Source organism: Pseudoalteromonas sp. TP27, assembly GCF_056470645.1.
Genome location: NZ_JARDAK010000004.1, coordinates 57,672 through 115,342, shown reverse-complemented (window position 1 = coordinate 115,342; position 57,671 = coordinate 57,672). Strand labels below are relative to the sequence as shown.

Sequence of the window (57,671 nt, the reverse complement as noted above, 5' to 3'; positions counted from 1 at the left end):
TGCCTGCTAGTAATCGGGGCGATTTAAAACCTATATACAGTTTTAATGGCCAAGGTTTGTGGTTAGCCAAATCAAAAGGGTTAGGTAACAAAGTAAAAAATAGCCGTGGTGTGTCGGCCTGGAACACGATGCTAGAAAGAATTGAACAAGGTGAGCTTGCGCCTGCCAAAAGTAATAAAGGAACACCGAGTTATGTCTCGAATTTTTAAAAATGGATTAAGTTTAAAAACCCAAGTGTATGGCCTTATTATTTTAATATCAGTTATTTCGCTTTTTGTTCGCGTGGTCTCCGATGTTGATACCACTCGCCAATATTTGCAAACCCAGATGGGTAGCCATGCGCAAGATACTGCAACAAGTTTAGGGCTTTCTATTTCGCCTTACCTAGACGAAGACAGCCTAATGATTGCTCAAACTATGGCAACCGCAATTTTTGACTCGGGTTATTACAATCAAATTAAATTTACCGATGTACATAATAATATGGTGTTTGAGTTAAAAAACCCGAAAAGTGTGGAGTCGGTCCCTAATTGGTTTATTAATTTATGTGAGCTAACCGCTCCGACTATGCACTCAGAAATAAACAATGGTTGGATGATGGCGGGAACACTTGAAGTTACTAGCCATACTGGGCAGTCCTACCTTACTTTGTGGCAACATACTCAACGTAGTTTATATAGCTCATTTTTATTGTTAGCAGCTTCACTGGCAATTGCGTTTTTAATTTTACGTGCTGTATTTAGGCCTTTAAAAGCAGTAGAAAACCAAGCTACTTTAGTCACCCGTAAACGCTTTACATTAAATAAAGAAATACCAGTAGCTCGTGAACTACGCACCGTAACCCAAGCCATAAATAATATGGTTATCAATTTGCAAAGTACATTTGATTCTTTAACAAAACAAACCCAAGCGCTTACCGAAGAGGTCTATATAGACTCACTAACTGGCTTTGGCAATCGAAAATCTTTTGAGAATCACTTTAATTCTGTTGTTGGAACTATTAGCGAAGACACACCAATTACGGCGATAATGCTTACACTGCCCTCGTTGGCTAATATAAACCAAGCCGTAAGCTACCAAGATGGTGACGAACACGTACTTGATGCGGCCGCGATACTTAAAACTCTCGTTACTGACTTATCAAACACAAAAGTTTTTAGGTTAAACGGAAGTACTTTTATTGTACTCGCTCCTTTTGACACATTATTTGTAAATAAAGCCTGTATAAAGTTAACCGATGCGTTTGCCCAAAAAGAAAATAACTTACACATTAATGGATTTGCTAATTTAGCACTTTTTCAAGTTGATAATGGCTCTTCTATGGGGGGCGTTTTATCTTCACTAGATACTGGATGCACGATTGGTGAAGGCACTAACGTTAATAAAATCGATAAAGATACTTTATTAAGCGTAAACCAATGGCGTGCACTTATTAAATCCATTATTAATTCTGGCGAAGTTAGTTTTTCAGTTCAACCTGTTAAGCAAGCAAACTCTAATGACAAACAGTGTTACTTTGAGGTGTTTGCTCACTTTACGCATGAAGGTGAGAAAGTAAATAATGGTCATTTATTCGCCATGGCTGAAAAGTTGAATCTAACCGAAGAACTTGATAAAAAAATCATACGCAGTTTTGTTGATATTAAAGAGCAATACCCTGACGATATATTTGCGCTAAACATAAGTAAGGCTTCGTTGTATTCAAGTGGTTTTATTCAATGGCTAACTATTTATGCACACTCAAAACCAGTTATTAAAACAAATCTGATTTTTGAATTACATGAGATTAGCTTACTTTATAATGTGCATGTCGCTTCATTACATATAGATGCAATAAAAGATATTGGTATTAATGTATGTATTGAACACTTTGGCACTAGTTTAACTTCGTTTAGGTATTTACAGGGCCTTGATGTTGAATATGTGAAAATTGACGGCAGTTATATACAAGATTTAATTACAAATACTCAGAGCCAGTTTTTTATTCAAACCGTTAATAATATTTGTCATGGTTTTGGGATTAAGGTTTTAACATGTTTAATTGAAAAACCTGAGACTTTAAAAGTACTTGAAAGCTTGGGGTGTGATGGTGTACAAGGTAATTTAATTATGCCACCTTCAAAAATCATTAAATCTAATGATAATGGCGTAAATAAAGAGTTTACTTTTTGCACCGATGCGCTAAAATTTTGTAATTAGTACTCAATCAAGGGATGAGAAATGAAAAAATTAATTTTAGCTGCTTTAGTTGCCAGTGCATATGCACTTACTGCTTTACCAGCCTATGCACAAACAGATAATGATACAGTCGTTCAAGAAACCAGCATAAATAGTATACTTGCTATATTAAACAATGTGACGGTTGATACAACACCTGAGCAACTGCGAGAAGAATTAGTCGAAGCTATTAAACGTATTTGTAAAAATAAAGAAAAAGTAGAGCTTGACGAAAAACTACTTAATGGTGCTTGTGGTGCTTCCGATATTGACGCGATGATTAATGCTGTTGTTGCTAGTTTTGGTGCAGACAGCCCGTTAATTTCAGATTTTTTAGCTGCTCTTTCCACCGCTGGATTTGATTCGGATACAATAACGCTTGCTGCAATTACTGCTGGTATTGATGCCACTATTGCTTCTGAAGCTACTGCGGCGGGCCCTGCCCCAGGTCAGGTAGCTCCTCCTGTTGTAAGCTTACCAACTCTTCCAACGCCCCCAGGTGCTGGCGGTACCGGTGGTGATACTGGGATTTCTGAAGTCGGTAACTAACCGTTACTTAAGTAATAATATAAACGCAGCTTTGGGCTGCGTTTTTGCTTTTGAGTTTATTTTGAATCGTTTCATATTCTTTTGTATCTGCGCCATACTGTTTTTATTGCCCCTTCCTTTAGGTAGTTATAGGCCTTGGGCTATTTTAGCTATGGGTATTTTAATTGCTGCTACGTTTTTCACTCACTTAATTAATAGTGTTATAAACGATAAGCAAGCGCTTTATCCTCCATTATATTCTTGGCCTTTATTTAGTGCACTTGGCGTCGTTGTATTGGTGTGTGGCATACAGTTATTAGGCACCAGTGTAGATGCTTTTCAAACAAAGCAGATGCTTCTTAAAACTGGCTTTATGATACTACTTTGCTGGTTAATATTTATTTACTGCAGTAATACTCTTCTGATCAAAAAACTAATTTATGCCATTATTTTTGCGGGTGTATTCCAAGCCTTATATGCCGGTTACTTAAACTTGTCACCCGATATTGTTAGCCCTTTTTTTAGCTACATACATACTGATCGTGCAATTGGAACATTTACATATTCCAACTTTTTAGCAAACTTTTTAGCTTTATGCTTATGTTTAGGTATTGGTGTTTTGATCAGCGAGTTAAAAAGAAATAATAGTGATTATAAACAGACCTTTGAGCAAACCATGCGAGCCTGGGCAGAAATACTTTTAAGCTCAAAAATAGTATTACGTATTTCGTTAATTATTATCATTGTTGCCCTTATTTTAACTCGAAGCCGCATGGGTAACTCCGCTTTTTTTATTGCACTTATGGTTGTTAGCTTACTCGCGTTTTTTATTTACAAACAAAAGCCTAAGTCTTTTAAATTACTTATAGTTAGTTTTTTTATTATTGATTTAATTATTATTGGCGCTATATTTGATGTAGAAAAAGTTAAACAGCGTATCAGCGAAACTAGCTTATATTCAGAAACCCGTGACGAAGTTGTACGTGACTCAATACCCCTTATTTTAGATAAGCCATTATTGGGCTCAGGTGGTGGTACATTTTACACTGCGTTTCCGGCGTATCAGTCTGAGCCTTATTCGGGTTACTACGATAATGCCCATAACGATTACGTGCAGTTTGCGGTAGAGCTGGGTATACCTGCTACAGCCGCACTGGGCTCACTTATACTCTATTGTTTGTGGTTATGTATTACGACTATGCGAAAGCGTAAGACAGCGCTTTTTCAGGGCGTTGCTTTTGGTTGTGCTATTGCAATTATAGATATGTTGCTGCATTCGACAGTCGATTACTCTTTACAAGCCGGCGCAAACTCAATGTTGTTTATGACTATTTTATGCTTAGCCATACTAACAAATAAGTTACCAGCGCCTAAACGCCCTAGAAAAGAGCATGGTTAAGTACAAAGCCAAGTAATTATCTAATATAGAGAGATTAGAAGCTGCGCTTCTCACGTGAGCAAGCTCTACGTCTACAAGTAAAAACCACACTCAAGCATAACCTGTAGACGCGCTGCTTGCTGGCGTTTAAAAGCAACGCTTTTATATTTAATCGAACTCGCTGGTATATCAATAATAAATTAACTCGATGCGACAACTAACTTGAAAAACTCCGGTGTAGCATAAGACGCCTCTGTATTCTCGGTGTTGAGACCAATTTTTTAAGTAATGAGAAGCTTCGCTTCTAACGTGAGCAAGCTCTACGTCTACAAGTGAGTTTAACACTGTGGTTAAACTCACTTGTAGACGCGCTGCTTGCTTGCGTTTAAAAGCAACGCTTTTATATTTAATCGAACTCGCTGGTATATCAATAATAAATTAACTCGATGCGACAACTAACTTGAAAAACTCCGGTGTAGCATAAGGCGCCTCTGTACTCTCGGTGTTGAGACCAATTTTTTAAGTAATGAGAAGCTTCGCTTCTCACGTGAGCAAGCTCTACGTCTACCGGTAAAATTTAACACTGCGGTTAAACTCACTTGTAGACGCGCTGCTTGCTGGCGTTTAAAAGCAACGCTTTTATATTTAATCGAATTCGCTGGTATATCAATAATAAATTAACTCAATGCGACAACTAACTTGAAAAACTCCGGTGTAGCATAAGGCGCCTTTGTACTCTCGGTGTTGAGACCAATTTTTTAAGTAATGAGAAGCTTCGCTTCTCACGCGAGCAAGCTCAGCGTCTACAAGTAAAAACCACACTCAAGCATAACCTGTAGACGCGCTGCTTGCTGGCGTTTAAAAGCAACGCTTTTATGTTTAACCGAACTCGCTGGTATATCAATAATAAATTAACTCGATGCGACAACTAACTTGAAAAACTCCGGTGTAGCATAAGGCGCCTTTGTACTCTCGGTGTTGAGACCAATTTTTTAAGTAATGAGAAGCTTCGCTTCTAACGTGAGCAAGCTCTACGTCTACCGGTAAAGTTTAACACTGCGGTTAAACTCACTTGATGCGGCAACTAACTTGAAAAACTCCGGTGTAGCATAAGGCGCCTTTGTACTCTCGGTGTTGAGACCCATTTTTTAAGTAATGAGAAGCTTCGCTTCTCACGTGAGCAAGCTCTACGTCTACCGGTAAAATTTAACACTGTGGTTAAACTCACTTGTAGACGCGCTGCTTGCTGGCGTTTAAAAGCAACGCTTTTACATTTATGAGTAACTTATTATTTATCTTCTAAATCAAACTCAGTTAAATGCCCTTCACCATGTATAAGTTGGTAGCGGGCTAAGTTTCCTTGCTCTAGTGTTATTAAACTAATAGCTGAGTCGCTTACTAAGTATTTTTGCCCTTCGCCTATGGTTTGGTGTTTATCTACTTCCATGTGCCAGCGTTTGGTAAAAAAGTTTAAGGGGCTTTTGGGGCCATATAAAATTGAATCGAGTTTATCGAGTATGTTTATTAATTTACGCGGAAATTCGTTTTTAATACCACTGGCGGTTAGTTGCCAAATTCGATTGGGATGATCGCCAAAACGCTTTTGCACCGAAAAGCAAAATGAGTAATGTACATCACCAGATAAAATAAGGGTTTCGTTTGGGGTGTCAGTTCGTCTAAAGGTATCGAGTAGCTTTTTGGCCGAGCCTTCGTGCGCCATCCAGTTTTCTACATCAACCATGAGCGGTTGACCACATATATTAAAAGCAGCCTGAATCGCTTCTATTGATTTAACACCAAATACAGGCGCTGGCGATACAATAATAACTTGGTCGTGGCTTAATAGGCTTTCTTCAAGCTCTGTTAGACGTTCCCAATCAAGTAAACCTGAGGGCTCGTTAAAGTTTTGCTCATTTCGCCAGCGGTGCGTACGTGTATCTAGCACCACTACTTTGGGTATTGTATTAAGTTCGTAATGCCAAAAACTAAAATCGTTTAGTGGTTTATCAAATGCTTTAAACTGCCAAATATTGTTGTTGTTTTTACTTTGCTTAAAGGGAGTTAAGAGCTCACCCGTTTTATTTAGTGCATCGTTCCCCATACCTTGGAACAACCAATAGCTAATTAGCCCGTTATTAATGATTCGTTTACTACTTGGGTTTTCATTTATAGCTTGCTCCCACCCAGCGGTGAGGTTCCAATCGTCAGTTACATCGTGATCGTCAAACATCATTAGCGTAGATACATTGGCAAACAACCGCTCTACTTCAGTTAAGCCTTTTGCATAGTCAATCAACGCTGATTTTTCGGCGTTAAAAATAGTTTTATATTTTTGATTTTTTCCAGCGTATGCCGTGTTTTGTATATCGACGCACTGCCATGCAGCACCGCTAAAGTTTAATAAATAAAGTGCTATATATTCTTCAAAATGGATAAGGTGGTTATATGCTTTTACACTTGAAAAATGCGGCTCGTCTTTTTTTAGCCAATAACCCACACCTAACTTTGAGCGTTTTTGCCAAGGCGTTTTTGGTAAATATAAGTGACGATTATAAAGTTGCTCATTTATATCGACCGGTAGCTCAATTGCCAGTGGTTGCTCTTTATAGATACCTAAGGCTTTAATTAACTGATGAATAATTAACAACATGGGCCCTGCTACGTCATCGGCATAAACCTGATCGCCGCTCAGTAATAACAATTGTGCACCTTGGTTATTATTACCGCGCTGAGTATTTTGCCAGTGACTTGCAGACACTAAGCTGTCTTTTGCTGGGTGGTGTGCATTACGGCACGAGCCATGCAAAATATCACTGAGTTTATTGGGGATTACAAATGCAGGCGTAGTTTGATTGCTATAACACCAAGGCGATAAATCAATTATTGCATCGTCAATGATGAGCTCATAACTTAATAATTTATCTACAGGAAACAAATTTTCTACTGGTTTTATAACAATAAAATGCAGGTATAAGTGCTGGCCTAAAGCGATAATTTGTTGTTCGCTATAACACTCTACATTTAATAAGTTTACTTGGCAGCTAGCCGATTTGGAGGTAGCAAACTGAATGCAGACTCCAATTTGCTCTGCACGGCGCACCATTGGCCCCATTAGTAAAATAGGAAGGTTTGCCGTGTGATTAATCATGTATTTAGCCTTTAGCTGCTAATTTAAATAAAGAATAAAAATTTTCTGTAGTCGCTTTAGCAAGCTCGTTAAAGCTAATGCCTTTAAGCTCACTAATATAATAAGCAACATCTTCTACGTACGCTGGCTGATTTGTTTGCCCACGATACGGTACCGGTGCTAAATAAGGCGAGTCGGTTTCTATTAGTAATCTATCTAGCGGTATTTGCTTTACTACTTCTTTTAGTTCAATAGCATTTTTGAAGGTAACAATGCCCGAAATAGAAATATAAAAGCCCATGTCTATGGCTTTTTTAGCCATATCCCAGTCTTCGGTAAAACAATGCAGTACGCCACCGCAGTTTTCGGCTTTGTGCTCACGCATTAAATTAATAGTGTCGGCGCGGGCATCACGAGTATGGATAATTAACGGTTTTTGTAATTCGTTAGCCACTTCAATATGCCCAACAAAGCTGGCTTGCTGCACTGCATGAGTATCTTTTGAATAGTAGTAATCAAGACCCGTTTCGCCAATAGCAACGACTTTTTCATGTGAAGCTAAGTCGATTAGTTGTTGTTTATTAAGGGCGTCTTTTTGATCAAGTGGATGTACACCGCATGAGGCTGATACATCGTCGTAATGCTTAATTTTATCAAGCATGCTTGGAAACTGATCAAGGGTTACGCTTACACATAAAAAGTGCTCTATTTGCTTTGCACGCGCTTTATCGAGAACTTGGTCAAGGTTTAAGTCTAGTTTATCAAAATCAAGACGGTCTAAATGGCAATGAGAATCTACAATCACTATAAGGCCTGTATTATGTTCAGGGTTTAAATTTGTTCTTTTAATTTATTATGTTAGCAATTAAAAGAACCCAATATAGGGTAGCGTTAATCTCAATGAAAAACCGACCCTATAACTACATGGTATATGTTTGATCGCCTGAGTTTAACATAGTCCCAAGTAGCTTTTCGATTTTAGCGTTTAGGTTTGTTTTATCATCTAAAAAGCTAATACCAATACCCGGAGGGTTAGAGCTTTGTGCGCCTTGTGGTGTGATCCACGACACTTTACCTGTTACTACGTCATCTTCTAGTGCATCGGGCAAGGTAACTCTAAGTGCTAGCGAATGCCCTGCTTCGTAACGCATATTAGTACGTACAAATAAGCCGCCTTTTTTTAAGTAAGGCATATAACAACGGTATAACTCGTCTAAATCGTCTATGTCTACTAGTAGTTCTTGCATGATTAATCCTTTTAAGAATTTCGCAATGTGTATGCTAATCGTGATACAGCAAGCGGTAAATTAAGGCCAAGTACTTGTGTGTTATTTTGTAAGAACTCGCCTAATGCATTTTGCGCACTTTGATAAGCGTCAAAACTCATACCTTGCAGTAATTGCTGCTTTAGTTGCACGCTTAAAAACAAAGTAAATATACGAACAAGCTCAGGCTGTTTATTTATTATATCGACTAACGCTTTGAAATTATGGCTTTGTTTAAACTCAGTTGCAAACTTATACAGTGTATCAATATTTTTTAGCTGGTCTTGCTGTTGCCAATGCTTTACTTGCAGCGGTTGGTTATAAAAAAGTGCTAACCAACTATAGTTAGGTATATCTAAAGTCTCTAGCCATTGCTGAGCAAGTGCCGTATTTGTTATTTTTACGTCACTTTTAGCACAACGACTTAAAATAGTTGCAGGAAGCTGTGCTGGTTGGCTTGTGGTTAATATTAAAAAGCGGCTATTAGTTGGCTCTTCAAGTGTTTTTAACAATGCGTTAGCGGCTGCAGTGGTCATTTTTTCGCAATTTTCGATTATCGCTACTTTATTGCCATTTTGCGCAGCTGAGTGGTTCATAAAATCACTAATGCCACGTATATCATCTACGCCTATGCTTTGCCCATCAACTTGCGTTAAGCGCTTGTCGGGATGAGTGCCAGCAAGAGTAAGTAAGCAGCTTTTACACTGCCCGCAAGGTTTTAGCATACTGTTTTGCGCAGCTACCTGCTTAGCTATATTTTGGCATAACAAAGCATTACCAAGCTCATCACTTAATTCAAATTTACCTACGCCAACAGGCCCACAAAATAATTGCGCATGATGAAAACGCTCTGCGCGATAACTTTGTGCTAAACGTGCTTGAGTATCATGTAGCCAAGGCAATGGCATATTATTTTAGGCCTTCAAAAAATGAATGCAGTACATTGGTTATATCACGATGTACTTTATCAATACTTTGGTTTGCATCGACCGTTTTAATTGTGTTGTCGTCATTAGCAAGCTCAACATAACGCATACGTGTACGCTGAAAAAACTCAATAGCTTCTTGTTCAATACGATCAAGCTCACCACGCCCTTTTGCACGTTCAAGGCCTATCACTGGGTCAATATCGAGGTAAATAGTTAAATCGGGCTTTAAGCCCTTTAACACCATTGAAGAAAGTGAAGCTAATGTATTTGAGCTAATACCACGCCCACCGCCCTGATAAGCCTGAGATGATAAATCATGACGATCGGCAAGTACCCATTGGCCTTTATCAAGCGCTGGGGTAATAACATTGTGCATTAACTGCGAACGAGCTGCGTACATAATAAGCAGCTCGGTTTCAAAGGCGATTTCTTCTTCATGTTCTGCTTTTACAAGCGTACGAAGCGATTCAGCCAATGGTGTGCCGCCAGGTTCGCGGACATTAATGAAGTCTATTTTTTGTTTGTTTAAAAAGTCTTGGCATAACGAAATAGCGGTTGATTTACCCGCGCCTTCTAGCCCTTCTATTACTATAAATTTTGATTTCATAAAACTTAATTCTTTTTATTTAATATATACGTTTTAACTGCCGCATTATGCTGCTTTAACGTGGTTGAAAATTGGTGGCTGCCGGTACCATCGCCTTTTGCTACAAAGTAAACGTATTCACTTTGAGGCGGATTAACCGCTGCTAAAATAGCGGCTTTTGAAGGCATTGCAATTGGTGTTGGCGGCAAGCCATTAATGCGATATGTATTGTAAGGCGTATAATCGCGCAAATCTTTGTATTTAATATCGCCATCAAAATCGGCGCCTAGTCCGTATATTACGGTTGGGTCTGTCTGTAAGCGCATATTAGTATTTAATCTATTAACAAACGCTGATGCAATTAGCGGACGCTCGCTAGCAAGGCCTGTTTCTTTTTCAATAATTGAGGCCATTATAAGTGCTTTGTATGCTGTTTTGTAAGGGAGATCAGCTGCGCGCTGCTGCCAAGCATCGTCTAACGTTTGCTGCATTTTTTGTGCGGCACGTTTTAATACACTGCTTGCAGTATCGTTATTATGATAATGGTAAGTGTCGGGAAATAACCACCCTTCTAGATGCGTATTATTACCCAGTATTTGAGTACTTAGTTCGTCAGTTTTTAAATCGTTTTGTAAATTATCGGCCTTTTTAATAGCACTTAGTACTTCACGTAAGTTTTGCCCTTCAATTATGGTAAAACTAAAATTGATTTGCTGGCCTTGATTAATTTTTTTTACGTTGTTGATAACGCTATCGGCTGTTAGCTCGTAAAGCCCCGCTTTTAAGTCGGTAAGTGTTGGGTCTAATTTGGCAATTACCTGATAACGCCAGCAACTCTCCACCCAGTTATTAGTTTGCCATTGCTGACATAATTTATTAAAACCAGTGCCATGCTTAACTTCAAATTGTGTGCTTTTAGCTACCTTTAGTGGGCTATTTATTGTTGCTTGTAATTGCTGATAACCAATAGTAGTGGTTATAACAGCTAAAAAAAGTACCGATAAAATAACTTTTAACACTCAGCCTCCTTGGCTAATAATTTAGTTAATAATGCATGGCTATCATCTGTATTAAACACCTGTTGCTCAATACGTTTAACAGGTACTGCTCCCATTAAGCTATTACACACAAATACGGCGTCTGCTTGGGTTAAGTCTTCTACTTTTACGCGTTTAAATTCAACAGGCAATTTATCACATAACGATTGTAGATAAACGCCCTTTATTCCGCACTCATCAAGCAATGGCGTAAACACACACTTATTTTTAATCGCAAAAATATTAGCTGCTGAAGCTTCAATTACATTGTTATTGTAATCAAGCACGAGTACATCGTCGCAGTCTTGTGTTTGCATTTCTTTTTTAATTAGTACTTGCTCAAGCCGGTTTAATGTTTTAAGGCCTGCTAAATAAGGCTGTGCCGCTAATTTAATCGGGCTTATTTCGAGATTTACACCCTTTTTAGCAATCGCACTGTAATTACTCGGGTAATCTAATACACTCAATAATATAGTGACATTACACTCACTTGGCAGCCCATAACCACGTCCGCCTTCGCCTCGCGTTACCAATATTTTAAGCACATTTAGCTTTGCGTTTTTTATATAGTGAGTAATTTGGTTTTCAAGGCTAATAAAGTCTAACTCAGGAAAACTCAAGCGCTCTGCGCATTCAATCAAACGCGCTTTATGATGAGCCCAATACTGTACTTGCCCTTCAATAACCTTAGCCGTTGTAAAAAAGCCATCACCGTAATTTAAGCCCCTGTCACGCGTGCTTAAAGTGCTGTTTTGATCTGCTGCTATTATTGTTTGCATTTTGTTTGGCATATAAAAAAAGCCCAGTTAAACAACTGAGCTCTTATAATTTGATTCGTTGTTAAAAAAGATTATACCTTTTTAAATAGCAACGAGCCATTAGTACCACCAAAACCGAACGAGTTACATAATGCAAAGTCTAACTTTGCATCACGTGCAGTGTGAGCAATGTAATCTAAGTCACACCCTTCGTCTGGGTTATCAAGGTTGATAGTTGGCGACACTTTTTGAACTGTCAGCGATAAAATCGAAATAATCGATTCAACCGAACCTGCAGCACCTAACAAGTGACCCATCATCGATTTAGACGAGCCTACCATTACATCTTTAGCTGCATTACCAAAAATAGACTTAACAGCGGCAGTTTCTGCTTTATCGCCTGCGTTTGTAGATGTGCCGTGTGCGTTAATGTAACCAATTTGCTCTGCATTTACTTGCGCATCATTTAGTGCGTTTTGCATTGCAAGTGCCGCGCCCGCACCATCTTCTGGTGGTGACGTCATGTGGTACGCGTCGCCACTCATACCAAAGCCTACAAGCTCAGCATAAATTTTAGCGCCACGTGCTTTAGCATGTTCGTACTCTTCAACTACAACAACACCAGCACCGTCAGAAAGCACAAAGCCATCGCGGTCTTTATCCCAAGGGCGAGAAGCCGCTTGTGGCGAGTCGTTACGTGTTGAAAGTGCACGCGCAGCATTAAAGCCACCCATACCAATTGGGGTACACGCTTTTTCTGCACCGCCAGCAACCATTGCATCTGCATCACCGTAGGCAATCATGCGAGCTGCATGGCCAATATTATGCAAACCAGTAGTACAGGCAGTTACAATTGAAATATTTGGACCACGAAGTCCATGCATCATTGATAAATGACCTGAGATCATATTAATAATGGTAGACGGCACATAAAATGGCGATAACTTGCGCGGACCACTGTTTAATAGTTTAATGTGGTTTTCTTCGATAAGTGTTAAGCCACCAATACCTGAACCTACAGCTACACCTATACGTGTTGCGTTTTGCTCAGTAATTTCAAGGCCTGAATCTTTAAAGGCTTGAACACCCGCTGCAATGCCGTACTGAATAAACAAGTCCATTTTTTTAGTATCTTTCGCTGACATGTATGCAGTTGCATCAAAGTCATTTATTAAACCAGCGAATTTAGTACCAAATTTTGATGTATCAAAGTGCGTTATTGTTTGAATGCCACTTTTACCATCTAATAAGCCTTGCCAGGTTGATTGAACATCATTACCTAGCGGCGTCAACATTCCTAAGCCAGTTACGACGACTCGACGTTTAGCCACGGTTTGCCTCCAATAAGGGATATTTTACAAGGGGATGATCATACCCAAGCTACCTCAAAGTGCTAGTCCCAAAATAGATTAAAAACGCATAACACAATCAAAATTAATTTTTAGCTAAAATTGAGCATGGAGATTTAAGTTTTGGATCACGAACTTTGAGGTGGTTTGGATATAAAAAATTAAAGGCAGCGGATGCTGCCTTTAACGTGCGATTAATTACTCAGCGTGTGCTGTTACGTAATCGATAGCAGTTTGTACTGTAGTGATCTTCTCAGCTTCTTCATCTGGGATCTCAGTATCAAACTCTTCTTCAAGAGCCATTACTAGTTCAACAGTATCAAGAGAATCTGCACCTAGGTCATCTACGAAAGAAGATTCATTTTTAACTTCTTCTTCTTTAACACCTAGTTGTTCAATGATAATTTTCTTTACGCGTTCTTGGATATCGCTCATTCTTCTTTCCTTTATTAAAAACGCCAATGCGTTATTTTCAGATTGCGGCGTAGTTTACGCCGCATAATTCTCTGATTCAATGATTTGACCATAAATAATTGTCTGGTCAAACCTCTGAGTGTGTGTTTTGTCATTTATCGCTTATTTTCACAGCGATTTCAAGTATGTTTAAAGCAAGTTCACAAATAATTCAATGTTTTTGAGGTAACTTACTTAACTTTATCAAGTAGCAATCTAGGTACAATGGCGATTAAACCATGTACATCGCGCCATTTACATGCAAAGTTTCGCCTGATACATACGCAGCCGCGTCAGATGCTAAATAACATACTGCAGCCGCAATTTCGTCAGGTTGGCCTAAACGCCCTGCTGGAACATTTGCAAGTGTTGCTGCTTTTTGCTCATCAGTTAAATCATCAGTCATGTCTGTTTGAATAAAACCAGGTGCGATTACGTTAACTGTAATACCGCGTGATGCAACTTCGCGCGCAAGTGACTTAGAAAAACCAATTACACCCGCTTTAGCTGCTGCATAATTAGCTTGACCTGCATTACCCATAGTACCCACTACTGAGCCAATGTTAATAATACGGCCTTTCTTTTTCTTCATCATTGGACGAAGTACCGCTTTAGATAAACGGAAAACTGAGCTTAAGTTGGTGTCGATAATATCTTCCCACTCAGTCTCTTTCATACGCATTAATAAGTTATCGCGTGTGATACCTGCATTATTTACAAGTACGTCAATATCGCCTAAATCTGCTTTTATTGCAGCAAGTGTTGCTTCTATTGATGCAGGATCGGTCACGTTTAATGCATAACCTTTACCATTTTCACCTAGGTACTCACTAATTTTAGCAGCGCCTGACTCACTTGTTGCAGTACCTGCAACTTTAGCGCCTTGTGCAACTAATGTGTTTGCAATTGCTTTACCAATACCACGGCTGGCGCCAGTAATTAGGACAACTTTGCCCTCTAAAGAAAATAAATTAGACATTTTATATACTCTTATTTAGCTGCAGCGATTGAAGCGGCGTCGTTTACCGAACCACAAACCATTGCTTTATCAATTCGTTTAGCAAGTCCTGTTAATACTTTACCAGGACCAAATTCGTAGCTTTGTGTTACGTCTTGTGCAACCAAGGCTTGTACTGTTTCTGTCCAGCGGACTGGGCTGTAAAGCTGGCGTACTAGTGCATCTTTAATTGCATCAGCTGACGCTTGTGCTTTTACATCAACATTATTAATTACATCACACTTAGGTGTATTAAATGTTAAAGCGGCTAAATCAGCTGCTAGCTTATCAGCTGCTGGCTTCATTAGTTCACAATGTGAAGGTACGCTAACAGAAAGTGGTAATGCGCGTTTAGCACCTGCGTCTTTACATGCTTGCGATGCTCTATCTACTGCCGCTTTGTGCCCTGCAATAACAACTTGACCCGGAGAATTGTAGTTAACTGGAGATACAACCTCACCTTGCGCTGAGGCAGCACACGCCGCTTTAATTTCTTCATCGCCTAAGCCAATAATAGCAGCCATTGAGCCTACGCCTGCTGGCACAGCTTCTTGCATGTATAAACCACGGTTTTCAACAAGCTTTACGGCTTCGCTCAAGCTTAGTACGTCGCTACATACTAACGCTGAGTATTCACCTAAGCTGTGACCGGCCATAACAACGTCTGTATCAGGGTTAGCCGCTAACCAATCACGGTAAATAGCAACACTTGCAGTTAGTAATGCAGGTTGTGTGCGGTGAGTTTGATTTAATTTTTCTTCAGGACCATTAAGAACTAGCTCTGCTAAGTCGTAACCCAGTGCGTCTGATGCTTCTGCAAATGTTGCTTTAACAATGTCAGAGCTCTCTAGTAGCTCTTGTAACATACCCACGCTTTGTGAGCCTTGACCTGGGAATAGAAGTGCAATTTTTTGTGCCATACTTTGCTCTTTTTAATTAAACAAATAAATAATGAAATACACGGCACATCAATTATTGATTAACCGCCGTGTCTTTAGAATGTGTTTTTTCGAAAATAGCGGCTATTTTATCAGGAAGTTGACGTTCAACCTCTTTTACCGCTTCATCAATTGCTGCTTGAAATGCTTTAGCTGACGCATTTCCATGACTTTTAACGACAATACCGCGCAATCCTACCAGAGAAGCACCGTTATACTGGTCGGGGTTCACCCTTTTATAGAGTTTTTTTATTATTGGACGCAATATAAACGCCATACATTTATATAAAAGGTGCTTTTCGAGTGCGGCTGTAAACTTATTCATAATAAGCTTGGCAATGCCTTCGCATGTTTTAAGTGCCACGTTACCCACAAATCCTTCGCATACAATAACATCAGCCTTACCCGAAAAAATATCACTTCCTTCGCTGTAACCAATATAATTAATATGTGGGCTTTGCTGCATTAACTGTGCAGCTTGTTTAATGTCGTCGTGGCCTTTAATGTCCTCAGCGCCAATATTTAATAAACTAACGCGAGGATTATCCAAACCAAGTGCTTGTCCTGCAACAATAGAGCCCATAATGCCAAACTGATAGAGCATTTGCGCATCACAATGCACATTAGCACCTAAGTCGAGTAAATATACTGGGTTTTTAAGCTCTGTAGGAACAGACGAAATGAGTGCGGCACGTTTAACACCTGGCAGCATTTTTAATACATAGTGAGCCATAAAAAATAGTGCGCCGGTATTACCGGAGCTGACACATGCTTGAGCCTCGCCCGATTTAACTAAATCAAGGGCAACACGCATAGATGAATCTTTTTTTGAACGCACAGCAATTGCAGGTTCACATGCATTAGTGACTATTTCACTACAGTGACGAATTATGAGTCTAGGATGAGGTAGAGAATCGAGGGATTCGAGTTCTTTAGATATAACGTGTTCATTGCCACATAAAATGAGAGTTAAATTGGCATGAGCATTTACCGCACAAACGGCAGCAGGAATAGATGAACGGGGGCCGTAATCGCCCCCCATCATATCTAACGCTATGGTTAGATCTTTCAGCATATAAGTAATCTCTTATTTAGAAATTACTTGAACGCCTTTGTAGTAACCATCTGCAGTCACATGGTGACGACGATGAGTCTCACCAGATGTTTGATCTACAGTTAAAGTTGGACCACTGATCGCATCGTGTGAACGGCGCATGCCGCGTCTTGCACGAGACTTTTTGCTTTTTTGTACAGCCATAGTCTTCTCCTAAGAATCTTTCTTAAGTTGTTTCAAAATATCAAATGGATTAGGTTTATCATCTTCCGCCTTTAATACACCAAAGCTGGCAGGCTTTGCTGAATAACTGCATGAAGCTTCGTTGTGGGTAGCCACTAATGGAACTGCTAAAATTAGCTCGTCTTCAATTAAATCAAAAACGTTAATTTCACCATTTTCATCAAGCGCTACTTCATCGTAGTCTTCTGGAAAAATATCCAACTCTGTATCTTCACCTACTGGTGAATATGCAAAGTCTTGAACCAAATCCAACCCTAAATCACCATTACAACGTTGACAAATGACAGTAACGTGTGTGGACAAATTGCCTCTAATCACAGCGAAACCTTGATCATCGTTTTTGCAATGTATTTTTACCGCTATTTCACCTACTTCTTCCTGCACAACTTTCTCTAAACGAGTAAGTTTTTCAAGCGGTACAATTCCGTCATACTTTAAACGGTGCTGCGCTGCTTTGCCTGGATGAAGAGTGATGGGAATTTTCACCTTTTGCATAGGGGCTGCATCATATAGATAGTTAGTTTGTTAGTCAAAGTAAAAAACCATTTTTACTTGGTTTTTAACGTGTTTTACTCACGGATCTGATTTATCCTAACTCAATCTGAATTATTGAAGGAAAACAGTCCGTGAAGCACTCACTTATCTTAGCGTCAAGCTCGCCTTTTAGGCAGTCTTTATTACAAAAATTTAATTTACCATTTGATACGTTTTCACCGGATGTTGACGAATCAGCACTTGAAGCCGAAACACCTACTGAACTGGTTAAGCGTTTAAGTGAATTAAAAGCCTCAGCAGCTAATAAACACTTTAACAAAGGGTTAGCTATTGGATCAGACCAAGTTGCTGTGTTTAACAATCAAATTTTAGGTAAACCACATAATAAACAAAATGCCGTAAAACAACTAAATTTATTTAGCGGTAATACTGTAACATTTTTAACAGGGCTTTGTGTTTACGATATTGTAACTGGCGCTAAAAAAACGTGTGTTGAACCCTTTGATGTTACTTTTAAAATACTTAGTGACGCACAAATTAGTGCTTATTGCGACGCAGAGCAGCCTTATAACTGTGCTGGTAGTTTTAAGAGTGAAGGGTTGGGTATTTGTTTATTTGAAAAGTTAAGCGGAGACGATCCTAATAGTTTAATTGGATTGCCGTTAATTAAACTCAGCCAATTACTGGCTGAGTTTGGTATTGATGTGCTTACTGCTCAAAACAAGTTCTAGTTAAATAAATTAGCCAAGCAAAATCTGTTGCAGCTGCAGATAGTTATCTACCGTTGCAACGGGGCTAAGTTCATTTAGTTGCTGAGCGTTGTGTACACCCATAGTTACACCAATTCTATCCATGCCAGCGGCTTTTGCCATGTTCATGTCTATTTGAGTGTCACCAATCATTACAGCGTCATTAGCGTTTATGCCAAGCTCTTCTAGTAATTGATACAACATATCTGGAGATGGCTTAGATTGCGCTTCGTCGCTAGGGCCTGTTTATCTTTCGAGGTTAAATTTGCAGCAGACTGTTTGGTATTTAGGCAAGACAGAGCCTATGTAGTGTGGTTATTCCCCATAAATAGGCGATAACGCAGCATAAATGCCAAACATGCGCTGCCCGAAGGGTTCTGCCTAGGGGCGATTTACTCTTTGTTGCTCGGTTTTTACTTAGCCCACTAGGTTACAAACTTCACGCCGCGATTAAATCGCCCCTAGATTGAGCAAATTTAATCCTGAAAGGTCAACAGGCCCTAATACGCGTTGCACTAAAAAAATGGCGCAATTTACTTTTTTCAAGTAAACGCTCTAATCCACCTCGACCTTTACCTGTAGCAACGGCTAAAATAATGCCCTGCTCTTTTAAGGTACCTAAAACGCTGGCAACATTGTCAAATACAGGAGTAGGTGTGGTATCCACACTATACTGATGCTTATAACCAGAAATTAACGCTTGATGCTGCGCTGCATTATTGGGAAATAAAACATCAATTGCTTTTTCAAGCGACATACCAATAATATTCTTAATTGCTAAATCACTTGGTGGCACAATGTTAAGTAACTCAGCACTACTTCGAATACAGTTAACTATTTTAGTGACTGAATCCATAACTGTGCCGTCCCAATCAAAAATAACGAGCTTATATTTTTTAATTGGAGTCACTGCAATCATAGTTTTGCATCACGTAATTTTAGTAATGTACTTTTAAGCGTTTTATCCAGCGGTGCTTCTACTCGCATCGTTGTTTCGTTTTTAGGATGATAAAAAGTTAAATCGTGTGCGTGTAAAAACAATCGGTTTAAACCAACTTTACGCATAGAATCGTCAAAACCCTGATCGCCGTATTTATCATCGCACGCTATTGGGTGGCCTTTACATTGCGTGTGCACACGAATTTGGTGCGTACGTCCTGTTACAGGCGATGCTTGTACCAATGAGCAATCATTAAAGCGCTCTAGTACCTTAAAGCGAGTATGTGAAGGTTTACCCTCAGTGTTATCTACGCGTACTACACGCTCACCCGATTTAAGCGTGTTTTTACGCAGCCCTTCGGTTACGTTTTTAGTTTTAGAGTCCCACTGCCCTTCTACAAGCGCCCAATAATTTTTTTCCATTGTTTTTTCACGAAGTTGCTCATGCAATGCGGTTAACACCGAACGACGCTTCGCGATAAGTAAACAACCCGATGTGTCACGGTCAAGCCTATGAACTAGCTCAAGGCTACGTTCTTCTGGGCGAAGTGCGCGTAGTGCTTCAATTAAACCATAACTTAAGCCACTGCCACCATGAACAGCCATACCTGATGGCTTATTGATAACGATGAGGTATTTATCTTCAAATAAAATATCGTTTTCAAGGCGCGTTACTTTGTCTAATTTTGATGGAACAAATTCTTCACGCTCAGCAACCCTAATAGGGGCAATACGAAGTACATCGTCAAGCTGCAATTTATATACAGGCTTAATACGCTTTTTATTAACGCGTACCTCACCTTTGCGCAAAAGTTTATAAATAGCGCTTTTAGGCACCCCTTTTAAATGGGTAATAAGAAAGTTATCAATACGCTGACCTAAATGGTCTTCGTTGATCGTGACATAAGTTACTTGTAAGTCGTTTTTTTCTGACATTGCCTAATCACTAATTTAAGTAAAATAATTTAGTTGCTAACACTGTAATAATAGTGGGATAATCAGCAGCGCAAATATTTAGTATTTGCAAATAACAACGGTGCTTTTTAACACATTAAAACATTCGTGATGCACATTCTGGGTAGCCGATCATACAGATCCGAGTTAAGTTTTCCAAAGCTTTTATGTCTCCTCAGTTAACACGTGCGCTCAATTAACGGCAATGCGCGTAATATATTGCTGGTTAAGCTTGAACATGAAACGATTTTTAACGTGCTAGAGAAAGCAATGAACAGATAATTTGTCTGATAGTGACGACGTAAAAAACGTCGTTCAGCACTCGCTCAATTATTGTAGTACCGTACAGCAGCTTATTTAGAACTAAAAAAATCTAATAAATAAGCGTTCATTAACATCGGCAGCGATTTTTGCTCTTAAAACGGATATTAGCGATACATCAGTATGTATTGCTCACCAACTTAATGAGCCCTACGCGCCTAATATGAATGATATTTAGTAAGATTAATATGACAGGCCGACTTCTGGGTAAAACTTGTAAACGTAGCTGAAAAGCCGACAGTTTTAGCACCATTAAGAATTTAATAGCGATAATAATTGCTATTGTTTGCCAGCATTTAAAATACTGCATACGAGATACAGAGCCGTTCCGTTAAAGACCCAGTCGTGAGGCTGCACATTCTAAAAATAGGGACAACTGAACAGGCGATAAAAACATCGTCATGTCAGCGACATAAATAAGTAGAGTAACAATATGAAACGTATGCTAATCAATGCAACGCAGCAAGAAGAAATGCGCGTAGCACTGGTAGATGGCCAACGCCTTTATGATTTAGATATCGAAAGCCCAGGTCACGAACAGAAAAAAGCCAATATTTATAAAGGCAAAATCACTCGCATTGAACCATCTCTTGAAGCAGCATTTGTTGATTACGGTGCTGACCGCCATGGTTTCCTTCCTTTAAAAGAAATTGCCCGTACTTACTTCCCTGCAGGTTACACTTTTCATGGTCGCCCTAATATTCGCGACGTAATAAAAGAAGGTCAAGAAGTTATAGTACAAGTTGATAAAGAAGAGCGTGGCCAAAAAGGCGCTGCGTTAACTACTTTTATCAGTGTTGCTGGTAGCTACTTAGTGCTTATGCCTAACAACCCACGTGCTGGCGGTATTTCTCGTCGCATTGAAGGTGATGAACGTACTGAACTTAAAGAAGCATTGGGTCGTTTAGAACTTCCTAAAGGTATGGGCTTAATTGTGCGTACTGCCGGTGTTGGTAAATCGTTTGAAGAATTAAACTACGATTTAAAAGCATTATTAGTACATTGGGAAGCAATTAGACAAGCAGCCGATAGTGCTAAAGCGCCATTTTTAATACACCAAGAAAGCAATGTAATATTCCGTGCGATACGCGATTATTTACGTCGTGATATTGGCGAAATTTTAATTGATAAACCACGTGTTTTTGAAGAAGCTAAAGCGCACATTGAGCGTTTTCGTCCTGACTTTATGAGCCGTGTTAAGCTTTATCAAGGCGACACTCCTTTATTTACGCATTACCAAATTGAAAGCCAAATTGAGTCTGCGTTCCAGCGTGAAGTACGTCTGCCTTCTGGTGGTTCAATTGTAATTGACCCAACTGAAGCACTAACGTCTATCGATATCAACTCGTCTAAAGCAACTAAAGGCGGCGATATTGAAGAAACAGCACTTAATACTAACTTAGAAGCCGCTGATGAGATTGCACGTCAATTACGTCTTCGTGACTTAGGTGGTTTAATTGTTATCGACTTTATCGATATGACGCCTCCACGTCATCAACGTGAAGTAGAGAATCGTTTAAAAGATGCTGCTCGTCCAGATCGTGCGCGTGTTCAAATTGGTAAAATTTCACGCTTTGGTTTACTTGAAATGTCGCGTCAGCGCCTGCGTCCTTCATTAGGTGAAGCAAGCCAAGGCCCATGCCCACGTTGTAGTGGACAAGGTACTATTCGTTCAAATGAATCTATCGCACTTTCTATTCTTCGTTTAATTGAAGAAGAAGCAATTAAAGACAATACAGCACAAGTAAATGCACAAGTGCCTGTTGCCGTTGCTGCTTATTTATTAAATGAGCAACGTCGTAGTGTTCATCGCATTGAAAAGCATCACAAATGTGACGTAGTGATTATTCCTAATCAACATATGGAAACACCACATTACGAAGTTATGCGTTTACGTAAAGACGAAACACTTGAAACAGTAAGCTACGGACAAGTTGTTGCACCAGAGCCTGAAGTATTTGAGATGTCAAAATCACCAAGTACTCCAGTACGTGAAGAGCCAATGTTAAAAGGCGTGGTAATGCCTTCTACTCCAGCTCCACAAGCTGCTCCAGCTAAAGCAGTAGCACCAGCGGCTGTTGTACAAACTAAAACTGAAGGTGGCTTACTAGCTGTTATTGGTAATTGGTTTAAGTCGTTATTTGCAAGTGAATCTGAAGAAGATAAAAAAGAAGCTGTAGAAAAAGAGCAGCAAGAAGCGCGTAATAACGCTCGTCGTGGGAACGATAATCGTCGTCGTAATAACAATCAACGTCGTCGTAATAATAACCCGCGCACAAATAAACCACGCAACGAGCGCCCTGCAGCTGAAGAGGAAGTTAAAACAGACTCACCAGCAGCAAGCACCGAGACTCAAGAGAGAAACGAGAACCGTAATAAGCGTCGTCGTAACCCTAACTCTCGTAAGCGCCCAGAGCATAAAAACGAAGACAAAGATCAAGTTAAAACTGAAGCCCCTATAAAAGCAGAAGTAGAAACTGATTCTAAGCCAGCTCAAGCTGCAGAACCTAAAGAGCAAAAGCCTAAAGTTCGCCGTCAACGTCGTAACATACGTAAAAAAGTACGTCTGCAAGATGAAAACGCTGAGCAAGCTAACTCAACAGAGCAAACACCTGAACAAGCGGTAGTGACTGACACGCCACAAGTTCAAGAGCAAGCACCTGTTGTAGAAAAGCAAACACAAGCTCCGGCAGAAAAAACAGCGCATATTAAAGAAGAGAAAGTTGATATTGAAACTGTTGATTCTAACGATGAAACAGCAACTACTGAAGACGAGCAAGAGCAAACACGTACACGCTCACGCCGTTCTCCTCGTCATCTTCGTGCATCTGGTCAACGTCGTCGTCGTCCTGAAGGTGAAGCAGAAGTTAAATCTGATGAAGCTCCTGCATTTGTTCCAGTTGCTGATCAAGCCGCTGCAGAATATGAAGCAGAGCTCAAAGCTAAATCTGAAGAAACACCTGTGGATGCAGCGCAACAAGTTGAACAAGCCGTTGCCGTTGAAGACTTAGCAAAAGTTGAAGCTGTAGAAGAGCCAGCTAAAGTTGAAACTCCAGTAGTAACTGAAGAGCCAGCTAAAGTTGAAACGCCAGTAGCAACTGAAGAACCAGCTAAAGTTGAAACGCCAGTAGTAACTGAAGAGCCAACTAAAGTTGAAACGCCAGTAGTAACTGAAGAGCCTGCTAAAGTTGAAACGCCAGTAGTAACTGAAGAGCCTGCTAAAGTTGAAACGCCAGTAGTAACTGAAGAACCAGCTAAAGTTGAAGCGCCAGTAGTTGCTGAAGAACCTGCTAAAGTTGAAGCGCCAGTAGTTGCTGAAGAACCTGCTAAAGTTGAAGCGCCAGTAGTAACTGAAGAGCCTGCTAAAGTTGAAACGCCAGTAGTAACTGAAGCTCCAGCAAAAGCTGAAACTCCTGTTGTGACTAAAGCACCGCATGTGAAAACAGCGGTAACTCAAGGGTCTGCAAGTGCGCCAATGGCACAGCCTACTCCTGTAGCTGATAGCGAAGTAAAACATACATCTGTAGCAATGGCTCACGATAAACGTGAACTAGTGCCAGACAGTGGTTTACGTGCAGGTTCTATCAAACCTGCTGGTCGTGCTAGCTCTGCAACGACTAAAACAATGAGTGTTGATTAATAACTAACACTCATTAAAAAGCCCCGCTATTTAATAAATAGCGGGGCTTTTTTGTTTAAACGTCTAAAAGCCTGACCTATCAAAAGACTAAATACATAAAAGCGATGCTTTTCGCGCAAGCAAGCTTAGCGCCTACAAGTTAAACCCACATCTACACCTTGCCGGTAGACGTTGAGCTTGCTCACGTGAAAAGCGCAGCTTTTAACTGCTTAAATAAAACACTATTCACAAAGAGAAACGCATGAGAAGACATAAAATAATAATCTTTTTCGATCTATCACTGCCTCTAAAAGCGCGATATAAATATCGCGCTCTTAAATCAGCTTTTTAACTTAACTTGTTAAATTTACTCGCTTTCACTTTCCATAAAACGTTGTAGCTGATCTTTTAAGTTTGGCGGAATACCTTTAATTACAAGTGTATCGGTTGCTTCGTTGTACGTTACGCGCTCACCTAAGTGTTTACGTTCAAAGCTTACACTTACACCACCACCAAGGCCTGAAAACTTAACCATACTGGTTACTGTTTTTTTATCAACGGGGAAAGTTTCTTCCAAGTCATAGCTTTGCTCTTTGCAAAAACTATCAAACGGGCTGTCATCACCTTTTGTAAGCGTTGCAGATAGCTCGCTCACACTTGCATCTTCGCCTGTGGTTACGCAATCATTACAGTAATCAAATACTTGTTTACGTAAATCGTCTTTTTCTGATTTATCAAACTGTTGCTCTGATAAATAATCCTCTACCGCACTAAGCATTACTTGGCTTTGCTGTTTAGAATCAATCCCCTCTTCACAACCTAAAAAGTCTAAGAAAAAGTCAGCAACTTTACGTCCAGCTCGTCCTTTGATAAACGAAATATAACGATTATCTTCTGCTTGCGTATCCCATGCTGTTAAATCAATGCGCGCTGCAAGTTGCATGCGAGATATATCTAAATGACGAGAAGCCGCTAAATCAAGCTCTGAAGTCATAGAGTAATGCTCTTTAATATTAATCATCGCAATTAACATATAATCAGTAGCAACGTACTGATAATGACAAAAAACTAAGTACCCTGTTTCATTAAATGCGTACTTATCAAGCTCTTCTTTTAAAACCGTTGAAGCTTGCTCGGTCATATGCCAAAAGCCTAGTTCATCGTTACGGTAGCTTTGCATTGCAGATGCTACAACACTGTTTTTATCACCACTGAATGCACAGTAACCTTTACCGGGTTTACCATTGTATGCATGATGTAATTGTTCGATAAAAACGGCCACTTTATCGTTGATGATCATCTCATCATTTCGAAGGTGAATTTGCGTATCGTCGTCTTTTTTGTCTACATAATGAACGACTAATTTTTTAACGTCTGTTGTCATCTTTGTTTTTCACGCCTCTAGTGTTAAAATACGAGAATATAACTATTTTATTGAACCAACTGATGCCAATCTTATCAAAATACTCTAATGAAGAAGTAGAACAAATCGTCGATCAGCTTATTGATGTGCTAACTAAACACAATGCGCCGGTTGATTTAAGTCTTATGTGTTTAGGAAATTCTATCACGCATATCTTAAAAGAGCATGTACCAACAGGGAAAAGACAAGCCGTAACTGAGAACTTTGCAAAAGCTCTATCACAGTCGGTTAAATAAACTCTATGAATTTATCGCAGCACAATCAGTTTTCATCAAAAGCGAGTCAGTTGCTAAGCTGGGGGCACTGGTTTACCTTTGCCAACATTGGCTTAGCGTTATTTATTAGCTTAAGCTATTTATTTGCAGACTCGCCACCTACAAGCTTTTTAGGCATTACCTATATGCTAGTCACATGGCTGAGCCATACTAGTTTTATCGCCTTCTTAGCGTTTGTGCTGACGGTATTTCCGCTTAGTTTAATATTCCCCTACCCACGACACATACGTGGCATGGCCGCTGTTATAGCCACGCTAGGCGCATCTTTGCTTACCCTTGATGCTTATGTGTATGTTAATTTGGGTTATCATCTAAGTATATCTGCTTCACCTGAGATTATTTCTCTACTGTGGCATCGTTTAACAAGCTCACCTGCCTTAACCACAATTTTAGCCAGTGGTATTGTTTTACTTATTTTAGGCTTTCAGCTGCTTATGAGTAATTACACATGGCACCACCTCGAACGCTTGAAACAGTTCAAATTTGCTCGATACGCTATCTCATTGCTAATTATTTGTTTTGCTTTTAGTCACAGTATTCATATTTGGGCTGATGCTAATTTAAAATTTGATATTACCAAACAAGATAACGTATTACCGCTTTCGTATCCTACAACAGCTAAAAGCCTACTGGCTAAAAATGACTTACTTGATATAGAAAGCTATGAGCAAGCACATAACGTAAAAATTAATAATCAAAATATTAATTATCAAATGCCAAGCCCGCTCGAAAAGTGCGAGGACTACACACAAACTAATATAGATATTTTTGTATTTGATACTCAGCAACAACTCGCTAAATTTGTGGGCGGTAATAAAAACTTGCACAAAACAGAACAGTTTTTACAGCCAACGAATCACGACGATACGCTATTTAGCCTAGTATATGGTTTGCCCGCCTTTTATAAGGCAGCAATTTTAGCTGAGCAAACACTTCCTGTATGGCAAAGTCAACGCCGTAGCATTGAAGTAACTGGCATTGAAGAACTTAGTTTTATTAATGATCAAGCACATAGTGTTAGCGCAATTAGAGTTATTAAAGGTAATGACACCCCAACTGTACGAGATGATAAAACGCAGGTTTTTGCTTTTAGTCTTGCCAACAACAAGCAAGAAGTAGTAACAACATCAACTTTATATAGCTCTGACAAACGTATTTCTAAAGTAGATGGCCTTATTCAACCTAGTGATTTAATTGCTACAAGTGTTGGCCAATATTTAAATTGTAAAGCCATTGCTAAGCAAACAATGCTGGGCGTTAACTTATACAAGAAAAAAGATGATATGGGCGTTAATTATTCACAAGGCGTAGTTATAGCCTATAAAAAAGATAGAATTACTTTGATTGACTCAGATGGTAACTTTAAAAACATATCTGCAGCCGAAGGGTTTTCTATTGAACAAAGACTCGACATCCCATTTTTAGTACAGAGCATTAAAAAGCTCAAAACCTTTACTCAATAACCTTGGGGGTGCTGTCTAATAACCTAGCTTGCTATATCGCTAAGCTAGGTTATAGTTTTATATTATTTTGCTAGCCAAAATATAAAAATCAAGGATGACAGACATGTTTCAAACTCTTCGCTATATCCTCTATTCTAGCTTTTTACTTATCAGTTTTTTTAGCTTTAGCGATACAACTTACTATAAATGTGTAACAGAAAAAGGCACTACCTTTTCTCAACTCCCCTGTGACGAAGAAGCAACGACTTATAAAGTTAACACAACGGGTAATCAGTATTCAGGCCCAAAAGTTGATTACACTAAACAACTGAACGAATTAGAACGTGAAAGGCTCCTATCAGGTTTACAGGCAGAGTTACGCAGTAATAACCACAAACTCACAATACTTGATCGTAATAAGCAGCGTGCTGAATATAAACAACAAGAACGGTTAAATCATATTCTAGCCGTTGATGATAAAAAGCGTATTACTAAAGATATTACTGAAAAACTAAAAATGATTAATAAAGAGTATAAAAAAGATGTATCGGCCATCGCTAAGCAGATTAAAATTCTCGAAAAAAAGATAGCTAAATACCAATAACCTTCCCTTAAATAGCGTGTAATATTTATCTTGGTTTTAAACTTAAAATAACATACCCTTAACACTATAGAGCATAAGCTCTAGGGACTATTAAGGAGTGCAAATGCAGCCTCGCCATATTGCTGAATTAATTTTAACGGGTTTTAAAAAGCACTATCAATTATTTCAAAAAACAACAGCCAAAGCCCCCCTCGCCTTTGCAAAAAAAGATTGGCAAGCAATTAATGATATTAGCCGTTTGCGTATCAGCTATTATGATGATCGTGTTAACGAAACCACACAAGCTCTAAAAAAAGAAACCCCAACAGAACAGCTTGATGAAAGCCTATGGCTTGAAGTTAAAAAAATATATCAACATTTTTTATGCTTCCACCCTCAAGCAGAACTCGCCGAAACCTTTTATAACTCTGTATTTTGCCGGCTGTACCATAGGCGCTATTTTCATAATGACTTTATATTCGTAGAAGCAACTTTGAAAGATGCGCCTTCGGTGCCTGTAGAGGCCGAATATAGGACATACTTTCCAGTAGTTGATGGCCTAAAGCCAACAATAAAGCGCATTATTAATCATTTTGATTTTAAAGCCCCATTTGTAAATTTAGAGCGAGATATTCGCCTTCTTGTTAAAGCATTTTATAAACAAGCACCCGATACACATCATCAACCTTGGCAAATGCGCTTTGATATTTTACATACGCCATTCTATCGTAATAAAGCAGCTTATATTGTTGGCCGTGTGGTCTCAAAAAGTGGGGTTCAGCCTTTTATAATCGCTGTATTACACGATGAAGATAACGGATTATATTTAGATGCACTTTTAACTAAGTCATCTCAAATGCGTGTTATTTTTGGCTTTGCCCGCGCTTATTTTATGGTAGAGACCCACGCACCTTCAGCACTTGTTCGGTTTTTAAATCAGCTTATGCCAAACAAAACACTTGCTGAGCTCTATAACGCAGTGGGTTTTCATAAGCAGGGTAAAACTGAGTTTTATCGAGAGTTTTTAAACCACTTATCTCACTCTAGTGATGAGTTTACAATTGCACCGGGTACTCCCGGTATGGTGATGATGGTATTTACCCTTCCCTCTTTTGATTATGTATTTAAAGTAATAAAAGACAAATTTGGTGAAAGTAAGCCCTTCGGCCGTGATACCGTATTAAAGCGTTATCAACTAGTAAAAAACCATGATCGCGTTGGCAGAATGGCCGATACCATAGAGTATTCTAACGTCGTATTTCCTTTGGCGCGTTTTGATAGTAATTTACTTGCGCAATTACACAAAACGATTGGCTCATCAATGGTAATTGAAGGCGAATGGTTGATCATCAAGCATTTATATATTGAACGGCGCATGACACCACTCAACTTATTTTTAGAAAATGCTGATGAAGAAAGTGCCGCCGATGCAATTGAAGAATACGGACAAGCTCTAAAAGAAATGATTGCCGTTAATATATTTCCGGGCGATATGCTCTTAAAAAACTTTGGTGTCAGTAAGCACAAACGTATTATTTTTTACGATTACGATGAAGTTCAATACCTAACCGATATGAACTTTAGAGCATTACCGAAAGCCAAAAGTTACGATGATTATTTAATGGATGAGCAAAGTTACTCTGTTGCACCACAAGACGTATTTCCAGAGCAGTTATGTACATTTGTAATGCCTAATCCTATGTATAAAAAGTTTTTTCTCAGCACTCATCCAGAGCTTATAGATGTTAGCTTTTGGAAACAGGCACAACAAAATATAAAAAATGGGCAGGTAAGTCATATTTACCCATACCCGACAGCACAGCGCTTTATCCATCACTGGTAGACGCAAAGGACACACAATGAATATAAGTAAAATAGATTTAAATTTACTCGTTTACCTCGATACATTACTTCGAGAATGCAACGTAACACGCGCTGCTAATCAATTGAGCATAACGCAACCTGCAATGAGTAATGGCCTTAAACGTCTTCGTAACTTATTTAACGACCCTATTTTGGTTCGTACCAGCGACGGTATGGTGCCTACCGAGCGCGCTTTGGAGTTACAGCCTGTAATACGTGGCATATTAATGACGCTTGAAGAAACTCTCGCACCTAATCGAGAATTTGAGGCAAGCCAAAGTAAACGTGTGTTTAGAATAATGGCCAGCGACTATGCGGCAAGTACATTAGCGCCAAAGCTTTTAAGTAAACTACATGAAGAAGCCCCCGATACTACTTTAGATATACTCACACCAAGTGATGTAACCTTTCATGATGTAGAAAACGGTAAAGTAGATATGGCAATTAACCGCTTTGAAAATTTACCTCAATCTTTTCACCATAAACGTATTTGGAAAGACAGTTTTTGCTGCTTAGTTAAGGCCGACAACCCCATTATTGAAAACTTTAGCCTCGACAGCTACTTAAAAGCACGCCATATATGGGTGAGTAAAACAGGTTTTGGTGTAGGCGTGGGCATGGACCCTAAAGATGTGCAAAAACTTGGTTGGGTTGACGAAGCACTTGCCCACTTTGGTAAACATCGTAACATTGCCACTTTTACGCGTAACTACCATGTAGCGATTCATTTAGCTAAAGAGAAAAATTTGATTGCGACCCTTCCTTCAAAAGCCGCAAATATATATTTAGATGATCCGGGGCTTAAAATTTTAGAGCCACCATTTCCAATTCCTCCTTTTGAGCTTGATATGATTTGGAGCCCATTGTTACATCGCGATGCAAGCCATATATGGTTGCGCCAAAAAGTAGCTGAAGTGGCTGAAGAGCTAAAATAACTTTATTACACAATATGATGTAAAAATTGCTAGGTTAATTTTATGCCTGTTAACTTAGCACTTCATTGAAAAATAATTAAACAAATAAAATCAAACAATTACACAATAATTAAAACGTGGAACATACATTGCTTTTATTAAATTGAACTATACATTCATTTAATTAAAGAGGTCATTATGAACACCCATCAAGGATCAGAAGTAAATCATATTACTGACATCATTCAAGTTATGAACAGCGGCATCGATTTTTATCAAAAAGCACAGGAAAAAATTGAAGACCCTGCTATTGGCGCACTTTTTCAGCGTATGATAGATGCCCGAAAAGTGAGTGTTGAGCGCTTGCAGCCCTATGCAATTAATGAAAAAGGCGAACGCGAAGATGGCTCATCTTTCGCAGTTGAAGCACGACGTGCATACACAGCTTTATTAACTACATTCAGCTCACATAACGACAGCACATATGTAAAAGAGCTTGAGGAAGTGGAAGATAAAACCCTTGCAGAAATTAAAGCTGCAATGGATAAACCACAACCGGCTGATTGCGAAGCTGCACTGGCTAAAACATTATTAACAATGCAGAGCTGCCATGCAGAAATGAGCCGCATGCAAAAAAATTAGTCATTGCTAAAATATAATTAGACCTAGGGCGTGTTGACCTTTCGTGATTAATTTTGCAGCAGACTGTTTGGTATTTAGGGAAGGCAGAGCCTATGTAGTGTGGTTATTCCCCATAAATAGGCGATAACGCAGCATAAATGCCAAACATCCGCTGCCCTTTGAGCTCGATCTAGGGACGATTAACTCTTTGTTGCCTGCATGGATGTAGGTAAGGGGCGTGGGCAGGACGCGAAAGCTTTGCTCGGTTTTACTTACTCTTACAGGGATGTAAGCCATTAAAGTAACGCAGGAGCAGTAACCTAGCCCACTAGGTTACAAACCTCGCGCCGCGATTAAATCGACCCTAGATTGAACAAATTTAAATCCACAAAGATCAACACGCCCTAGTACGATTGGGTTTAATTATTCAACCTAAGCCTAACGTTAGATAAATTTATTATCTAACGTTAGGCTTGTTTACTTTCGGTGGTAAAACATTCAACTGTTTTGCCACCTTCCCGCCAATTTTCATCTCACTTAATAGCCTTAAAATACTCTTTTTTCATTTTTTTTGATTTAAATTTTTTTCGTCACATCTTTGTAAAAATAGCGTTCTATTATTAACCTCACCAATCTGGACTAGACCAGAAAACATGAGGTTCATTTAATGATAAAACGACACGCAATAGCAACGGCAGTATTACTGTGTACCAGCCCGTTATTCATCACTTGTAATGCCATAGCTCAAAACGCAACATTTGTAGGTACGGTAAAAGATAATAAAACACATTTATCAGGTGCGTTAATTAGTATTGTAGGCACTGATAAAAGTACGGTTACCAACTATCAAGGCCAATTTGAACTACCTAAGCTTGATGCGGGTAGCTATCAATTGAAAGTATCTTACTTAGGGTATCAACCTCATTTAATTGATATAAATATTGCAGAAGATGAGGTAAAAAAACTAAAACCAATCACCCTCTTCGCAGTAACAAACGACAATGCTATTGAAGAAATTATTGCCGTAGGACACATTCAACGTGGTGAAATGGCCGCTGCAAATAACCAAAAAAATGCTAAAAGCATTAAAAATATAATCTCTGCAGATGGGATTGGTAAACTCCCCGACCGAAACGCTGCTGAGGCAGTGCAACGCATCCCAGGTGTCTCAATTGAGCGAGATCAAGGCGAGGGTCGCTTTGTTGCCGTTCGCGGTTTACCAGCACAGTGGAGCTCTGCAAGTATAAATGGCGATCGTTTACCTACGGCCGAGGAAGAAACCACCAGCCGCGCCACTGCATTTGACTTTTTCCCCAGCGAACTGATTGAATTTGTTGAGGTATCTAAAGCACTTACACCTGATATTGAAGGCGATGCGATTGGCGGCAACGTAAACTTTGTAACCAAAAAAGCACCCGATGATTTTGTATTTAATACCAATCTTGCTATTGGCCAAAATGAGTTAGCTGATGGTACAAATTACTCAGCTAATGTACTTTACGGAGACAGACTCCTTGATGACAAGTTAGGGTTCTTAATTAATGCGACCGCTTGGCAACGAGATTGGGCTACTGATAACTATGAACCTCGTCGTGGTAATGACGGCTTAGGTATTTATCGATTAGAGCTACGTGATTACACGGGGACACGCGAAACCTATGGCCTCAATGGTGCTATTGAATATCAGCTCGAACAAGGAACGTTAAGTGCTACAGCTATGTATGGCACACTAATAGATGATGAAACGCATTATAAACACCGCATGCGTTTTGATAAAAACCGCGCAGAAGTACAACATATTCGAAATGAATTAATTACTGAAATGACCGGTTTCGAGATTGCCGGTGAGCACTACTTCGGTTACGACAAAACCCTCTCATGGAAACTCTCTAGTTACGAAAACGAGTTTCGTTATGGTGATACGCCTAATACCGATGACAACAGCTATTTTGTCGTGCGATTTGATCAAAAAGATGTTGGCTATCAAGGGCTAGAAGACCGTGGAACGGGTAAAAATTATGCCTATAACACGGTTGATAACGGCAGCGATCCTTGGAATGCAATCAGTAATCACTTACCCAATGGGTTTTCATTCGATCCCAGTAAAGCAAAGCTCTCTTGGGTAGAGCTTTATAAAGTATTCGTTAACGAAAAAGATAAAATTGTCGCCAGCACAGATTTTGAATGGCAACTAGACAGCGATTTAATATTAAAAGTAGGTGCTAAATATCGTGATAAAGAACGCGTAGCGCGTTTTAGTGATGAGTTTTACGCATGGGATGAAGCTCAGTATGGCGTAGCACCTACATTAAGTGACTTTAGTTTGTCAGACCAACCAGGCAGAAATGACTACTTAAATGAGCTAAATGTTGACTATCAAAGTCAATTTTCGCAGGTTGCCGCAACTGATGATTTGGCACAATTTTGGAATGAAAATAAAGAAAAATTTGTACTTGATAAAAGTGAGTCTGCTTTAATCAAAAATGGCGGTGCACTTGGTCGTAATTTTGATGTGAGTGAACAGCACGCATCGTTATACGCAATGGCAACTTATACCTTTAATAGCCAGTGGGAAATGCTAGGTGGATTACGATTAACACAAACCGATACGAAAGTTGACGGTTACCTGTATTTAGCTGACGAGGATAAAGTCATCCCTAGCAGCGCAAGTAACGATTATCTCTCTGTGTTACCAGCATTGCATCTTACCTATCATTTTGATGAGCAAACAAACTATCGCTTAGCGTTAACTCGCTCATTTTCTCGTCCTGATTTTGGCTCCCTTACCCCTGGCGCAACTTATTTAGAAGCAGAAAACGAACTTGTTACTGGTAATCCAGAACTTGATCCTACTTATTCAAATAATCTCGACTTTATGGCTGAGTACTTTTTTGAAAGAGTCGGTTTAATTTCTGCCGGGGTGTTCTACAAAGATATCAGCGACCCTATTTTTCAAAGTAGTTCAATGGGTAAGTTTGGCAATAAAAGTAGCGTCAATATTATTCGCCCAGAAAATGGGGATAGTGCATGGCTTGCTGGAGTTGAAATGGCTTTTAATCGTGACTTAGCCTTTATTAATCCTGCTTTGGAAAGTGTGGGCGTTATGGTCAATGCTACATTTATGGATTCACAAATGAGCATCCCAGGCAGAGCCGACAAGGTCGCGATTTCACGCCAAGCCGATAACTTATATAACTTTACCTTGTACTACGATGATTCATTTTTTGCTGCGCGAATTGCGCTTAACTATAAAGGCGAATATATCGAAGAGCATGGCAGCAACTCACAGTCTGATAGCTATTATGGCGATAACACCAGTGTTGATTTTACTACGTCATATCAGCTTAACAATAATGCATTAGTCTATTTAGAGTTAAACAATCTAACTAACGAGCCACTTAAATATTACTTAGGCGATGAGAGTCGCCCTCTGCAAGTCGAATATTACGGTGTGCGTGGCATGATTGGCATTAATTACCAATTCTGATCACTTTTATGTTGTGCGGGGCTATGCCCCGCAAAGGACTGCTTTATGTTTACTCAACCACAATGGCTAAAACGTGCTCACGGTATCGGCTTTGTTTTATTTGCCGCCAGCTCTGCGTTTATGACTTACTTTTGTATGTGCGCTTTTCGAAAGCCCTTTACTGCAAATAGTTACACCGAGTTTGACGATCCGAACTGGCAAGTCAGCTTTAAAATAGCTTTAATTCTTTCGCAAGTTTTAGGCTATCTATGCGCTAAGTTTATAGGCGTTAAGGTCATTGCAGAAATGCGTCACCAACAACGCGGTCTAGCGATCATTGCCATGATCGCGGGTGCCGAATTATCGCTGATTTTATTTGCCATCACACCGGTTGGTTTTAATATTGTCTGGCTGTTTTTTAACGGTTTATCGCTTGGCATGATTTGGGGAATTGTGTTTAGTTTTTTAGAAGGCAGGCGCACCTCTGAAATTCTTGGTGCGGTGCTCAGTGTTACCTTTATTCTCGCCTCTGGTTTAGTTAGAAGTGTTGGTAAATGGCTAATTGACACTTTAAATGTACCTGAACTGTGGATGCCTGCTGCAACCGGCGCGCTTTTTTTGCCGATATTATTACTGAGTGTTAAATGTTTAACATTATTGCCCGATCCAACCTTGGCAGATCAGCAAGCCCGTCAACAGCGCTTACCTATGGATGCCAAAGCACGCTGGCAGTTTTTTAAACGTTATTGGTTTGGTATCAGCGCTTTGATATTGAGCTTTTTACTCTTTACAGGCTTTCGTGATTTTCGTGATAACTTTGCGGCAGAAATATGGCAAGCACTGGGGTACGGGCAAGAGCCTGCTATTTTTGCTTATGCGGGGATCCGTATGGCACTCATCGTACTAATCGCTTTGGGCGCAATGGTACTGGTGAAAAATAATAAAACTGCATTTTACGTTAATCATGCATTTATATTATTTGGCGCTTGCTTACTTATTAGCAGCACTTTGGCTTTTGAAAGCCAGTTACTTAGCGCCAAAGCCTGGATGGTGTTACTCGGTGCAGGCCTTTATATTAGCTATATTCCCTATAACTGCTTCTTATTTGATCGAATGATTTCTGCCGTTGGTTCAACAGCTAACGCAGGGTTTTTAATATATCTAGCCGATTCTGCTGGCTATTTAGGCTCTGTGGGCATTTTACTCTATCGTACTTTTGTAATGCCTGAAATCAGTTGGCTGAACTTCTTTATTACCGCCAGTTACTGGGTCGGCACTGTGGCTGGCTTTTTAGTACTGTGCTCATTAAGTTACTTTTCAATTCGTTTATCTACACAAAAAACACCTGCGCCAACATTGGCCTCTATAAATATTTAAGGAACATTATGACAAAGTTAGAAGCACTCATTTTAGATTGGGCCGGCACGGTTGTTGATCATGGCTCAGTTGCTCCGACCACCATTTTTGTTGAAGCATTTAAAACCGCGTTTAATTTCGAAATCAGTTTACAAGAAGCGCGCATTCCGATGGGCATGGGTAAATGGGATCACATCGCAACATTAGGTTCACTTGCTGATATTAAAGCGCGTTGGCAAACGCAGTTTGGTGCGCCTATGAGTAATGACCAAATTGATCATATTTACGAGACTTTTATGCCATTACAAAAAGCCAAAGTCGCTGAGCGAGCAATGCCAATTGCAGGGGTATTACCGGTGTTAAATCGCTTAAAGCAACAAGGTTTGAAAATAGGCAGCTGCTCAGGTTATCCTCGCCAAGTTATGGATATATTAGAAGTTGCGGCGGCTGAATATGGTTATAAACCCGATCATAGCGTAGGCAGCGATGAATTATCGGCGGGATCTCGCCCAGGTCCTTGGATGGCCCTTGAAAATGTAAATGTATTGGGGATCAGCAATGTCGCACATTGCGTTAAAGTCGACGACTCAGCACCTGGAATCGCAGAAGGCTTAAACGCCGGAATGTGGACAGTCGGCGTTGCATTAACAGGCAATGCAGTGGGCCTAACAGAGTCACAATGGCAAGCATGTTCACAAACCGAACAAGATGAACTTACCCGTAAAGCTTACCAGCAACTTTATTACAGTGGTGCGCATTACGTGATTGATTCACTCGCTGATATTGAGCCTATTCTTATGCAAATTGAAGCAAGACTTGCACGTGGAGAGCGCCCTTAATGACATATCAACCTTTTTGGTTTGATAGCGCTATAAATGAGGAGGCCGCTGCGCCTTTTCATTTATTACCCCCAGGGCATCACACTGATGTGTGCATTATTGGTGGAGGGTTCACCGGCCTGTGGACTGCAATCAATATTAAACAACAACATCCTACAAAAAAAGTAACCATTATTGAGCAAGGATTATGCGGCCAAGGTGCATCTGGGCGAAATGGCGGTGCAATGCTAACCTGGTCAACAAAGCTTCCTAGCCTAATTAAACTCGTTGGTTTAGATAATGCACTATTTTTAGTTAAGCAATCTGAACTAGCCGTACATGAAATAAGCGCATTCACAAAAGAACATGATATTGACTGTGATTGCAGAATCGACGGATGTTTTTATACCGCCTCTAACCGTGCGCAACTGGGCTTACTTGATAATGCTCTGGATTGTTTAGAGCAGTTTAAACTCAATTCTTGGCAAAAGTGCACTGCTGAGCAACTGTTACAAACAGGCTCAAAACAAAATTTGCATGCTCATTTTTCTGCTCATGGCGGCAGTATTCAACCAGCAAAATTAGTCAGGGGGCTTAAGCGTGTTGCCCAACGAATGGGGGTTGATGTTATTGAGCATTGTCGTTATGAACAGCATCATGGGCATGAGCCAATAAGTGTCACCACCAATCAAGGGGCATTAGTTTGTAATACCCTTATCTTTGCTGTTAATGCGTGGCTACCCACTTTACAAAGCCAGTTTTCACGCTCAGTAGTCCTGGTTTCAAGTGACATGATCATCACCAAACCAATACCTGATGTACTCGAGCAGCTCAAGTTAAACCATGGTAGTGCAATTATTGATTCTCGCACTTTTGTTAACTATTACCGCAGCACCTCAGATGGGCGTTTAATGCTTGGCAAAGGTGGAAATTTTTTCAGTTATGGCAATAAAGTACACCCCAAATTTGACCAACCAAGTCACTATAAAAAATTACTTAATAGCTCATTGGCTCATTTTTTCAAAGGGCATGAACTGCCTATCGAACGCACATGGACTGGGCCATCTGACAGAAGTGCCACTGGCTTTCCTTTTTTCGGGTATTTAAACGCACATCCACACGTGCTTTATGCAGGTGGTTATTCTGGTAATGGTATTGTTCAGTCTTATTTAGGCGCAAAAATACTCTCAGCTGTGGTGCTTAATAATAATCCACAATGGCAACACTGCGGATTAGTAAATCAGCCGCTTAAGCAATTCCCAATAGAGCCTATTCGTACCGCTGGCGCCTATATTGTGCGTAATGCTATTCGCCGTAAAGAGTTGGCTGAAGATTTAAACTTGCAACCGCATAAAATCGACTGCTACTTAGCTAAACTCAGCGGTAGTGCAGCAAAAGTTGACACGCAATCACTCAGGTAATATACAATGTCTAAACAAGATTTTACTGCCATTGCTTCAACAGTAGCAGAAATTAGTTTTTGCCTCTAACTTATGCAAACACTGACTACGATGAGACCTGTGCGCAGCTTTCTCACATGTGCCTTGGTAGCGCAACAACAAGACCCACACATAAAAATTAGATCTCATTAATATCGACTAAGCTATCGGATAAGCAGTGGAAAACATAAAACTATGCTTTTATTTCAAGAAATTCGCAATTATATCCTCACCCTACTCCAGCAAGACGAAATTGCTACGGGCAGTAAGCTGCCCTCAGAGCGGGCTTTACAAGAGCACTTCAATTCTACACGCATTACTGTGCGTGAAGCATTGATCCGATTAGAAGCAGAAGGATTAATTTATAGTCAAAAACGAAAAGGCTGGTTTGTCACTCCACATAAACTAAAATGGCATCCCGCAACAAAAGTTAACTTCTACGAACTTGCTAAGCAGCAAGGTTTCACAGCACAAACACGTTTAGTGAGTGTGAACAAAATTGATAACATTAATTTTATCGATATCTTTAGCGCACAGAGTCTATATCATCTACAGCGTGTGCGTAGCTTGGACAATCGTACAGTTATGTTTGAAGACATTTTTTGTGATGCACAGCGCTTTGACGGTCTTAATAAGCATTCGTTAAATAGCTCAATTACCGAGATCATGGCCAAACAGTATGCAACAAATGTAGTAAAAGAACAGAGCATTATTAGCGTAACGGTGCTTCCTGACGATGTCTGCGAGATGCTTGAAAAAAACAGTGGCACACCATGCTTAAAAGTAGTGCGTCAACGTTTTGATGAGCAACAAAAATTGGTTGATTATAATATTGAATATTGGTTACACAATGCGATTGAAATGATTGTCGAAGGCCAATAAAAGCGATACTTCTAATATCGCTTTTATTGCTCAATTTATACTGTATCTTGCCAATAAAGATTACTTCCTACGGCGTCAAGTAAGCGATGCATATCAGCTGCAAATACATGGCCAATGTTACCAATACGAAAGCAATCCGCATCCGACACTTTACCCGGATAAATCACAAACCCTTGGTTTTTTAGTGCATTATAAAACGTTTTAAAGTCGTAATCCTGTCCTGTTGGTGATAAAAACGAGGTAATAATCGGTGAATGCACTGACGTATTTAATAAAGGAGAAAAACCAAGCCTTTTCATTCCCGTGACAAGAATATGCTGATTTTCCTTGTAACGTTTATAACGCTCTGTGATCCCTCCCTCTTCTTCAAGTTCGACTAATGCCTGATAAAAAGCACGTACAACATGAGTTGGCGAAGTAAAACGCCACTTACCATTGTTTTTTTCCATACAGTGCCACTGTGCAAAGAGATCTAAAGAAAGGGAACGTGAAACGCCTTCGCTTTGCGCTATAAGATGGTGTTTGCAAATCACAAAACCAAAACCTGGTACACCTTGAATACATTTATTTGCCGAGCTAATCATCACATCAACATGCCAATCAGCCAAATCAAAAGGGATCCCGCCAAAACTGCTCATTGCATCTAAAACAAACACCTTGTTATACGTTTTGGCCAACTGCCCCACAGCTTCGGCTGGATTTAACATACCCGTGGTTGTTTCGCAGTGAACCATTGCTATATGCGTAATGTCAGAGTCGTTTAGTAAAACAGCTTCAATATCAGTAACATTCGGTAGTTGGGTTTCGGTGTAATTGATAATGTGTGTGTTAATATTCAAATAGGCAGCAATTTCGCCTATTCGCTCACCATATGCCCCATTATTAATAACCAACAATTTATCACTGCTTTTTATTAAGCTACTAAGAGCAGACTCCACACTCGCTGTTCCGCTGCCTTGCATTAGCACACTGGTGTAACCTGGATGTGCCGTAGCAAGTGCCACCAGCTTAGCTCGAATTGCCTGAACTACCCCTTGGTTATATTCATCGTCCCACGTACACCAATCCTTTAGCATCGCTTTTTTTACTGTATCAGAAGTACTTAGCGGCCCTGGGGTTAGTAATAAATAATCATTCATAGTTATTCCACTCAATCTGGTCTAGTCCAGTCAGTATTGAAGATTTTAACTTGAAAAAACAGTGAAATTTTTATGACAGTTCAAAGCGAGAAAAGGGCCTTACGGCCCTTTGAGTTAAATAACGAAAGGGAGTGTTATTAATTAAAAACGGTATTCTGCACCCATGTAGTAGTAAGCACCGTTAAAACCAAATGGAGCCGAACGACGTGAGTAGTCAAATACACCTGAGCTACTTATTACTGTGTTGCCACTAGCATCTACAATAGTACCTGAGCGAGAGTTACCTATTTCGTTTTTATCTGGGTAAACGTCAAACAAGTTGTTTGCACCAATGTTTACCGACAAATCTTCAGTAACAAAGTAGTTAACTTTAACGTCAGTTAAAATCTCTGCGCCATACGTTTGACGACCACCATCTTCTACTGTGTACTCACCAAAGCGATTAAGTGAAAGGTTAACTGTCCAATCATCACGTTGATAAAGCGCACTTAAGTTAATACGATCCTCTGGTTGCCACTCTTCAATAATAGAGATGTCTTCAGCTGAAAATATATCGTCTACATTTACTGTCTCAAGGCTTGAACCAGCAGGAGAAAATAACGATACAACATCTGTTTTAGTAAAGTTAGCTGCAAGTGTAAAATCAAGTGTGCCGCCTAAACCTTCAGTGTTCCACGTTGCTACAAAATCAACACCACGAGTTTCGGTGTCTGCACCATTTAAGAAGAACTGACCTACGCCAGCACCCGCACTATTTAGTGCAGCATCAAGGCTTGTAGATAAGCCTTTACCTAAGCGGTCACTAATTACAATACGGTCGTCAATATCAATTGAGTAGTAATCAACGGTTACGTTAATATTATCTGTAACGTTATACACAATACCTAAACTACGGTTTTGTGATTTTTCTTCTTTAAGCTTTGGAATACCTAAGCTTTGCGCAAGTGTTGAATCGTTTCTAAATGTACCAACCTCTTCTGCAACTAAATTACCATTAGCACCAACAACAAATTGCGTACTTACATTGTTGAAGTAAAGCTGCTGCATTGAAGGCGCTCTAAAACCTGAGCTTAATGCACCACGTAGTGAAATATCGTCGGTTACAGACCAGTTACCAGCAAGTTTAAAGTTTACTGTGTCGCCAAAGCCTTTGTAGTTATCGTAGCGAAGCGCACCCGATAAAATTACATCTTCAATTACATAAGCTTCTGCATCTATGTAAAATGAAATTACATCACGCGATTCATCAACTGATGATGCAGGAGACGAGCCACCAAAACCTTGTGAACCACCCGATGCGTCTTCAGAGCCAACACCGCCACTTAAACCGTTGTAAATACTTACACCGTTAGTTGTATCGTAATCGCGGTATGCGTACTCATTGCCTTCTAAAATGCGGTATTCGTCAGTACGGATTTCGCCGCCCATTGCTAAAGAATAATCATCAAAGTTTTGCGTAAAATCGATATTGATTGTTTGCAGTGATAATTCCATGCCGTAAGCGTATGCTTCACGTGGGATAGTTGTACGAATATCAGCAGCACTTAAACCTTGGTCATAACGTAAAAAGTTAGCGTATGAGGCATTGATAGTGTCACTTGTCGTGTAATCAATGCTGTTCTCACCATAGGTGTAAGATAAATCAAGGCTTGCATCGTTATCAAACTCAGTTTTATAACCAAAGTTGTACGAGATATCGTCGATAGTTGTATTAATTTTTGGTAAGAAGCCTAGCGGAATAGTCGCATCGTTATCTTGCAGTACAGGGTTACCACCTGCATTTGCATTATGGCGGAAAAATGCAGCCGACTCGTTTTCGCGTGTTGAGTAAGTAATAAAGCCGTAAAGCTCGCCATCACCTAACTCGTAACCGGTATTAATTGTTAAACCAAATTGCTGCGAATCAGCATCACCAATTCTAAATGTATCTCTATCAGCTGTTAATTCACGCGGATCGCCAGCAAGTAAAGTACCGTCACTTAGTTCTGTACAACCATAAAACTGACAAGAGCCATGTAAACCTGCACGGTTAGTCGGTGCACGGTCACGGTAATTGATAGTTGTATTTAAATAACCGTCATCACCTAGCGCAAAGCCTTTATTAAAATCAAGGTTAATGGTTTCGCCATCGCCTTCAGAATATTGACCGTAGTTAATAGCCGCTTTACCACCCTCGCTACCATCTTTAAGTACAATGTTAATAACACCTGCAATAGCATCAGAACCATACTGAGCAGCAGCGCCATCACGTAATACTTCAATGCGTTTAATTGCAGAGGCTGGAATTGCATTCATGTCAGTACCTGCGGTACCTCGCCCAACAGAGCCATTAATATGAATAATACTTGCTTGGTGACGACGTTTGCCGTTAATTAACACCAATGTTTGATCGGGACCTAAACCGCGAAGTGTCGCAGGTCTTAAAGCATCAGTACCGTCACTAATTGCAGAGCTTGAAAAGTTAAATGAAGGGGCGATAGACTGTAGCATACGACCAACTTCTGTTTGGCCTGTATTTTCAAGCGCTTCTGCACTTAAGATATCTACTGGAACGGGTAAATCTTCAACTGAACGTCCTGCTACACGGCTACCGACAATAGCAATTTTTTCAATTTTTTCTTGAGCGACTTCTTCTGCTGCGTTTACACCTTGCGAATTTACTGCAAGTAAAGCTGGTAATATTGCTGCACTGACCGCTGAAAGCTTCATCATGTTGTTATCATTCCTGTTGATTTGTTTGAGTTTTATACTCAGTAAACCATTTTGATCAACAACCGCATCGAGCTCAGTCCCACCTAGTAATGCCTCTAGGGCATCTAGCTGAGTGTAAAATCCATAAACTGAATTTGCGTCATACTGCTTTGCCAACTCATAAGAAAACACCACGGTTTGCTCTGTTTGTTTAGCATATTCAATTAAGGCTTTGTCTGCTCGCTGCGCTTTTATATCAAATTGCACCATTTGCCCAGTGGTTTGAGTTGCTGCTTGTACACTTAAACTAAAAACAGCCGGTGCAAGCACACTCAATCCACTCAATAAATGCGTTTGGTTACTGCGCAACTTATATAAACAGCTGACAAACAAAAATCCTCTATTGTTTTGTTTCTTTTTTTTAATGTTTTTTTTACGCTTAATCTTTATAGGTGAAACCTTAGTTAACATTAGTTTAATATTCATAACGTCTACTTATGATTCTGTATGGTGTTTTAGCGTTACTACATGCTCACCTAAACGCTCATGATCAATCGAAAAATTAGTCTGTAAACTCTCGAGTAAACCTTCAACGTCACCCGCTTTAAATACTCCAGCTACTTTAATACTGGCAAGCTCATCTGATGAAAGTTTGAATCGTGTAGAGGTATAACGGCTTACTTCGTTTAAAGCATCACTTAATTCTTCTCCATTAAAAATAAGCATGCCATTTTGCCATGCTAAATCGCGTTGTACGTCGTTCATTGAAAGCTGGGTAATTGGCTTTGTCACACTTTGCTCTATAATTACTTTTTCACCTGAGGTAACAATATTGGCATTAATTTGACGAATTTTTTGCGTACTATTATCTGCAAGTTGATAATCTTTAAAGTCATTTTCATCGACCGCCACACTCGGGTCGGTGATCATCACTTTACCTTCGGTCACAACAAGCTCTAAGTTTGATGATGTATTACGCTGTACATTAAAAACAGTACCCAGAGCGGTAAAACTTTTATCTCCCGCCATAACACTAAACGGGCGCGTAGCATCTTTTGCTACATTAAAACGCCCTTCTCCACGGCTTAGCAGCAACTGCCTACGACCTTTACTATAAGCAACTTCTAGTAAGCTATTAGTATTAAGCTGCACTATGGTGCCGTCTGGCAATACATAGGTTGCTTGCTCGCCTACTTTGGTTTTGTAAATTTTAGTGTAATTAACTTTTGCAAGCTCTTGGTTATAGCCGTTTTCTAAATTAATTAATAAGTAGCTGCATACCATTAGTGCTGCAAATAAACTCGCTGCAATTGAGTAAGAAAACATCCACTTATTTTTTGATAATTTAGTATTGCTTCGTTGAGGGAATAATTGGCTTAATTCATTTAATACCGAAAGTTCATCCCACAACTGGGCAAGCTCATAAATAGAGTCCTGATGAGCGGTGCTTTGCATCATCCATAATTTAAATTGCTCTTTTTCGTCATCAGTTAAACCACGATCAATCGCGCTTATCCAATCGCATGACTTTTCTAAAATTAAATCTTTTGAGTTAAATTGATGAACATTACTCATTCTGCGACCCTCTTAACTGATATAGGGTGTGCTTGAGCTTTAGGGTGCGTTTGAGAGCTTTGCTCATGTTCACGCATGTACAACATGGTTTGTAACAATCCTTTGGCAATGTGTTTTTCAACAGTGCTTTGGCTTAACTGCATTTGGTCTGCTATCTCTTTTTGGCTCATGCCGTACACTTTTTTTAATATAAAGCATTTACGAATCGATGAGCTTAATTGCTCAGTAGCTCTACAAAAAAGTAAAAAGCGCTCTTTAGATGTATATTCATCTTCGAGCTTCATTGATTTGAGTAGTACGGGTAATTCGTTATCGTTTTCTAACGAATCATTAAATTTATTGTCCCACTTAGCTATATGGTTAAGTGCTAGGTGTTTTGCTGTTTTAAGCATATAACTGCGGGTAAACTGGATGTCTTGCTTTAAATCAGCTTCATAGCTTTTTACAAAGGTTTCTTGCACAATATCTTCTACATCGTCGGGTTGAACAATGCGCGATACAAAGCGTTTGAGCTGCTTAGAAATATCAACAAATGTTGACGTGAACTTTACTTTTTTCGTCATCCTTAACATCCACCTGTTGTTATTTTTGTTGTTATTTTTATTACCGATAGATTACGAGTTTTTGATATAAAAACAAGCTCAAATGTTAATTTTGGGTTATTTAAATGGATAGGAAGATAAATGAGTAAATTTTTAGATTATATCCGCCTTAGTTTCTTTGCATTTGGTTTACTACTTGGGGTGCAAATCCCTGCATTTGTGAGCGATTTTGGCCAGGCCTTATCAGCCCAATTAATTGAAGCTAATAATGCAATTGCACCATTTAAAAACGATGCTGCTAAGTATTTTAATAATGATTTAGACAAGCTAATAAAACACTATAAAAATATTGATGATGAGATTGTGAATAAGGGGGCAAGTAATATAAGTACTCTTTACAATCGACAACAAGACTTACAGGTCGCTGTGAATCGGTTTGCTCAATCTCCGTATATATTTACTATGATCAGTGGCATGAAGGATATAAAGCAACAAGTATGGCAACGCTTTGAAGGTCAAATTATTTTAAAAAAAGACTCTATTATAGCCGCAATTGTTGCAGCTATTTTTATTGCCGTACTAGCAGAACTTACTGGTTATTTATTTTTAACTGGAGCAAAGCGCTCATTTAAACGCTTATTCACAGCTCAAAAATAACGATTTCATAAAGTCATAAAAAACATCGGTTTTACGGGTAGTTAAGCTATTTTGTGGACGCAAAAACCACACTGGCGCATCATCTTGTGCCATTACACCGGGCATAACTTCAACTAAAACTCCATTTTTAAGATCTTCATTAATCGCTATTTTAGATTTAATAGCTATACCATGGCCTGCAATAGCAGCTTGGGTCATATTATCGGAGTTTGAGATAGTAAAACGGGTTTTAGCATTAAAAGTACGGATTTTTTTATGTTCGTCAAAAAGCTTTAACTGTCGTTGCCACGGTAAACATACCCAATAATGATCGCTCAATTGCGTTAAATTTTCAGGCATGCCGTATTTTTCTATGTAACTAGGAGCTGCACAAAGTATGCGGCTATTGTTTACTATTTTACGAGAAAGCAGCCCTGAGTCATTTAATTGCCCTACTCTAATAGCAACGTCCTGTGCATCATCAACCACATTTACAAAATGATCCGTTATTAAAAAATCAAGTTTTAGTTCTGGATAAGCGTGCTCCAGCTCACTAAGTCTAGGCATTACATATTTTGAAAAAATCCAAGGCGGCATGGTTACGCGCAATAAACCACTCACTGATGAGCTTCGTGCACCAATACTATGCTCAGCATCGTGCAGTGCTTCAATTATAGCTCCCACTCGTGCGTAAAATATTTCTCCGGCTGGAGATAACCGCACTCGTCTGCTGTCTCTAAAAACAAGTACTGTAGCCAGCTCTCGCTCTAATTTACTTAAGCGATGGCTTACGGTTGCTGGCGATAAACGCTGCTCACGCGCAGCTGCAAGCACGCCTTTATTTTCAACTACGGCTATAAATGTTTCTAAGTCGCTTAAATTATACATAAAGATGCCATTGTGCACTTTTCAATGTTCAACATTTTCGAATGAAGCTTTCAGTTTTGCAATGTTTATTTAAATATGTAAAACACTATAATTGCAGATAGTCTAATTATTGAGGTTCAATCATGAGTTTAAAAGCGCAAATAGATGCCTACAACGTACAAAAAGATGCCAAATTACCGGCTGACGTTTTGGCATTAATGAACACTACAAACGAAGAACTTATTGCACAGCATATTAAAGATAATGCGTTGCAAGTTGGTCAAAAAGTAGAAAACTTCAGCTTAGCCAATCATAAAGGCGAAAACATTGAGTTTGCGGATTTATTAAAAAAAGGCCCGGTAATTATTAGCTTTTATCGTGGTGGCTGGTGCCCATATTGTAATTTAGAGCTAAAAGCACTGAACGATTACTTACCGCAATTTAAAACTCAAAGTGCTCAATTAGTAGCAATATCACCGCAGTTACCTGATGAAACACTCTCAACGGCACAAAAAAACGACCTTGAATTTGATGTGCTTTCAGATGTGAGTAAGAAAGTAGCTGAGCAGTTCGGCTTATTGTTTACACTTGATGAGCGTATTCAAGCGTTATACACACAATTTGGTATTGATTTTGAACACTACTACGGCGATAAAAGCTTTAAATTACCGCTACCTGCTACTTACGTAATAAATCAAGATGGTGTTATTACATACGCATTCTTAAGTGAAGATTACACCCTACGCGCAGAACCTATTGATGTTATGGCAGCACTTGAATCGGAGAAAAATTAATGTCTATTTTAAAATCGTTAAAAACACTGACTCTTTCATTACTTGTGGGCACAAGCCTTGTATCTGGTTATGCAGTCGCTGATGAAGCAAAAGAACAAACAAAGCCTAAAGTGCTTATTTTTGATGTAAACGAAACCCTACTTGATTTAACGTCAATGCGTACCTCTATTGGTAAAGCACTAGGCGGACGTGAAGATTTATTACCGCTGTGGTTTTCAACTATGTTGCACCATTCACTAGTAGATACTGTAAGCGGTAGTTATCACGACTTCGGACAAATCGGCGTGGCATCACTTCTTATGGTTGCGCAAAACAATAATATTGATATTACTAGTGAACAAGCCAAAACAGCGATTGTTACTCCACTTCTAACTTTACCACCACATTCTGATGTTAAAGAAGGACTGGCAAAACTCAAAGCACAAGGCTATAAATTAGTAAGCCTTACAAATTCTTCAAACAAGGGTGTAAAGGCACAGTTTGAAAGCGCAGGTTTAATGTCTTACTTTGACGCACGTTACAGCATTGAAGATATTAAAATTTATAAACCTGATTTACGTGCTTATGAGTGGGTACTTAAAGAGTTAAACGTAGCACCTGATGAAGCAATGATGTTAGCAGCGCACGGTTGGGATGTTGCTGGCGCAAAAGAAGCTGGCTTACAAACTACGTTTATTGCTCGCCCAGGTAAAGCACTTTACCCATTAGCTAAAAAGCCAGATCACGTTGTGAAAAATTTACATGAATTAGCCGCTCTACTTAAATAAGTATGTGCTGATGAATCAATACCCAAGCGGCCAATGTTAGGATGACATTGGCCGCTTTTTTATAACCGTTAAAATTATTTAGAATTTTAGTGTGTTTATTTTCATAATTAGTATCTGGCAGATTCAAATCTTAAAAAATTGAATGTAAACAAAGTATTTAGCCTGTTATGAGTTATTTTATCTGCTAGCAATTTAGTACTCACAACGCTACTATTAAATAAATACGTGGTGGAGAATATAATGAATAGTGAAAGATTAGGTGAGTTTGAGCAGTACTTTCAAATTAATGAAAGTATAAGAGTGAATTTATTCGCCGTATCGAACGGACAAGTTCCTAAATCGCAGCTTGAGCTTGAAGACGACATCCCCCCACTATTTAGATTAGCTAATGAAGTAAGTGAGCTTGAGCAAAGCTCGTTACGCCCACTGCGTAACTTAGGCGATATAGCACAAGAGCTAGCTGTATTTTTACAAGCGCAGTCACGTAAAATAGATTTAATAATGAGCCATATTTTGGCCTCAGAACAAGCCCAAGATAACGCAATTCAATGTGATAGTTACGGCGGCGGTGGTATTCGCTTTACCTCTCCTGAAGTACACTCAATTGGCCAATCATTCAGAACTAAGCTATTTTTGCACCACGAAGCCTCTGCGGTTTACTGTTACACTGAAGTTGTGTCAGTAGAAAAGCAAGATAGCGAACATTATCAATACACCCTGCTTTTCACCGCTATTAGAATCACTGACCAAGAACTAATTGTTAGAGCGAGTTTACATGCTCAAACACGCCAACTTAAAAAACGTCAAGAATTAGAACTAGCCCAAGATGATTCAAACAACGATAATTAGCTGACATCTTTTTGTAAAATGCTAAACTAACGTCATCTTAATTAGTATATAAAATTCATGAACTTTAGACTTTTACCAGAATGGGCCGAGCAAGACGCTGTTATGCTTACGTGGCCTCATAAAGACACCGATTGGGCTGATAATTTAGCACGTGTAGAACCTGTCTATGTTGAGCTTGCTAAACATATAACAACGCAGCAAAAGCTTGTTATTGTGGCACATAACAGTGCCTTAAAAATGCATATCACAGCATTGCTAAATAGCGCTAATATCTCTCTTAATCGTGTTCATTTTGTAGTAACACCTACTAACGATACCTGGGCGCGCGATCATGGTCCGCTTACTTGCGCCGCCATTGACTCACCAGAGCAACTAAAAATATATGATTTTACTTTTAATGGTTGGGGCAACAAGTTTGAAAGTACATTAGACAATCAAATTAATCGTACACTGGTAAAAGAGCTAAGTAGCAAAAAAAATCAATATCAAGCGCTCGATATGGTACTTGAAGGTGGCGGTATTGAAATAAACGAGCATGGTGTGTTGCTAACAACCAGCGAATGTTTGCTCAACAAAAACCGTAACCCCGATTTAAACCCAGCTGACATAGAAGTACTTTTAAAAGAGCATCTGGGCGCAACGAGCTTTTTATGGGTTGATCATGGCTATTTAGCGGGTGATGACACCGACAGCCACATTGATACCTTAGTACGCTTTGCACCAAATAATACCCTTGTATATGTAAAGTGCGACGATGAAACTGATGAGCACTACAGCGCACTTGATGCGATGGAAAAACAACTAAAAGCCTTTAAAACTGCCGATAACACCCCATATAACTTAATTGAGTTACCGTGGCCAAAAGCCGCTTATGACGATGAGCAAACACGCTTACCGGCTACCTACGCTAACTACTTAATTATTAATAATGCGGTGCTTGTGCCAACGTATAATGATGCCAATGATGAACATGCGCTTGCACAAGTTCAAATAGCATACCCACAACACACTATTATTGGCGTTAATTGCCAACCCATTATTGAACAATTTGGCAGCCTGCACTGTATTACAATGCAATTACCTCGTGGATTTTTAGCTGGAGCAGCACAATGACAAGCCCTGCAAAATTAACCGTTGCGTTAGTGCAACAAAGCAACAGCGATAGTGCTGAACAAAATATGGCAAAATCAATGACTGCCATTCGAGAAGCCGCTCAAAAAGGTGCAAAACTGGTTGTACTCCAAGAGCTGCACCGAAGCCTCTATTTTTGCCAAACCGAAAATGTTGACGTATTTGATTTAGCCGAAACCATTCCCGGCCCTAGCAGTAATGCCTTAGGTGAGCTTGCTAAAGAGCTAAGCATTGTAATTGTGGCCTCTTTATTTGAAAAACGTGCAACGGGCCTTTATCACAATACTGCGGTTGTATTAGAGCAAGACGGTAGCATTGCCGGTAAATACCGTAAAATGCACATTCCTGATGACCCTGGCTTTTACGAAAAATTTTACTTTACCCCAGGTGATATCGGTTTTGAGCCAATTCAAACTTCGGTGGGTAAATTAGGTGTACTGGTATGTTGGGATCAATGGTTTCCTGAAGCGGCGCGTTTAATGGCAATGGCAGGCGCTGAGGTATTAATCTACCCTACTGCTATTGGTTGGGATATAAATGACGACGTTGCTGAGCAAACTCGTCAAAAAGATGCCTGGGTTATTAGCCAGCGTGCCCATGCTGTTGCCAATGGTGTACCGGTAATTAGCTGTAACCGCGTTGGTCATGAAAGTGACCCAAGCGGACAAAGTGATGGTATTGCGTTTTGGGGAAATTCCTTCATTGCAGGCCCACAAGGTGAATTATTAGCAGAGGCTAATAATACTGATGAGCAAATATTAGTGGTAGAAATTGATCAAAAACGCTCAGAAAACGTAAGACGTATTTGGCCGTTTCTACGTGATCGACGAATTGATCACTACAAAGACCTAACAAAAATATACCGAGACTAGGTAATCTTAACTCAAGATGGCTCTTACTTGCTAAGAGCCAACTATAAATGGAGTAATAAATGGCGTTTGAGCAATGGGCAGCCTTGCCTTGGGTAAAATCTCAAAAAGATAAAATTCAATGGGGCCAGCTAAGCGGAAGTGGTTTAAGTATTGCCATTGCTGAAGGTGTTAAACAACAAGACAACTTAGTCTTGATTGTTACGCCTGATACACCAAGCGCACTGCGCCTTGAAACAGAATTAGAATATTTATTACCCGATAACCCAGTAATGGTATTTCCTGATTGGGAAACTCTGCCATACGATCACTTTTCTCCCCATCAAGATATTATTTCAGCCCGATTAGCGACATTAAACACCTTAAAAAAAGAACAACAAAGTGTGTTAATTGTGCCTGTATCTACTTTAATGTTGCGCACAGCCCCGGCCTCGTTTATTTACGGTTCAACAATAAACTTTAAAGTGGGCGACAAGCTAGACACACATAACTTTCGTGACAACCTAGAGCAAGCTGGTTATTTAAATGTTCAACAAGTAATGGAGCACGGCGAATACGCTATACGCGGCTCTATCGTTGACTTATATCCAATGGGCAGCCCGCATCCATTTAGACTCGATTTTTTTGATGACGAACTCGACACAATTCGCTTATTTGATGTAGAAACGCAGCGTTCTGATGAAAAAGTAGATAAAATTGAGCTACTTCCAGCGCATGAATTTCCTACTAACGACGCCGATATTGAACGTTTTAGAATAAGCTACCGTGAAAAGTTTGGTGCAAGCTCGCAGCAAGACTCAGTATATATGCAAGTAAGCAAAGGTAACTGGCCAGCAGGTATTGAATACTACATGCCGCTGTTTTTTGAAAAGCTAGCCACTATTTTTGACTACTTGCCAGATACAACAACCGTTATGCAGCTGGGTGATTTAGAGCATGCGGCAGATAACTTTTGGCATGATATAAATGTACGCTACGAAAATCGCAGAGTTGACCCACTTCGTCCATTACTTGAACCCAATGCGCTTTATCAGCCTATTGAAGAGCTGTTTTCTAATTTAGGTAACTTTGCACGTATTCGTTTATCTCTTGCAAAGCTTGGTACTAAAGCGGGCAATAAAAACTTAAGCGTTAGCGAGCTGCCTGCTATTCGAATTGATCATAAACAGCATGAACCTTATGGCGCGTTTATAAATTATGTAGCTGAGCAAAAAAAGAAAAAAGGCCGCATATTACTCAGTGTTGAATCCGATGGTCGTCGCGAATCATTACTGAGCATTTTAAAACCAAGCGGTTTAAAATTTAAAGAATTTGAAACACTTGAGCAATTTACAAAAAGCGCGAGTGACGTAGGTTTAATAGTAAGTCCGCTCGAGCAAAGTGTAGTACTGGGCACTAAACCCAGCCTTTCTATTATTACCGAGCAAGAACTGCTAGGCATTAAAGTATCTCAGCGCAGACGCCGCAAGCACAAGTATGAAGCCAGTCAAGATGCGCTCATTCGTAACTTAGCCGAGCTTAAGGAAGGTCAGCCTGTTGTGCATCTCGATCATGGTGTTGGTCGCTATCAGGGTTTGCAAACAATTGATGCTGCAGGTGTAATTACTGAGTTTGTTACCATCACATATGCAAGTGAAGCTAAATTGTACGTACCAGTATCGGCGCTACATATGCTTAGCCGCTACTCGGGTGGTGAAGAAGCCAGCGCCCCGCTGCATAAGCTTGGCTCAGATGCATGGGAAAAAGCTAAAAAGCGAGCGGCTGAAAAAGTCCGCGATGTTGCCGCCGAATTACTGGATATTTATGCACAACGCCAAGCAAAACCAGGTAATAAATTTACCCTAGATGCCCCTGCATATCGCCAATTTAGCGATAGCTTCCCATTTGAGGAAACTGACGATCAGCGCAACGCCATAGAAGCCGTATTAGGTGATATGCAATCAAAGCAAGCCATGGACCGATTAGTGTGTGGTGACGTAGGCTTTGGTAAAACAGAAGTAGCCATGCGCGCTGCTTTTGTAGCGGTTAACGATGATAAACAAGTGGCAATTTTAGTGCCTACCACTTTACTGGCTCAACAACACTTTGAAAACTTTAAAGACCGTTTTGCTGATTTTCCTATTGAAGTAGGTGTACTTTCGCGCTTTAACTCCACTAAAGAGCAAAAAGACACGCTTGAGAAAATGGCCAACGGTAAGCTCGATATAGTTATCGGCACGCACAAACTTATTCAGCAAGACATTAAGTTTAACGACTTAGGTTTACTCATTGTTGATGAAGAACATCGCTTTGGTGTACGCCAAAAAGAAAAGATTAAAGCACTACGTGCCGATGTAGACATACTTACACTCACTGCAACGCCAATACCGCGTACACTTAATATGGCTATGAGTGGCATGCGTGATTTATCAATTATCGCGACCCCGCCAGCTAAACGTTTAGCGGTTAAAACCTTTGTACGCCAACGCGATGTAGAACTAATACGCGAAGCGGTACTGCGTGAAATTAAACGCGGTGGCCAAGTTTACTTTTTGCATAACAATGTAGAAACTATTGAGCGTGTTGCACAAGAGATCAGTGAATGGGTGCCTGAAGCAAGCGTAACCTCAGCTCACGGTCAAATGCGCGAGCAAGAGCTTGAGCAAATAATGACTGACTTCTATCATCAAAAATACAACGTGTTGGTATGTACCACGATTATCGAAACCGGTATCGATGTACCTACAGCCAATACCATTATTATGGATAGAGCAGATAAACTCGGCCTTGCACAGTTACACCAATTACGTGGACGAGTTGGCCGAAGCCATCATCAAGCGTATGCCTATTTACTCACAGGTGACCCTAAAGCACTCTCTAAAGATGCGAGTAAACGCTTACAAGCAATCGAATCATTGGAAGATTTAGGCGCGGGTTTTGCCCTTGCTACACACGATTTAGAAATTCGTGGTGCGGGTGAGTTACTTGGCGACGATCAATCAGGTCAAATGCAAACTATCGGTTTTAGTTTGTACATGGAAATGCTCGAGCAAGCTGTAAATGCGCTACGTGAAGGTAAAGAGCCAACACTTGAAAACCTACTTCAAAAACAAACCGAAGTGGATTTAAAACTAGCTGCACTATTACCTGATGATTACATACACGATGTAAATGCACGCTTAGGTATGTACAAGCGCGTTGCAAGTTGTGCTAACCTTGATGACATGGATGAACTGCAAGTTGAGTTGATAGACCGTTTTGGTTTACTGCCAGATGCCGCTAAAAACTTGTTTAGTTTACAACAGCTTAAAATGCAGGCCAGTAACTTAGGTATAACAAAAATTGAGGCTAATCCAAAAGGCGGTTACTTTGAGTTTAGCCAAGATACTAAGGTTAACCCTAGCTTCATTATAGGTTTGATACAAAGTGCGCCTAAGGTGTACAAAATGGATGGCGCAAATAAACTGCGCTTTGCAATTAGTGAGGCTAATGCCCGCGAACGCTTAAAAATGGTCACTGCAATGATTGCAGATTTCGAAAAAAAGGTTAGCCATTAATGTTGCTAAAAAAATCGCTTGTTATTTTATGCTGCTTATTTAGTAGCACTGCATTTGCAGAGCGTTGGTTTGAGGTTGAGGTGCTGGTATTTAAACAGCGCCCTGCTCCGTATTTACAAGAAGACTTTACCCTTAAGCACAAAGCTATTGAGGATAAAAACTCTCTAGATTTAATGACGCCACTTTACACAGAGCAAGCAATGCAAGCCTGTATAGATGGCGATGAGCGTTTTCAAAAACGCTCTTTTACCGATTCCTTAGTTAATTCAAACCCGCAATCGGGTGTATGCAGTGACAGTACAAACTACTTACAAAGCTACGATGAGCTACCTGTCACACCTCTAGCTCCCGCTAAAGATGATATGCAGCAAACTTATTTATTAGCGCCAGAACAACTGCAATTTAAAGCGCAGTACCAACAGCTAGATCGCAAAGGATTAACACCTATTCTACATACTGGTTGGCGCTTTGAAGGCGCAAGTAAATCGCGTGCACCAAGTATGCATTTAATAGCAGGTAAACATCTTAAAATTGATTCCAACGTAATCCCTAGCTATTCAAATCCTGATTTTGTAAGTTTATTAAATTCACAACCTGAACTATTTAACTACCCAGACCAATCAAAAGTAGAATGGGAACTAGACGGTTTATTTAAAATACACTTACGACATTATTTATACATTACAGCTAATTTTGATATTAGCCAAAAGCTAGAAAATGGCGATATAGAGTCAGCCCGCTTTTCTCAGTTTAGACGTGTAATAAGTGGTGAAGTACATTACTTTGACCACCCACGAATGGGCATGATCGTCCAAATCAGAAAATTCAAACATTAATACTAAATAGGATATAACAATGAAAAAACTCCTTATCATCGCAGCTACATTAAGCCTTGCGGCTTGTTCTAAAGTAAGCCTTGAAAGCTACGAAAAAATTAAAGTAGGTATGGATAAGACTGAAGTGGAAACCATTTTAGGCAGTGCTGATAACTGTGTTGAAAAAACACTGCATACTAATTGTGTGTGGGGCGATGAAGCGAAAAATATCGAGATCACGCTAGTGTCAGACAAAGTAACGTTATACAGCAAGCATGGTTTAGCTAATAAATAAATTTAAAAAAAGGACTGATTTTATCAGTCCCTTTTTTATTCATAAGCTTACTTTTTCGAGTAAATAAGCTCAATATTGACGATTTTACTGCGATTTAACGTTATTTTATAGCGTTGGTAAAGTGTTCTATCTTCCTCAGTCAGCACAAGCACCATGTTAAGTTGGTAGCGCCGTTCAACCGCCTGTTTAGATATTTTATTACTGTCTAAATGATATAACTTCCCTTCACCACGTTTTAAATAACGCGCAAATGGCGCAAGACTAAATTGCAGAGTTTGTTGCAAGGTATCGTAACCAGGTAAAAATTCTTTTGCACTTACACGCGTTTCACTCGCAAAATGTAACCACTGCGCAGCTTGTTTATTTTGCTGTCGACGTTTTGAAAATATAGATTTTACTTCTTTAGGGATTTTTTTAAAGCGTGTGTATTCAAGCCAAATTAGCTGACTCGCTATTTTGTCTTTGGTAATACTATTTTTAAAACTAAATCGCCACTTGGGTCGCCCTTGTACAATAGCTCGCCAAATCATACGCGTAATATCTTCTTTAAATATCTCACGCAGACCGTAAATAACCCCCAAAATTAAAATAAGCGTCGCGGTGACTTCAGTAAACGTTGAGCGAGCATTAAGTATCACAACCATCACAAATGCCATTATAACGGCTGTTACCGTGCCCTTAACTAATCGCTTAAGGTAGCTATTAAGAAACCGCGTTTGACGCTGTAATATAACGCCATGCTCAATTAAGCGTTGTAGCAAGCGCATTTTATTTGTTATTCGATTAGCGTCTTGCATTGTGGTTTCAGAATTATAGTTTTTGTCAGCCCGGTACGCATTTTCGTTTTTACAAAACTGCATTAAATCGTTACGTTCTTTTGCATAATCGCTACTACGGGGGCCTTCATCTAAAAGCTTTAAAAAAGATTGCTCAACATGCCAACTTAAATAGTTATCAGCATTGGTAAAAAATGGCAGTAGCTTTTCGTCATCTGGCGTATAACGGCGCAGCTTTTTTAAAAGCCCTTCACTTTGTTCATATACTTCGTTAGCACGTTTATAAAAATCTTCGGCTTCATCAATTTTTAACGCGTCTTTTATATCGGCATCAAGGGCTAAACGCACTTGATAACAAAATAAGTTAAGATTTTGACGATAATCTTGTTGCTCACCTTTATTTTTACTCACAAAGCGGCTTCGCACTAAAGGCAGGTGTATATTATTCGCGTTATACGCTAAATGGGATTTGAAGTGGTTATTAAAGTAAGATTCTTCGGTAAGCGTTTGCGGATTAATCCCCATTTCATTAGGGATAGAAAAATACAGATCTATGCGCTGCTCAGAACGAGGAGTTAGTTCTGGCTCAATGACAAAAGATAAGTTTTCATCTTGTTTTAACAATCAGTTCTCCTTCTAAAATATCGTTTTAGTGTACTTGTCTCCTTTGTTTTGTTCAATAAAAAAGGCCCAGTAAATACTGAGCCTTAATACGATTAATGTGCTAGTTAAAACTTGTAGTTTACACTTGCAAAAATACGTGAACCAATTACATCGTAAACCTCAGGAACTGTACCCATATCGTTACCGCCTAATACTTTCTCAGGCTCTTTATCGAAAATGTTGTTCATACCACCAGTAAATCTCAATGCATCATTCAAGTTATAGCTCATTGAAATATCGTGGTAAATAATGTTGTCAGTACTAAAATTTTCGCCGTAGTATTCACCATCCATTCCACGAATGAATCGTGCGTTATAGAGGATATTTAATGAATCAGTAAGATCGTAATTAACTGAAAGGTTTGACTTTATTTTAGAATAGCCACCAAAGTTGCCATCGATAGTGCCTGTATAATTAATGTCATCTTCTTCAAACTTAATTAGATAAGTTGTATCAAGATTTATCCTGTACCTATCACCAGTGTAACTAATATTCCAATCAACCCCAGATGTTTTTTGAGAGCCAACATTAGTTAGTAGAGAGGTTAAGTCAGATAAATCACCAGCTTGGCTCACTCTAATTGATGAACATGAATCTGTATCGCCTGCAAAACAAGAATTCAATTCATTCTGAACGTCCAAACGGGTAATTGCATTAGTAATATCAAACTTCCAGTAATCTAAAGTACTTGATAAGCCATCAGTAACT

49 protein-coding genes and 2 pseudogenes (2 of these 51 cut by a window edge) are annotated in these 57,671 nt (G+C 39.6%); 26 read left to right on the top strand and 25 right to left on the bottom strand.

Annotation, left to right across the window (positions count from 1 at the left end; translation table 11 throughout):
- The 4 genes from PX700_RS06990 to PX700_RS06975 all read left to right on the top strand — a co-directional run.
- Positions 1 to 209, top strand: partial view of a transglutaminase-like cysteine peptidase gene (locus PX700_RS06990; RefSeq protein WP_479520304.1) — the end only. The gene continues 487 nt to the left of window position 1, outside the view; the window shows 209 of its 696 coding nt (coding positions 488-696); the start codon falls outside the window, past its left edge; the stop codon is at positions 207 to 209.
- Complete coding sequence (locus PX700_RS06985; RefSeq protein ID WP_479520303.1) at positions 193 to 2,199, top strand: bifunctional diguanylate cyclase/phosphodiesterase; 2,007 nt, start codon at positions 193 to 195, stop codon at positions 2,197 to 2,199. The genes PX700_RS06990 and PX700_RS06985 overlap by 17 nt, the downstream gene beginning before the upstream one ends.
- A gap of 21 nt (positions 2,200 to 2,220) precedes the next feature.
- Positions 2,221 to 2,766 carry a hypothetical protein gene (locus PX700_RS06980; protein ID WP_479520302.1) on the top strand — a complete coding sequence of 182 codons (546 nt, stop codon included), beginning with the start codon at positions 2,221 to 2,223 and terminating at the stop codon, positions 2,764 to 2,766.
- Positions 2,767 to 2,827: 61 nt separating this feature from the next.
- Positions 2,828 to 4,144, top strand: coding sequence for an O-antigen ligase family protein (locus PX700_RS06975; RefSeq protein WP_479520301.1), 1,317 nt, complete (start codon positions 2,828 to 2,830; stop codon positions 4,142 to 4,144).
- A 1,267-nt stretch (positions 4,145 to 5,411) separates the two neighbouring features.
- Here the strand turns inward: PX700_RS06975 and PX700_RS06970 are convergent.
- The 14 genes from PX700_RS06970 to yceD all read right to left on the bottom strand — a co-directional run bounded on the left by PX700_RS06970 (position 5,412) and on the right by yceD (position 17,354).
- Positions 5,412 to 7,271, bottom strand: a complete 1,860-nt coding sequence (locus tag PX700_RS06970; RefSeq protein ID WP_479520300.1) for an alkaline phosphatase D family protein — start codon at positions 7,269 to 7,271, stop codon at positions 5,412 to 5,414.
- A gap of 4 nt (positions 7,272 to 7,275) precedes the next feature.
- The gene (locus tag PX700_RS06965) at positions 7,276 to 8,055 is read right to left on the bottom strand and encodes a TatD family hydrolase (protein WP_007585741.1); all 780 of its coding nucleotides are present in this window, start codon (positions 8,053 to 8,055) and stop codon (positions 7,276 to 7,278) included.
- Positions 8,056 to 8,170: 115 nt separating this feature from the next.
- Entirely contained in the window at positions 8,171 to 8,497 is a 327-nt protein-coding gene (locus PX700_RS06960; RefSeq protein ID WP_002962367.1) for a PilZ domain-containing protein, read from the bottom strand.
- 11 nt (positions 8,498 to 8,508) lie between these two features.
- On the bottom strand, positions 8,509 to 9,423 hold the full coding sequence (locus PX700_RS06955; RefSeq protein WP_121954227.1) for a DNA polymerase III subunit: 915 nt from the start codon (positions 9,421 to 9,423) through the stop codon (positions 8,509 to 8,511).
- A gap of 1 nt (position 9,424) precedes the next feature.
- Positions 9,425 to 10,051 (bottom strand): dTMP kinase, encoded by a 627-nt coding sequence (gene tmk / locus PX700_RS06950; RefSeq protein ID WP_007585737.1) that lies wholly within the window; start codon positions 10,049 to 10,051, stop codon positions 9,425 to 9,427.
- Positions 10,052 to 10,056: 5 nt separating this feature from the next.
- Positions 10,057 to 11,049, bottom strand: coding sequence for an endolytic transglycosylase MltG (mltG, locus tag PX700_RS06945; RefSeq protein WP_479520299.1), 993 nt, complete (start codon positions 11,047 to 11,049; stop codon positions 10,057 to 10,059).
- On the bottom strand, positions 11,043 to 11,858 hold the full coding sequence (pabC, locus tag PX700_RS06940; RefSeq protein WP_479520298.1) for an aminodeoxychorismate lyase: 816 nt from the start codon (positions 11,856 to 11,858) through the stop codon (positions 11,043 to 11,045). The genes mltG and pabC overlap by 7 nt, the downstream gene beginning before the upstream one ends.
- Before the next feature lie 59 nt (positions 11,859 to 11,917).
- Positions 11,918 to 13,156 carry a beta-ketoacyl-ACP synthase II gene (fabF, locus tag PX700_RS06935; RefSeq protein WP_479520297.1) on the bottom strand — a complete coding sequence of 413 codons (1,239 nt, stop codon included), beginning with the start codon at positions 13,154 to 13,156 and terminating at the stop codon, positions 11,918 to 11,920.
- 216 nt (positions 13,157 to 13,372) lie between these two features.
- The gene (gene acpP, locus PX700_RS06930) at positions 13,373 to 13,609 is read right to left on the bottom strand and encodes an acyl carrier protein (protein ID WP_002962377.1); all 237 of its coding nucleotides are present in this window, start codon (positions 13,607 to 13,609) and stop codon (positions 13,373 to 13,375) included.
- Between the two features lie 250 nt (positions 13,610 to 13,859).
- A complete protein-coding gene (fabG, locus tag PX700_RS06925; protein WP_479520296.1) occupies positions 13,860 to 14,606 on the bottom strand; it encodes a 3-oxoacyl-ACP reductase FabG in 747 nt (248 codons plus the stop codon).
- Positions 14,607 to 14,617: 11 nt separating this feature from the next.
- Positions 14,618 to 15,544: an ACP S-malonyltransferase gene (fabD, locus tag PX700_RS06920; protein ID WP_479520295.1), complete on the bottom strand. Its 927-nt coding sequence runs from the start codon at positions 15,542 to 15,544 to the stop codon at positions 14,618 to 14,620.
- A 52-nt stretch (positions 15,545 to 15,596) separates the two neighbouring features.
- A complete protein-coding gene (plsX, locus tag PX700_RS06915) occupies positions 15,597 to 16,637 on the bottom strand; it encodes a phosphate acyltransferase PlsX (protein ID WP_479520294.1) in 1,041 nt (346 codons plus the stop codon).
- A gap of 12 nt (positions 16,638 to 16,649) precedes the next feature.
- Positions 16,650 to 16,820: a 50S ribosomal protein L32 gene (gene rpmF, locus PX700_RS06910; RefSeq protein ID WP_002962381.1), complete on the bottom strand. Its 171-nt coding sequence runs from the start codon at positions 16,818 to 16,820 to the stop codon at positions 16,650 to 16,652.
- Positions 16,821 to 16,829: 9 nt separating this feature from the next.
- A complete protein-coding gene (yceD, locus tag PX700_RS06905) occupies positions 16,830 to 17,354 on the bottom strand; it encodes a 23S rRNA accumulation protein YceD (RefSeq protein WP_166421419.1) in 525 nt (174 codons plus the stop codon).
- A gap of 131 nt (positions 17,355 to 17,485) precedes the next feature.
- On the opposite strand from yceD, the gene PX700_RS06900 reads away from it, so the two are divergent.
- On the top strand, positions 17,486 to 18,085 hold the full coding sequence (locus tag PX700_RS06900) for a Maf family protein (RefSeq protein ID WP_479520293.1): 600 nt from the start codon (positions 17,486 to 17,488) through the stop codon (positions 18,083 to 18,085).
- Positions 18,086 to 18,094: 9 nt separating this feature from the next.
- On the opposite strand, the pseudogene PX700_RS06895 reads toward PX700_RS06900, so the two are convergent.
- From PX700_RS06895 to rluC, 3 genes and pseudogenes are all read right to left on the bottom strand, one after another.
- Positions 18,095 to 18,349: pseudogene (locus tag PX700_RS06895) on the bottom strand (HAD family hydrolase); the annotation flags it as partial.
- 259 nt (positions 18,350 to 18,608) lie between these two features.
- Positions 18,609 to 19,022: pseudogene (locus PX700_RS06890) on the bottom strand (HAD hydrolase-like protein); the annotation flags it as partial.
- A complete protein-coding gene (gene rluC / locus PX700_RS06885) occupies positions 19,019 to 19,978 on the bottom strand; it encodes a 23S rRNA pseudouridine(955/2504/2580) synthase RluC (protein WP_415635784.1) in 960 nt (319 codons plus the stop codon). The gene rluC and the pseudogene PX700_RS06890, both read right to left, overlap by 4 nt.
- A gap of 772 nt (positions 19,979 to 20,750) precedes the next feature.
- On the opposite strand from rluC, the gene rne reads away from it, so the two are divergent.
- A complete protein-coding gene (rne, locus tag PX700_RS06880) occupies positions 20,751 to 23,957 on the top strand; it encodes a ribonuclease E (RefSeq protein WP_479520292.1) in 3,207 nt (1,068 codons plus the stop codon).
- A gap of 346 nt (positions 23,958 to 24,303) precedes the next feature.
- On the opposite strand, the gene yejK is transcribed toward rne, so the two are convergent.
- Positions 24,304 to 25,320: a nucleoid-associated protein YejK gene (yejK, locus tag PX700_RS06875; protein ID WP_479520291.1), complete on the bottom strand. Its 1,017-nt coding sequence runs from the start codon at positions 25,318 to 25,320 to the stop codon at positions 24,304 to 24,306.
- A gap of 62 nt (positions 25,321 to 25,382) precedes the next feature.
- Between yejK and PX700_RS06870 the strand changes: the two genes are divergently transcribed.
- The 11 genes from PX700_RS06870 to PX700_RS06820 all read left to right on the top strand — a co-directional run bounded on the left by PX700_RS06870 (position 25,383) and on the right by PX700_RS06820 (position 39,018).
- Positions 25,383 to 25,595: a YejL family protein gene (locus PX700_RS06870; protein ID WP_007375276.1), complete on the top strand. Its 213-nt coding sequence runs from the start codon at positions 25,383 to 25,385 to the stop codon at positions 25,593 to 25,595.
- A gap of 5 nt (positions 25,596 to 25,600) precedes the next feature.
- Entirely contained in the window at positions 25,601 to 27,097 is a 1,497-nt protein-coding gene (locus PX700_RS06865; protein WP_479520290.1) for a DUF3413 domain-containing protein, read from the top strand.
- Between the two features lie 103 nt (positions 27,098 to 27,200).
- On the top strand, positions 27,201 to 27,680 hold the full coding sequence (locus tag PX700_RS06860) for a DUF4124 domain-containing protein (RefSeq protein ID WP_479520289.1): 480 nt from the start codon (positions 27,201 to 27,203) through the stop codon (positions 27,678 to 27,680).
- A gap of 103 nt (positions 27,681 to 27,783) precedes the next feature.
- On the top strand, positions 27,784 to 29,502 hold the full coding sequence (gene aceK / locus PX700_RS06855; protein WP_415635780.1) for a bifunctional isocitrate dehydrogenase kinase/phosphatase: 1,719 nt from the start codon (positions 27,784 to 27,786) through the stop codon (positions 29,500 to 29,502).
- Between the two features lie 16 nt (positions 29,503 to 29,518).
- Complete coding sequence (locus tag PX700_RS06850) at positions 29,519 to 30,457, top strand: LysR family transcriptional regulator (RefSeq protein WP_002961484.1); 939 nt, start codon at positions 29,519 to 29,521, stop codon at positions 30,455 to 30,457.
- Between the two features lie 177 nt (positions 30,458 to 30,634).
- The gene (locus PX700_RS06845; protein WP_479520288.1) at positions 30,635 to 31,078 is read left to right on the top strand and encodes a ferritin-like domain-containing protein; all 444 of its coding nucleotides are present in this window, start codon (positions 30,635 to 30,637) and stop codon (positions 31,076 to 31,078) included.
- A 646-nt stretch (positions 31,079 to 31,724) separates the two neighbouring features.
- Positions 31,725 to 34,544, top strand: coding sequence for a TonB-dependent receptor (locus PX700_RS06840; RefSeq protein WP_479520287.1), 2,820 nt, complete (start codon positions 31,725 to 31,727; stop codon positions 34,542 to 34,544).
- A 45-nt stretch (positions 34,545 to 34,589) separates the two neighbouring features.
- Positions 34,590 to 35,900: a DUF5690 family protein gene (locus PX700_RS06835; protein ID WP_479520286.1), complete on the top strand. Its 1,311-nt coding sequence runs from the start codon at positions 34,590 to 34,592 to the stop codon at positions 35,898 to 35,900.
- 8 nt (positions 35,901 to 35,908) lie between these two features.
- Positions 35,909 to 36,718, top strand: a complete 810-nt coding sequence (gene phnX, locus PX700_RS06830) for a phosphonoacetaldehyde hydrolase (RefSeq protein ID WP_282130616.1) — start codon at positions 35,909 to 35,911, stop codon at positions 36,716 to 36,718.
- Positions 36,718 to 38,118 carry an FAD-dependent oxidoreductase gene (locus tag PX700_RS06825; RefSeq protein WP_479520285.1) on the top strand — a complete coding sequence of 467 codons (1,401 nt, stop codon included), beginning with the start codon at positions 36,718 to 36,720 and terminating at the stop codon, positions 38,116 to 38,118. The genes phnX and PX700_RS06825 overlap by 1 nt, the downstream gene beginning before the upstream one ends.
- A gap of 213 nt (positions 38,119 to 38,331) precedes the next feature.
- Complete coding sequence (locus PX700_RS06820) at positions 38,332 to 39,018, top strand: GntR family transcriptional regulator (protein WP_479520284.1); 687 nt, start codon at positions 38,332 to 38,334, stop codon at positions 39,016 to 39,018.
- 35 nt (positions 39,019 to 39,053) lie between these two features.
- On the opposite strand, the gene phnW is transcribed toward PX700_RS06820, so the two are convergent.
- The 4 genes from phnW to PX700_RS06800 form a co-directional block, all read right to left on the bottom strand.
- Positions 39,054 to 40,157, bottom strand: a complete 1,104-nt coding sequence (gene phnW, locus PX700_RS06815) for a 2-aminoethylphosphonate--pyruvate transaminase (RefSeq protein WP_479520283.1) — start codon at positions 40,155 to 40,157, stop codon at positions 39,054 to 39,056.
- Positions 40,158 to 40,298: 141 nt separating this feature from the next.
- Complete coding sequence (locus tag PX700_RS06810; protein ID WP_479520282.1) at positions 40,299 to 43,334, bottom strand: TonB-dependent receptor plug domain-containing protein; 3,036 nt, start codon at positions 43,332 to 43,334, stop codon at positions 40,299 to 40,301.
- 9 nt (positions 43,335 to 43,343) lie between these two features.
- Entirely contained in the window at positions 43,344 to 44,423 is a 1,080-nt protein-coding gene (locus PX700_RS06805; RefSeq protein WP_479520281.1) for a FecR family protein, read from the bottom strand.
- Entirely contained in the window at positions 44,420 to 44,986 is a 567-nt protein-coding gene (locus PX700_RS06800; protein ID WP_197179617.1) for an RNA polymerase sigma factor, read from the bottom strand. Before PX700_RS06800 ends, PX700_RS06805 begins: the two co-directional genes overlap by 4 nt.
- A gap of 120 nt (positions 44,987 to 45,106) precedes the next feature.
- On the opposite strand from PX700_RS06800, the gene PX700_RS06795 reads away from it, so the two are divergent.
- Entirely contained in the window at positions 45,107 to 45,622 is a 516-nt protein-coding gene (locus PX700_RS06795; RefSeq protein ID WP_415637573.1) for a DUF2937 family protein, read from the top strand.
- On the opposite strand, the gene PX700_RS06790 is transcribed toward PX700_RS06795, so the two are convergent.
- On the bottom strand, positions 45,602 to 46,489 hold the full coding sequence (locus tag PX700_RS06790; RefSeq protein ID WP_415637574.1) for a LysR family transcriptional regulator: 888 nt from the start codon (positions 46,487 to 46,489) through the stop codon (positions 45,602 to 45,604). The genes PX700_RS06795 and PX700_RS06790 overlap by 21 nt on opposite strands.
- A gap of 122 nt (positions 46,490 to 46,611) precedes the next feature.
- Here PX700_RS06790 and PX700_RS06785 point away from each other — a divergent pair, with 122 nt between their 5' ends.
- The 8 genes from PX700_RS06785 to PX700_RS06750 all read left to right on the top strand — a co-directional run bounded on the left by PX700_RS06785 (position 46,612) and on the right by PX700_RS06750 (position 55,524).
- Positions 46,612 to 47,262 (top strand): peroxiredoxin-like family protein, encoded by a 651-nt coding sequence (locus PX700_RS06785; protein ID WP_479520280.1) that lies wholly within the window; start codon positions 46,612 to 46,614, stop codon positions 47,260 to 47,262.
- Entirely contained in the window at positions 47,262 to 48,029 is a 768-nt protein-coding gene (locus PX700_RS06780) for a haloacid dehalogenase type II (protein WP_479520279.1), read from the top strand. The genes PX700_RS06785 and PX700_RS06780 overlap by 1 nt, the downstream gene beginning before the upstream one ends.
- A gap of 240 nt (positions 48,030 to 48,269) precedes the next feature.
- Positions 48,270 to 48,878 carry a PilZ domain-containing protein gene (locus PX700_RS06775; RefSeq protein WP_479520278.1) on the top strand — a complete coding sequence of 203 codons (609 nt, stop codon included), beginning with the start codon at positions 48,270 to 48,272 and terminating at the stop codon, positions 48,876 to 48,878.
- A gap of 57 nt (positions 48,879 to 48,935) precedes the next feature.
- Positions 48,936 to 49,991, top strand: coding sequence for an agmatine deiminase family protein (locus PX700_RS06770; RefSeq protein WP_479520277.1), 1,056 nt, complete (start codon positions 48,936 to 48,938; stop codon positions 49,989 to 49,991).
- On the top strand, positions 49,988 to 50,881 hold the full coding sequence (locus PX700_RS06765) for a carbon-nitrogen hydrolase (RefSeq protein ID WP_197119469.1): 894 nt from the start codon (positions 49,988 to 49,990) through the stop codon (positions 50,879 to 50,881). Before PX700_RS06770 ends, PX700_RS06765 begins: the two co-directional genes overlap by 4 nt.
- 59 nt (positions 50,882 to 50,940) lie before the next feature.
- On the top strand, positions 50,941 to 54,414 hold the full coding sequence (gene mfd / locus PX700_RS06760; protein ID WP_479520276.1) for a transcription-repair coupling factor: 3,474 nt from the start codon (positions 50,941 to 50,943) through the stop codon (positions 54,412 to 54,414).
- A complete protein-coding gene (locus PX700_RS06755) occupies positions 54,414 to 55,250 on the top strand; it encodes a peptidoglycan binding protein CsiV (protein WP_415637580.1) in 837 nt (278 codons plus the stop codon). Before mfd ends, PX700_RS06755 begins: the two co-directional genes overlap by 1 nt.
- A 19-nt stretch (positions 55,251 to 55,269) precedes the next feature.
- The gene (locus PX700_RS06750; protein WP_010554066.1) at positions 55,270 to 55,524 is read left to right on the top strand and encodes a hypothetical protein; all 255 of its coding nucleotides are present in this window, start codon (positions 55,270 to 55,272) and stop codon (positions 55,522 to 55,524) included.
- A 47-nt stretch (positions 55,525 to 55,571) separates the two neighbouring features.
- Here the strand turns inward: PX700_RS06750 and PX700_RS06745 are convergent, their stop codons facing one another.
- The gene (locus tag PX700_RS06745; protein WP_024599138.1) at positions 55,572 to 56,924 is read right to left on the bottom strand and encodes a hypothetical protein; all 1,353 of its coding nucleotides are present in this window, start codon (positions 56,922 to 56,924) and stop codon (positions 55,572 to 55,574) included.
- A gap of 104 nt (positions 56,925 to 57,028) precedes the next feature.
- Positions 57,029 to 57,671 carry the final stretch of a TonB-dependent receptor gene (locus PX700_RS06740; RefSeq protein WP_479520275.1) on the bottom strand. The gene runs 1,802 nt beyond the window's last position, so 643 of the gene's 2,445 nt are visible here — the last part of the coding sequence; the start codon falls outside the window, past its right edge; it ends in the stop codon at positions 57,029 to 57,031.

Excerpts from the sequence above, each read along its gene's own strand:
- PX700_RS06985 (WP_479520303.1), top strand. The coding sequence starts at position 193 with ATGTCTCGAATTTTTAAAAATGGATTAAGTTTAAAAACCCAAGTGTAT.
- PX700_RS06980 (WP_479520302.1), top strand. The coding sequence starts at position 2,221 with ATGAAAAAATTAATTTTAGCTGCTTTAGTTGCCAGTGCATATGCACTT.
- PX700_RS06970 (WP_479520300.1), bottom strand. The coding sequence starts at position 7,271 with ATGATTAATCACACGGCAAACCTTCCTATTTTACTAATGGGGCCAATG.
- PX700_RS06960 (WP_002962367.1), bottom strand. The coding sequence starts at position 8,497 with ATGCAAGAACTACTAGTAGACATAGACGATTTAGACGAGTTATACCGT.
- PX700_RS06955 (WP_121954227.1), bottom strand. The coding sequence starts at position 9,423 with ATGCCATTGCCTTGGCTACATGATACTCAAGCACGTTTAGCACAAAGT.
- tmk (WP_007585737.1), bottom strand. The coding sequence starts at position 10,051 with ATGAAATCAAAATTTATAGTAATAGAAGGGCTAGAAGGCGCGGGTAAA.
- pabC (WP_479520298.1), bottom strand. The coding sequence starts at position 11,858 with ATGCCAAACAAAATGCAAACAATAATAGCAGCAGATCAAAACAGCACT.
- acpP (WP_002962377.1), bottom strand. The coding sequence starts at position 13,609 with ATGAGCGATATCCAAGAACGCGTAAAGAAAATTATCATTGAACAACTA.
- fabG (WP_479520296.1), bottom strand. The coding sequence starts at position 14,606 with ATGTCTAATTTATTTTCTTTAGAGGGCAAAGTTGTCCTAATTACTGGC.
- fabD (WP_479520295.1), bottom strand. The coding sequence starts at position 15,544 with ATGGCACAAAAAATTGCACTTCTATTCCCAGGTCAAGGCTCACAAAGC.
- plsX (WP_479520294.1), bottom strand. The coding sequence starts at position 16,637 with ATGCTGAAAGATCTAACCATAGCGTTAGATATGATGGGGGGCGATTAC.
- rpmF (WP_002962381.1), bottom strand. The coding sequence starts at position 16,820 with ATGGCTGTACAAAAAAGCAAAAAGTCTCGTGCAAGACGCGGCATGCGC.
- yceD (WP_166421419.1), bottom strand. The coding sequence starts at position 17,354 with ATGCAAAAGGTGAAAATTCCCATCACTCTTCATCCAGGCAAAGCAGCG.
- rluC (WP_415635784.1), bottom strand. The coding sequence starts at position 19,978 with ATGTCAGAAAAAAACGACTTACAAGTAACTTATGTCACGATCAACGAA.
- rne (WP_479520292.1), top strand. The coding sequence starts at position 20,751 with ATGAAACGTATGCTAATCAATGCAACGCAGCAAGAAGAAATGCGCGTA.
- yejK (WP_479520291.1), bottom strand. The coding sequence starts at position 25,320 with ATGACAACAGACGTTAAAAAATTAGTCGTTCATTATGTAGACAAAAAA.
- PX700_RS06870 (WP_007375276.1), top strand. The coding sequence starts at position 25,383 with ATGCCAATCTTATCAAAATACTCTAATGAAGAAGTAGAACAAATCGTC.
- PX700_RS06865 (WP_479520290.1), top strand. The coding sequence starts at position 25,601 with ATGAATTTATCGCAGCACAATCAGTTTTCATCAAAAGCGAGTCAGTTG.
- PX700_RS06860 (WP_479520289.1), top strand. The coding sequence starts at position 27,201 with ATGTTTCAAACTCTTCGCTATATCCTCTATTCTAGCTTTTTACTTATC.
- aceK (WP_415635780.1), top strand. The coding sequence starts at position 27,784 with ATGCAGCCTCGCCATATTGCTGAATTAATTTTAACGGGTTTTAAAAAG.
- PX700_RS06850 (WP_002961484.1), top strand. The coding sequence starts at position 29,519 with ATGAATATAAGTAAAATAGATTTAAATTTACTCGTTTACCTCGATACA.
- PX700_RS06845 (WP_479520288.1), top strand. The coding sequence starts at position 30,635 with ATGAACACCCATCAAGGATCAGAAGTAAATCATATTACTGACATCATT.
- PX700_RS06840 (WP_479520287.1), top strand. The coding sequence starts at position 31,725 with ATGATAAAACGACACGCAATAGCAACGGCAGTATTACTGTGTACCAGC.
- PX700_RS06835 (WP_479520286.1), top strand. The coding sequence starts at position 34,590 with ATGTTTACTCAACCACAATGGCTAAAACGTGCTCACGGTATCGGCTTT.
- phnX (WP_282130616.1), top strand. The coding sequence starts at position 35,909 with ATGACAAAGTTAGAAGCACTCATTTTAGATTGGGCCGGCACGGTTGTT.
- PX700_RS06825 (WP_479520285.1), top strand. The coding sequence starts at position 36,718 with ATGACATATCAACCTTTTTGGTTTGATAGCGCTATAAATGAGGAGGCC.
- PX700_RS06820 (WP_479520284.1), top strand. The coding sequence starts at position 38,332 with ATGCTTTTATTTCAAGAAATTCGCAATTATATCCTCACCCTACTCCAG.
- phnW (WP_479520283.1), bottom strand. The coding sequence starts at position 40,157 with ATGAATGATTATTTATTACTAACCCCAGGGCCGCTAAGTACTTCTGAT.
- PX700_RS06810 (WP_479520282.1), bottom strand. The coding sequence starts at position 43,334 with ATGAATATTAAACTAATGTTAACTAAGGTTTCACCTATAAAGATTAAG.
- PX700_RS06805 (WP_479520281.1), bottom strand. The coding sequence starts at position 44,423 with ATGAGTAATGTTCATCAATTTAACTCAAAAGATTTAATTTTAGAAAAG.
- PX700_RS06800 (WP_197179617.1), bottom strand. The coding sequence starts at position 44,986 with ATGACGAAAAAAGTAAAGTTCACGTCAACATTTGTTGATATTTCTAAG.
- PX700_RS06795 (WP_415637573.1), top strand. The coding sequence starts at position 45,107 with ATGAGTAAATTTTTAGATTATATCCGCCTTAGTTTCTTTGCATTTGGT.
- PX700_RS06790 (WP_415637574.1), bottom strand. The coding sequence starts at position 46,489 with ATGTATAATTTAAGCGACTTAGAAACATTTATAGCCGTAGTTGAAAAT.
- PX700_RS06785 (WP_479520280.1), top strand. The coding sequence starts at position 46,612 with ATGAGTTTAAAAGCGCAAATAGATGCCTACAACGTACAAAAAGATGCC.
- PX700_RS06780 (WP_479520279.1), top strand. The coding sequence starts at position 47,262 with ATGTCTATTTTAAAATCGTTAAAAACACTGACTCTTTCATTACTTGTG.
- PX700_RS06775 (WP_479520278.1), top strand. The coding sequence starts at position 48,270 with ATGAATAGTGAAAGATTAGGTGAGTTTGAGCAGTACTTTCAAATTAAT.
- PX700_RS06770 (WP_479520277.1), top strand. The coding sequence starts at position 48,936 with ATGAACTTTAGACTTTTACCAGAATGGGCCGAGCAAGACGCTGTTATG.
- PX700_RS06765 (WP_197119469.1), top strand. The coding sequence starts at position 49,988 with ATGACAAGCCCTGCAAAATTAACCGTTGCGTTAGTGCAACAAAGCAAC.
- mfd (WP_479520276.1), top strand. The coding sequence starts at position 50,941 with ATGGCGTTTGAGCAATGGGCAGCCTTGCCTTGGGTAAAATCTCAAAAA.
- PX700_RS06755 (WP_415637580.1), top strand. The coding sequence starts at position 54,414 with ATGTTGCTAAAAAAATCGCTTGTTATTTTATGCTGCTTATTTAGTAGC.
- PX700_RS06750 (WP_010554066.1), top strand. The coding sequence starts at position 55,270 with ATGAAAAAACTCCTTATCATCGCAGCTACATTAAGCCTTGCGGCTTGT.